At 44.0% G+C, this 55,812-nt stretch carries 63 protein-coding genes and 1 other RNA gene (2 of these 64 only partly in view); 38 read left to right on the top strand and 26 right to left on the bottom strand.

What is annotated here, in order from left to right:
- Positions 1 to 566 carry the 5' end (the start) of a pyridoxal phosphate-dependent aminotransferase gene (locus tag POW22_RS10985; RefSeq protein WP_272832723.1) on the bottom strand. It extends 625 nt beyond the left edge of the window, so 566 of the gene's 1,191 nt are visible here — the first part of the coding sequence; its start codon is at positions 564 to 566; its stop codon lies off the left edge, out of view.
- A 95-nt stretch (positions 567 to 661) separates the two neighbouring features.
- Between POW22_RS10985 and POW22_RS10980 the strand changes: the two genes are divergently transcribed.
- A complete protein-coding gene (locus POW22_RS10980) occupies positions 662 to 1,993 on the top strand; it encodes an aspartyl protease family protein (RefSeq protein WP_272832721.1) in 1,332 nt (443 codons plus the stop codon).
- Between the two features lie 51 nt (positions 1,994 to 2,044).
- Here the strand turns inward: POW22_RS10980 and POW22_RS10975 are convergent, their stop codons facing one another.
- Positions 2,045 to 2,455, bottom strand: coding sequence for a DUF1573 domain-containing protein (locus POW22_RS10975; protein ID WP_272832720.1), 411 nt, complete (start codon positions 2,453 to 2,455; stop codon positions 2,045 to 2,047).
- A gap of 240 nt (positions 2,456 to 2,695) precedes the next feature.
- Here POW22_RS10975 and POW22_RS10970 point away from each other — a divergent pair, with 240 nt between their 5' ends.
- Positions 2,696 to 5,323 carry a valine--tRNA ligase gene (locus POW22_RS10970; RefSeq protein WP_272832718.1) on the top strand — a complete coding sequence of 876 codons (2,628 nt, stop codon included), beginning with the start codon at positions 2,696 to 2,698 and terminating at the stop codon, positions 5,321 to 5,323.
- Here POW22_RS10970 and POW22_RS10965 read toward each other — a convergent pair whose 3' ends face one another.
- The 6 genes from POW22_RS10965 to rsfS form a co-directional block, all read right to left on the bottom strand.
- A complete protein-coding gene (locus tag POW22_RS10965) occupies positions 5,324 to 5,590 on the bottom strand; it encodes an acyl-CoA-binding protein (protein ID WP_272832717.1) in 267 nt (88 codons plus the stop codon).
- Entirely contained in the window at positions 5,587 to 6,237 is a 651-nt protein-coding gene (locus POW22_RS10960; protein WP_272832716.1) for a phosphatidylserine decarboxylase family protein, read from the bottom strand. The genes POW22_RS10965 and POW22_RS10960 overlap by 4 nt, the downstream gene beginning before the upstream one ends.
- A complete protein-coding gene (locus POW22_RS10955) occupies positions 6,227 to 7,027 on the bottom strand; it encodes a phosphatidate cytidylyltransferase (protein WP_272832715.1) in 801 nt (266 codons plus the stop codon). Before POW22_RS10955 ends, POW22_RS10960 begins: the two co-directional genes overlap by 11 nt.
- Before the next feature lies 1 nt (position 7,028).
- A complete protein-coding gene (locus tag POW22_RS10950) occupies positions 7,029 to 7,643 on the bottom strand; it encodes an LUD domain-containing protein (protein WP_272832713.1) in 615 nt (204 codons plus the stop codon).
- Positions 7,644 to 7,747: 104 nt separating this feature from the next.
- Positions 7,748 to 9,706, bottom strand: coding sequence for an ATP-dependent zinc metalloprotease FtsH (gene ftsH / locus POW22_RS10945; protein WP_272832712.1), 1,959 nt, complete (start codon positions 9,704 to 9,706; stop codon positions 7,748 to 7,750).
- A 9-nt stretch (positions 9,707 to 9,715) separates the two neighbouring features.
- Positions 9,716 to 10,087, bottom strand: coding sequence for a ribosome silencing factor (rsfS, locus tag POW22_RS10940; RefSeq protein ID WP_272832711.1), 372 nt, complete (start codon positions 10,085 to 10,087; stop codon positions 9,716 to 9,718).
- Between the two features lie 90 nt (positions 10,088 to 10,177).
- Here rsfS and POW22_RS10935 point away from each other — a divergent pair, with 90 nt between their 5' ends.
- A complete protein-coding gene (locus POW22_RS10935) occupies positions 10,178 to 10,909 on the top strand; it encodes a biotin--[acetyl-CoA-carboxylase] ligase (RefSeq protein WP_272832710.1) in 732 nt (243 codons plus the stop codon).
- Here POW22_RS10935 and POW22_RS10930 read toward each other — a convergent pair.
- Both POW22_RS10930 and pyrE read right to left on the bottom strand, forming a co-directional pair.
- Positions 10,906 to 11,298: an SRPBCC family protein gene (locus tag POW22_RS10930; protein WP_272832709.1), complete on the bottom strand. Its 393-nt coding sequence runs from the start codon at positions 11,296 to 11,298 to the stop codon at positions 10,906 to 10,908. The genes POW22_RS10935 and POW22_RS10930 overlap by 4 nt on opposite strands.
- Before the next feature lie 3 nt (positions 11,299 to 11,301).
- Positions 11,302 to 11,943 carry an orotate phosphoribosyltransferase gene (pyrE, locus tag POW22_RS10925; protein WP_272832708.1) on the bottom strand — a complete coding sequence of 214 codons (642 nt, stop codon included), beginning with the start codon at positions 11,941 to 11,943 and terminating at the stop codon, positions 11,302 to 11,304.
- Between the two features lie 7 nt (positions 11,944 to 11,950).
- Between pyrE and POW22_RS10920 the strand changes: the two genes are divergently transcribed.
- Entirely contained in the window at positions 11,951 to 12,577 is a 627-nt protein-coding gene (locus POW22_RS10920; protein WP_272832707.1) for an NUDIX hydrolase, read from the top strand.
- Here POW22_RS10920 and POW22_RS10915 read toward each other — a convergent pair.
- The gene (locus tag POW22_RS10915) at positions 12,545 to 14,287 is read right to left on the bottom strand and encodes a M14 family metallopeptidase (protein ID WP_272832705.1); all 1,743 of its coding nucleotides are present in this window, start codon (positions 14,285 to 14,287) and stop codon (positions 12,545 to 12,547) included. The two genes, POW22_RS10920 and POW22_RS10915, sit on opposite strands and share 33 nt — an antisense overlap.
- 113 nt (positions 14,288 to 14,400) lie before the next feature.
- On the opposite strand from POW22_RS10915, the gene POW22_RS10910 reads away from it, so the two are divergent.
- On the top strand, positions 14,401 to 15,126 hold the full coding sequence (locus POW22_RS10910; RefSeq protein WP_272832704.1) for a T9SS type A sorting domain-containing protein: 726 nt from the start codon (positions 14,401 to 14,403) through the stop codon (positions 15,124 to 15,126).
- An 85-nt stretch (positions 15,127 to 15,211) separates the two neighbouring features.
- Here POW22_RS10910 and coaD read toward each other — a convergent pair whose 3' ends face one another.
- Both coaD and POW22_RS10900 read right to left on the bottom strand, forming a co-directional pair.
- Positions 15,212 to 15,670, bottom strand: coding sequence for a pantetheine-phosphate adenylyltransferase (gene coaD / locus POW22_RS10905; protein WP_272832703.1), 459 nt, complete (start codon positions 15,668 to 15,670; stop codon positions 15,212 to 15,214).
- 13 nt (positions 15,671 to 15,683) lie between these two features.
- On the bottom strand, positions 15,684 to 16,667 hold the full coding sequence (locus POW22_RS10900) for a D-alanine--D-alanine ligase (protein ID WP_272832702.1): 984 nt from the start codon (positions 16,665 to 16,667) through the stop codon (positions 15,684 to 15,686).
- 122 nt (positions 16,668 to 16,789) lie between these two features.
- On the opposite strand from POW22_RS10900, the gene POW22_RS10895 reads away from it, so the two are divergent.
- The 14 genes from POW22_RS10895 to POW22_RS10830 all read left to right on the top strand — a co-directional run bounded on the left by POW22_RS10895 (position 16,790) and on the right by POW22_RS10830 (position 27,423).
- Positions 16,790 to 17,392, top strand: coding sequence for a PASTA domain-containing protein (locus POW22_RS10895; RefSeq protein WP_272832701.1), 603 nt, complete (start codon positions 16,790 to 16,792; stop codon positions 17,390 to 17,392).
- Positions 17,385 to 18,419 (top strand): RluA family pseudouridine synthase, encoded by a 1,035-nt coding sequence (locus POW22_RS10890; RefSeq protein WP_272832700.1) that lies wholly within the window; start codon positions 17,385 to 17,387, stop codon positions 18,417 to 18,419. The genes POW22_RS10895 and POW22_RS10890 overlap by 8 nt, the downstream gene beginning before the upstream one ends.
- Positions 18,420 to 18,520: 101 nt before the next feature.
- Positions 18,521 to 19,279 carry a peroxide stress protein YaaA gene (yaaA, locus tag POW22_RS10885; RefSeq protein ID WP_272832699.1) on the top strand — a complete coding sequence of 253 codons (759 nt, stop codon included), beginning with the start codon at positions 18,521 to 18,523 and terminating at the stop codon, positions 19,277 to 19,279.
- Between the two features lie 114 nt (positions 19,280 to 19,393).
- Positions 19,394 to 20,032, top strand: coding sequence for a tetratricopeptide repeat protein (locus POW22_RS10880; RefSeq protein ID WP_272832698.1), 639 nt, complete (start codon positions 19,394 to 19,396; stop codon positions 20,030 to 20,032).
- Entirely contained in the window at positions 20,032 to 20,685 is a 654-nt protein-coding gene (locus POW22_RS10875; RefSeq protein WP_272832697.1) for a uracil-DNA glycosylase family protein, read from the top strand. The genes POW22_RS10880 and POW22_RS10875 overlap by 1 nt, the downstream gene beginning before the upstream one ends.
- A gap of 89 nt (positions 20,686 to 20,774) precedes the next feature.
- A complete protein-coding gene (locus POW22_RS10870) occupies positions 20,775 to 21,302 on the top strand; it encodes a YceI family protein (protein ID WP_272832696.1) in 528 nt (175 codons plus the stop codon).
- The gene (locus tag POW22_RS10865; protein ID WP_272832695.1) at positions 21,299 to 22,441 is read left to right on the top strand and encodes an NAD(P)/FAD-dependent oxidoreductase; all 1,143 of its coding nucleotides are present in this window, start codon (positions 21,299 to 21,301) and stop codon (positions 22,439 to 22,441) included. Before POW22_RS10870 ends, POW22_RS10865 begins: the two co-directional genes overlap by 4 nt.
- Entirely contained in the window at positions 22,431 to 23,117 is a 687-nt protein-coding gene (locus POW22_RS10860) for a methyltransferase domain-containing protein (RefSeq protein WP_272832694.1), read from the top strand. The genes POW22_RS10865 and POW22_RS10860 overlap by 11 nt, the downstream gene beginning before the upstream one ends.
- Positions 23,114 to 24,166, top strand: a complete 1,053-nt coding sequence (locus POW22_RS10855; protein WP_272832693.1) for a type III polyketide synthase — start codon at positions 23,114 to 23,116, stop codon at positions 24,164 to 24,166. The genes POW22_RS10860 and POW22_RS10855 overlap by 4 nt, the downstream gene beginning before the upstream one ends.
- Positions 24,160 to 24,936: an SDR family oxidoreductase gene (locus POW22_RS10850; protein ID WP_272832692.1), complete on the top strand. Its 777-nt coding sequence runs from the start codon at positions 24,160 to 24,162 to the stop codon at positions 24,934 to 24,936. The genes POW22_RS10855 and POW22_RS10850 overlap by 7 nt, the downstream gene beginning before the upstream one ends.
- Complete coding sequence (locus POW22_RS10845; RefSeq protein WP_272832691.1) at positions 24,914 to 26,203, top strand: beta-ketoacyl-[acyl-carrier-protein] synthase family protein; 1,290 nt, start codon at positions 24,914 to 24,916, stop codon at positions 26,201 to 26,203. The genes POW22_RS10850 and POW22_RS10845 overlap by 23 nt, the downstream gene beginning before the upstream one ends.
- A gap of 37 nt (positions 26,204 to 26,240) precedes the next feature.
- A complete protein-coding gene (locus POW22_RS10840) occupies positions 26,241 to 26,492 on the top strand; it encodes an acyl carrier protein (RefSeq protein WP_272832690.1) in 252 nt (83 codons plus the stop codon).
- The gene (locus tag POW22_RS10835) at positions 26,489 to 26,983 is read left to right on the top strand and encodes a 4'-phosphopantetheinyl transferase family protein (RefSeq protein WP_272832689.1); all 495 of its coding nucleotides are present in this window, start codon (positions 26,489 to 26,491) and stop codon (positions 26,981 to 26,983) included. Before POW22_RS10840 ends, POW22_RS10835 begins: the two co-directional genes overlap by 4 nt.
- Positions 26,980 to 27,423, top strand: coding sequence for a hypothetical protein (locus tag POW22_RS10830; RefSeq protein ID WP_272832687.1), 444 nt, complete (start codon positions 26,980 to 26,982; stop codon positions 27,421 to 27,423). The genes POW22_RS10835 and POW22_RS10830 overlap by 4 nt, the downstream gene beginning before the upstream one ends.
- Here the strand turns inward: POW22_RS10830 and trpA are convergent.
- The 9 genes from trpA to POW22_RS10785 form a co-directional block, all read right to left on the bottom strand.
- Positions 27,398 to 28,165: a tryptophan synthase subunit alpha gene (trpA, locus tag POW22_RS10825; RefSeq protein WP_272832686.1), complete on the bottom strand. Its 768-nt coding sequence runs from the start codon at positions 28,163 to 28,165 to the stop codon at positions 27,398 to 27,400. The genes POW22_RS10830 and trpA overlap by 26 nt on opposite strands.
- 9 nt (positions 28,166 to 28,174) lie before the next feature.
- Complete coding sequence (gene trpB / locus POW22_RS10820) at positions 28,175 to 29,356, bottom strand: tryptophan synthase subunit beta (protein WP_272832685.1); 1,182 nt, start codon at positions 29,354 to 29,356, stop codon at positions 28,175 to 28,177.
- Positions 29,346 to 29,966 carry a phosphoribosylanthranilate isomerase gene (locus POW22_RS10815; protein WP_272832684.1) on the bottom strand — a complete coding sequence of 207 codons (621 nt, stop codon included), beginning with the start codon at positions 29,964 to 29,966 and terminating at the stop codon, positions 29,346 to 29,348. The genes trpB and POW22_RS10815 overlap by 11 nt, the downstream gene beginning before the upstream one ends.
- Positions 29,956 to 30,756: an indole-3-glycerol phosphate synthase TrpC gene (gene trpC / locus POW22_RS10810; protein ID WP_272832683.1), complete on the bottom strand. Its 801-nt coding sequence runs from the start codon at positions 30,754 to 30,756 to the stop codon at positions 29,956 to 29,958. The genes POW22_RS10815 and trpC overlap by 11 nt, the downstream gene beginning before the upstream one ends.
- 1 nt (position 30,757) lies before the next feature.
- Positions 30,758 to 31,753 carry an anthranilate phosphoribosyltransferase gene (gene trpD / locus POW22_RS10805; RefSeq protein ID WP_272832681.1) on the bottom strand — a complete coding sequence of 332 codons (996 nt, stop codon included), beginning with the start codon at positions 31,751 to 31,753 and terminating at the stop codon, positions 30,758 to 30,760.
- A gap of 4 nt (positions 31,754 to 31,757) precedes the next feature.
- Positions 31,758 to 32,330 carry an anthranilate synthase component II gene (locus POW22_RS10800; protein WP_272832680.1) on the bottom strand — a complete coding sequence of 191 codons (573 nt, stop codon included), beginning with the start codon at positions 32,328 to 32,330 and terminating at the stop codon, positions 31,758 to 31,760.
- A 1-nt stretch (position 32,331) separates the two neighbouring features.
- Positions 32,332 to 33,732, bottom strand: coding sequence for an anthranilate synthase component I family protein (locus tag POW22_RS10795; protein WP_272832679.1), 1,401 nt, complete (start codon positions 33,730 to 33,732; stop codon positions 32,332 to 32,334).
- 232 nt (positions 33,733 to 33,964) lie between these two features.
- The gene (locus tag POW22_RS10790; protein ID WP_272832678.1) at positions 33,965 to 34,534 is read right to left on the bottom strand and encodes a YceI family protein; all 570 of its coding nucleotides are present in this window, start codon (positions 34,532 to 34,534) and stop codon (positions 33,965 to 33,967) included.
- A gap of 18 nt (positions 34,535 to 34,552) precedes the next feature.
- The gene (locus tag POW22_RS10785; protein WP_272832677.1) at positions 34,553 to 35,005 is read right to left on the bottom strand and encodes a MarR family winged helix-turn-helix transcriptional regulator; all 453 of its coding nucleotides are present in this window, start codon (positions 35,003 to 35,005) and stop codon (positions 34,553 to 34,555) included.
- A gap of 170 nt (positions 35,006 to 35,175) precedes the next feature.
- Between POW22_RS10785 and POW22_RS10780 the strand changes: the two genes are divergently transcribed.
- The 5 genes from POW22_RS10780 (at position 35,176) to POW22_RS10760 (ending at position 38,364) form a co-directional block, all read left to right on the top strand.
- The gene (locus POW22_RS10780) at positions 35,176 to 35,736 is read left to right on the top strand and encodes a TlpA disulfide reductase family protein (RefSeq protein ID WP_272832676.1); all 561 of its coding nucleotides are present in this window, start codon (positions 35,176 to 35,178) and stop codon (positions 35,734 to 35,736) included.
- 1 nt (position 35,737) lies between these two features.
- Complete coding sequence (locus POW22_RS10775; RefSeq protein ID WP_272832675.1) at positions 35,738 to 36,355, top strand: thioredoxin family protein; 618 nt, start codon at positions 35,738 to 35,740, stop codon at positions 36,353 to 36,355.
- A 244-nt stretch (positions 36,356 to 36,599) separates the two neighbouring features.
- Positions 36,600 to 36,911, top strand: coding sequence for a rhodanese-like domain-containing protein (locus POW22_RS10770; protein WP_272832674.1), 312 nt, complete (start codon positions 36,600 to 36,602; stop codon positions 36,909 to 36,911).
- Positions 36,912 to 36,918: 7 nt separating this feature from the next.
- A complete protein-coding gene (locus POW22_RS10765; protein WP_272832673.1) occupies positions 36,919 to 37,323 on the top strand; it encodes a rhodanese-like domain-containing protein in 405 nt (134 codons plus the stop codon).
- 63 nt (positions 37,324 to 37,386) lie between these two features.
- Positions 37,387 to 38,364 carry an aldose epimerase family protein gene (locus tag POW22_RS10760; RefSeq protein ID WP_272832672.1) on the top strand — a complete coding sequence of 326 codons (978 nt, stop codon included), beginning with the start codon at positions 37,387 to 37,389 and terminating at the stop codon, positions 38,362 to 38,364.
- A gap of 1,090 nt (positions 38,365 to 39,454) precedes the next feature.
- On the opposite strand, the gene ssrA is transcribed toward POW22_RS10760, so the two are convergent.
- Positions 39,455 to 39,854: a transfer-messenger RNA gene (ssrA, locus tag POW22_RS10755) on the bottom strand.
- Positions 39,855 to 40,037: 183 nt separating this feature from the next.
- Between ssrA and POW22_RS10750 the strand changes: the two genes are divergently transcribed.
- Positions 40,038 to 41,252, top strand: coding sequence for an NAD(P)-dependent oxidoreductase (locus POW22_RS10750; RefSeq protein WP_272832671.1), 1,215 nt, complete (start codon positions 40,038 to 40,040; stop codon positions 41,250 to 41,252).
- Between the two features lie 76 nt (positions 41,253 to 41,328).
- Here the strand turns inward: POW22_RS10750 and POW22_RS10745 are convergent, their stop codons facing one another.
- The gene (locus tag POW22_RS10745) at positions 41,329 to 42,798 is read right to left on the bottom strand and encodes a M28 family peptidase (RefSeq protein ID WP_272832670.1); all 1,470 of its coding nucleotides are present in this window, start codon (positions 42,796 to 42,798) and stop codon (positions 41,329 to 41,331) included.
- Between the two features lie 142 nt (positions 42,799 to 42,940).
- Between POW22_RS10745 and POW22_RS10740 the strand changes: the two genes are divergently transcribed.
- The 9 genes from POW22_RS10740 to POW22_RS10700 are packed head-to-tail and all read left to right on the top strand — an operon-like array spanning position 42,941 to position 49,360.
- Complete coding sequence (locus tag POW22_RS10740) at positions 42,941 to 43,633, top strand: SDR family NAD(P)-dependent oxidoreductase (RefSeq protein WP_272832669.1); 693 nt, start codon at positions 42,941 to 42,943, stop codon at positions 43,631 to 43,633.
- A gap of 3 nt (positions 43,634 to 43,636) precedes the next feature.
- Positions 43,637 to 43,810, top strand: a complete 174-nt coding sequence (locus POW22_RS10735) for a Lacal_2735 family protein (RefSeq protein ID WP_272832668.1) — start codon at positions 43,637 to 43,639, stop codon at positions 43,808 to 43,810.
- On the top strand, positions 43,810 to 44,277 hold the full coding sequence (locus POW22_RS10730; RefSeq protein ID WP_272832667.1) for an SRPBCC family protein: 468 nt from the start codon (positions 43,810 to 43,812) through the stop codon (positions 44,275 to 44,277). Before POW22_RS10735 ends, POW22_RS10730 begins: the two co-directional genes overlap by 1 nt.
- The gene (locus POW22_RS10725; RefSeq protein ID WP_272832665.1) at positions 44,274 to 44,549 is read left to right on the top strand and encodes a TIGR03643 family protein; all 276 of its coding nucleotides are present in this window, start codon (positions 44,274 to 44,276) and stop codon (positions 44,547 to 44,549) included. Before POW22_RS10730 ends, POW22_RS10725 begins: the two co-directional genes overlap by 4 nt.
- Complete coding sequence (locus POW22_RS10720) at positions 44,501 to 45,637, top strand: FAD-binding domain-containing protein (protein ID WP_272832664.1); 1,137 nt, start codon at positions 44,501 to 44,503, stop codon at positions 45,635 to 45,637. The genes POW22_RS10725 and POW22_RS10720 overlap by 49 nt, the downstream gene beginning before the upstream one ends.
- Positions 45,634 to 47,094: a cryptochrome/deoxyribodipyrimidine photo-lyase family protein gene (locus POW22_RS10715; RefSeq protein WP_272832663.1), complete on the top strand. Its 1,461-nt coding sequence runs from the start codon at positions 45,634 to 45,636 to the stop codon at positions 47,092 to 47,094. Before POW22_RS10720 ends, POW22_RS10715 begins: the two co-directional genes overlap by 4 nt.
- Positions 47,091 to 47,738 carry a flavin reductase family protein gene (locus tag POW22_RS10710; RefSeq protein WP_272832662.1) on the top strand — a complete coding sequence of 216 codons (648 nt, stop codon included), beginning with the start codon at positions 47,091 to 47,093 and terminating at the stop codon, positions 47,736 to 47,738. Before POW22_RS10715 ends, POW22_RS10710 begins: the two co-directional genes overlap by 4 nt.
- Entirely contained in the window at positions 47,739 to 47,876 is a 138-nt protein-coding gene (locus POW22_RS10705) for a DUF2256 domain-containing protein (RefSeq protein ID WP_272832661.1), read from the top strand.
- A complete protein-coding gene (locus tag POW22_RS10700) occupies positions 47,873 to 49,360 on the top strand; it encodes a cryptochrome/photolyase family protein (protein ID WP_272832660.1) in 1,488 nt (495 codons plus the stop codon). Before POW22_RS10705 ends, POW22_RS10700 begins: the two co-directional genes overlap by 4 nt.
- Positions 49,361 to 49,542: 182 nt before the next feature.
- Here the strand turns inward: POW22_RS10700 and POW22_RS10695 are convergent, their stop codons facing one another.
- On the bottom strand, positions 49,543 to 50,508 hold the full coding sequence (locus POW22_RS10695) for a transglutaminase domain-containing protein (RefSeq protein ID WP_272832659.1): 966 nt from the start codon (positions 50,506 to 50,508) through the stop codon (positions 49,543 to 49,545).
- Between the two features lie 36 nt (positions 50,509 to 50,544).
- Between POW22_RS10695 and POW22_RS10690 the strand changes: the two genes are divergently transcribed.
- Entirely contained in the window at positions 50,545 to 50,904 is a 360-nt protein-coding gene (locus POW22_RS10690; protein ID WP_272832658.1) for a DUF1801 domain-containing protein, read from the top strand.
- Here the strand turns inward: POW22_RS10690 and kdsA are convergent.
- Complete coding sequence (kdsA, locus tag POW22_RS10685; RefSeq protein ID WP_272832657.1) at positions 50,895 to 51,713, bottom strand: 3-deoxy-8-phosphooctulonate synthase; 819 nt, start codon at positions 51,711 to 51,713, stop codon at positions 50,895 to 50,897. The genes POW22_RS10690 and kdsA overlap by 10 nt on opposite strands.
- Before the next feature lie 99 nt (positions 51,714 to 51,812).
- On the opposite strand from kdsA, the gene typA reads away from it, so the two are divergent.
- From typA to POW22_RS10670, 3 genes are all read left to right on the top strand, one after another.
- A complete protein-coding gene (typA, locus tag POW22_RS10680; RefSeq protein WP_272832656.1) occupies positions 51,813 to 53,612 on the top strand; it encodes a translational GTPase TypA in 1,800 nt (599 codons plus the stop codon).
- Between the two features lie 78 nt (positions 53,613 to 53,690).
- Positions 53,691 to 54,665 carry a GNAT family N-acetyltransferase gene (locus POW22_RS10675; RefSeq protein WP_272832655.1) on the top strand — a complete coding sequence of 325 codons (975 nt, stop codon included), beginning with the start codon at positions 53,691 to 53,693 and terminating at the stop codon, positions 54,663 to 54,665.
- Positions 54,665 to 55,812 carry the 5' portion of an O-antigen translocase gene (locus POW22_RS10670; protein WP_272832654.1) on the top strand. The gene runs 160 nt beyond the window's last position, so only the first 1,148 of its 1,308 coding nucleotides appear in the window; it begins with the start codon at positions 54,665 to 54,667; the stop codon falls past the right edge of the window. Before POW22_RS10675 ends, POW22_RS10670 begins: the two co-directional genes overlap by 1 nt.

Raw genomic sequence — 55,812 nt, 5'->3', positions numbered from 1 at the left:
GCTAGTTTTTGAATCTCTGCTTTAGAATAGAGATAGCCCGTTGGGTTCCCTGGGTTACAGATCAAGATCGCCTTAGTATTAGGCGTGATGAGTTGTTCAAAATCTTCAATAGGAGGTAGGGCAAAGTTGTTCTCAATTTTAGAGATCACAGGAACAATCTCTACTCCAGATGCCGTTGCAAAGCCGTTATAGTTTGCGTAAAATGGCTCCGGTATGATGATCTGATCGCCTGCATCAGCAATACAACCCATAGCAAAGAGCAGCGCTTCACTACCACCGGTGGTCACAATAATGTCGTTCGCACCAACATGTATGTCATGTTTGGCGTAGTAAGCCGCAATTTTTTCGCGGTATTGGTCAGAACCTTCGCTGCGCGAATAGGCCAATACTTCTATTTGGTTGTTTTTAATAGCATCAAGGGCTACTTGCGGGGTTTTGATATCGGGCTGGCCGATGTTGAGGTGATGGATGGTTTTACCTTGCTTGATGGTAGCTTCTGCAAACGGAACCAGTTTTCTGATCGGTGATTCCGGCATGGCCACTCCTTTCTGAGAGATTGCAGGCATAGCGAACGGATAAATAGTTAAAATTCGACTTCGAAAAGCAAAGATAAAGTAACATTGGCTTAAGTTTTATAACTTATACTAGAAAATCGTTCTGCTTGAAAAATCTGTTGCTTATTTGCTCATTTTTGGTCTGTTGCACCCTTCTGGGGCAAGGGCGTTTTAGCCTGCCGGAAGGCACTCCGAGCAATAAGATCGATTTTCAGTTCTTGAGCAATTTGGTCATTGTACCTGTAGAGCTCAACGGAGTCACCTTAGATTTTCTGTTGGACACCGGAGTCAATGCCACCATCTTGTTCAGCATAGAGAATAAAGATTCCATCCAACTCAATAATACTAAACCCGTCAAGCTGCGCGGCTTGGGGACCGGGAGTTCCATTGAGGCCATCAAATCTACTGGCAACACTTTCAAAATTGGCGAAGCGATCAACCGCAATCAATCCGTCTTTATTGTTTTTGATGAGGACTTGAATTTTTCTCCGCGTTTGGGAGAAGCTGTTCACGGGATCATTGGCTATGACTTTTTTAAAGATTTTGTGGTAGAGACCGATTATGTTCGGGAAAAGCTGACTTTTTATGATCCTGAGTATTACAAACCTCCAGACTGCCGACGCTGCTTTAAGACCCCCATGCGCTTTTACAACAACAAACCCTATGTGGAACTGGAGGCCACCGTAAGGGGTGTTACCGATACTGTTACCGTGCTTTTAGATTCTGGTTCTGGAGATGCTTTGTGGCTCTTAAAGGACAAGGAGCCCTGGATAAAAGTACCCAAAAAGCACTTTAGAGATTTCTTAGGCTTGGGACTCAATGGAAATATTTTTGGAGATCGTTCTCGGATTGCGGGAGTCGGATTGGGTGATTATTATTTACGCGATGTCAATACGGCCTTTCCAGACAAGGACGCCTTTGGGAACATCAATCTATTCAAAGCTCGTGACGGTTCTATGGGTGGCGAGCTACTCAAACGATTTACTACGATAATCAACTATCCCGATCGGGAATTGATCTTAAAGAAGAACCGTTATTTCAATCAGCCATTTTACTACAACATGAGCGGCTTAACCTTGCAGCATAACGGTTATGAGTACGTAAAGGAAAAGCTGGCGGGAACTAATAAATCCAAATACGGAAATGATCCCAACAATGTAAAGAATGAGGTCATTATGTATGAGACTCAGCAGTTGTACGCAATTAAACTGGCTCCTAAGATAGAGGTGGCAGAGGTACGTGAAGGCTCACCAGCCTATGAGGCTGGGATGCGGCCGGGTGATATTTTGACCTTTCTCAATGGAGAGCCAATTCATCGGTATACCTTACAAGAGCTCAATGCACTGTTTCATTCCAAAGAAGGAAAACTGATGCGTTTTAGAGTGAATCGCAACGGGTATAACTTGAGGATCGCCTTTAAGCTCCGCCGAGTGCTATAAAAAAAACCCCGCCGAATGGCAGGGTTTCTATTTTACTGAAGCAAGTGCTTCTTAACGTGTCTTTTCTAATACACTTTTCTTGCTGTCTGGATCTAGGATAGTTCCTTTGATCTTGATGGCCTTAACAGGCTCGTCAGCGTTAGAGTATACAGTAATCGTTTTGCGGATTGGACCTACGCGTCTGGTGTCATATTTCACCTTGATCTCTCCTGTAGCTCCAGGGGCAATTGGTGCGTCTGGTTTTTCAGGTACAGTACATCCACAGCTTGATTTAACGTCTGAGATGATCAGCGGAGCGTTTCCGGTATTGGTGAATTCAAATACGCGAACTCCGTCAGCGCCTTTGTTGATCTCACCGTAATCGATGGTTTCTTGAGTGAATTCAATTTTTGCCACCTTGTCCTGAGCTTGCACAGCATAGCTCATTAAAGTTACTACGGCTAAAAGAATAATCTTTTTCATGTCATTTAATTTAGAGAACCAAAGTAGGTTTTTTGGGTTAGTTTATCTGCTAAAAATGCGCTAAGTCTGTGTTAAAATCTAAAATTTTCGACCAAATGCACACTTTTAGTGGGGTTCATTACATTTCCTAATGCTAAAGTAGCCAATATTTTGACTTGTCCAAAAATCGCCTAATAGCTTTTAAATTCTTGAGTATATAACTACTTTTGCTCCCTTATAGAGTTCAAAAATCAGACCAAAATGGCATTAGCAGCAAAATACAGCGCTAAGGAGGTAGAGCAGAAGTGGTACAACTACTGGATGGATCAGGGGTATTTTCATTCTGAAGTCAATGAAAAGGAGCCTTATACCATCGTAATTCCACCACCAAACGTGACTGGAGTCCTGCACATGGGACACATGCTTAACAATACCATTCAGGACGTGCTTATTCGCAAAGCACGCTTGGAAGGCTACAATGCTTGCTGGGTACCTGGAACGGATCACGCCTCTATTGCAACGGAGGCTAAGGTTGTTGCCAAACTCAAATCCGAAGGGATCGAGAAAAGTAGCCTGACCCGTGATGAATTCTTAAAGCACGCTTGGGATTGGACCCACAAGCACGGCGGGATCATCTTAGAGCAATTAAAGCGTTTGGGAGCCTCCTGTGATTGGGAGCGCACCAAATTCACCATGGATGAGGATATGTCTGAGTCTGTGATCCACGTTTTTGTTGACCTTTTCAACAAAGGATTGATCTACCGCGGTTACCGCATGGTAAACTGGGATCCTCAGGCCAAGACCACCCTTTCTGATGAAGAGGTGATCTACCAAGAAAAGCAAGGGAAGCTTTACTACGTTTCCTATAAAGTTGCTGGTTCTGACGATACTTTGACCATTGCTACCACGCGTCCGGAAACCATTTTAGGAGATACGGCGATCTGTATCAATCCTAATGACGAGCGTTTCACCCATTTGAAAGGTAAAAAGGCCATTGTTCCGATCTGCAACCGTGAGATCCCGATCATTGAGGATGAATATGTAGATATGGAGTTTGGTACAGGTTGTTTAAAGGTAACCCCTGCCCATGATGAAAACGATAAGGTTCTCGGAGATAAGCACGGCTTAGAGATCATCGATATTTTTAATGACGATGCGACCTTGAATGCATACGGAATGCATTACCAAGGGCAGGATCGATTTGCTGTACGTAAAGGAATTACCAAGGAGCTTGAAGAATTAGGCCACTTGGTGAAAACCGAAGACTACACCAATAAAGTAGGTACTTCTGAGCGTACTGGTGCCGTTATTGAGCCTAAACTGAGCGATCAGTGGTTCTTGAAGATGAAAGACCTAGCAGCTCCAGCTTTAGAGGCTGTTATTAAGGAAGATGTGGCTTTAGTTCCTGGAAAGTTCATCAACACCTATAAGCACTGGATGGAGAATGTTCGCGATTGGAACATCTCTCGTCAATTGTGGTGGGGACATCAAATCCCAGCTTACTATTACGGTGCTGACAAACAGGAGTTTGTAGTTGCTAAAACTGCTGATGAAGCACTTAAACTGGCTCAAGAAAAAAGCGGAAACGCGCAGTTGACCGCTGCAGACCTGCGCCAAGATGAAGACGCTTTAGATACTTGGTTCTCTAGCTGGCTGTGGCCAATCTCTGTTTTTAACGGAATCTTGGAGCCAGATAATAAAGAAATTGAATATTACTACCCGACCAATGATCTGGTTACGGCTCCTGAGATCTTATTCTTTTGGGTAGCCCGTATGATCATTGCCGGATACGAATACCGTGATGCTAAGCCGTTCAGCAATGTTTATTTGACTGGAATTGTACGCGATAAGCAACGCAGAAAGATGAGCAAGTCTCTGGGGAATTCTCCAGATCCGATCGAGCTTATTGAAAAGTACGGCGCTGATGGCGTTCGTGTTGGAATGTTGTTGAGTTCCCCGGCAGGAAACGACTTGATGTTTGATGTGGATCTCTGCGAGCAAGGAAGCAAGTTTGTCAACAAGATCTGGAATGCTTACCGACTGATTCAAGGTTGGGAAGTTTCTGAGGATAGAAAACAAACAGAAGCGGAAAGCTTGGCCTTGCAATGGTACCGCAACCGTTTCCAACAAGTATTGCGCACTGTAGAGAGCGAGTTTAAGCAATACCGCATTTCTACGGCGCTTATGGAAACCTACCGTTTGATCTGGGATGATTTCTGCTCTACCATGTTAGAGGCTATCAAGCCGCCATACGGGGAGCCTGCATCTGCGCAGACCTATCGTGAGGCTATTGCGATTTTTGAGGATAACTTACGCATCTTGCATCCGTTCATTCCGTTCTTGACGGAAGAACTTTGGCACGATATCGCGGAGCGTTCTGCAGAGGAAGCTTTGATCGTTTCTAGCTGGCCAAAACACCAAGATTTTGATGCGGATTTCATTGCGAATTTTGACTTTGCTATGGAGGTTGTATCGGGCATTCGTACCATCAGAAAGGAAAATCAGATCGCCTTTAAAGAAACCGTTGATCTTGTTATAGCCGATAATGAAAAGCAAGGGCGCAGCTTTGAGCCGGTGATCCAAAAACTTGGGAACATTCTGAACATCTCTCACGGGGAGGCCGTTGACGGAGCTTTGACTTTTAGAGTAAAAGCCAACGAGTATTTTGTGCCGATCAGTGGGGCTGTTGATGTGGAAGCGCAGATCGCCAAGATCCAAGAAGAACTCAGCTATACAGAAGGCTTTTTAAAGAGCGTTCAGAAAAAGTTGAGCAACGAGCGTTTTGTGAATAATGCTCCGGAGCAAGTGGTTGCCGTTGAGCGTAAAAAAGAAGCAGACGCCTTAGCGAAGATCGAAACCTTGAAAGCCAGTCTGGCCGGTTTACAATAATTACCTTCGGTACAAGAGGTAGTGGTTCACTGCGTCAATATACTTTTGCTTGGCTTCATCCGGAGTCATGTTTTTGACTTGAAATAAAGCATTGGTTTTAAAAGCATTGATCAGGGGTTTGGAACTGCTGGGCAACTCTCTGTTCTTAGTGGCTACCTTGTAATAGGCGTAGAGTCTGAGTAAGAAATCTGCAGGAAAGGGTTGATCGTGGCTGTTGATGGTCTCCACGGCCGTTTCAAAGGCTTTATCTAGTTCTTCTGAGTTCATGCGCGCGCAAGCACTGTGAGTCCACCTTTTACTTTCTGATTGAGGCTGACCTCAATTTTCGCGTCTAAAGGCAGGAACACATCTACACGGGATCCGAATTTGATGAATCCGCTGTCTGAAGTTTGGTCTGCTTGTTGTCCTTCCTCGGCGTAATTCACGATGCGCTTAGCAAGTGCTCCGGCGATCTGGCGGTGCAACACATCACCAAATTGTTCGCTTTTCACCACCACGGTGGTGCGTTCGTTCTCTTCTGATGCTTTTGGATGCCAAGCCACCAAATATTTCCCAGGATGGTATTTGCTGTAAACGATATCGCCACCGACTGGGTAGCGTGTTACGTGGACATTGAGTGGAGACATAAAAACGGAGACTTGCCTGCGTTTGCCTTGAAAGTATTCGGGTTCTTCAACCTCTTCTATCACTACGACTTTTCCGTCAACTGGAGATAATACTGCAGCGGCGTCTGGAGTGAAATTTCGTTTGGGATTTCTAAAGAATTGTAAGATCAGAATCAGCAAAACTAAAAACGTACCCATCAACGTATAGCGCAGCCAGGGTAATTCAACAAACTGATCCACTGTGAGCACAGAAGCGATGCACAGCACTAAGCTGGCCAGAATAATCGTATTTCCTTCCTTATGAAACATAACAGTTCAAAATTAAGAATATATAGACAAATGGCGCAGCATAAATCAGACTATCCATGCGGTCGTATAATCCGCCGTGTCCCGGCATGATAACGCCACTGTCTTTCACACCGGCTTCTCTTTTCATTTTAGATTGGACCAGATCGCCTAAGGTTCCAAAGATCACTACAATGGCCGCTAGGATGATCCAGTTCCACAGTCCATAGACGCCATAGATCATATGAGCCGCTATGCCGATACCTATAGCTCCAACAGCTCCGCCTAAGAATCCTTCTACAGTTTTCTTAGGGGATACGCGTTCCATAAGTTTGGTTTTGCCAAAATTACGTCCCACCAAATAAGCGAAACTATCATTGGCCCAAAGCATGAGAAAAACGGCTATAACTACTTTGTAATTGAAGACCTCGTTGTCTAAAGGCAGCAGTGATAAGGATCCGATTCCCAGGCATAAATAGCCAACGAATACCAATGGTCTTAGCGGAGGCATTAAAACTCCATCTGCTTTGAAAAGCCAGTGAAGTAAAGCCAAATTCACAATGATATTAAAACTGACGATTAAGGTTGGGTCAACCCAGCTGGGGACTACCCAATGCAGTACTCCTGCCAGAATAGCCAATAGCGGAATGCCTATCCAAACTGGGAATTTGTTCAATCGACAATATTCCAAGCTGACCAGTACTCCAAATACAAATACTACGATGAGAAACGCAATTTTGGACCACAGTAACGACCCTAAAAGTAGGGCTATGTAGAGCGCTCCTGAAGCGGTGCGAATCAAAAGGTCCTTCATGCTATAAGTCTTCCAGAAGCAACAAATATAGGTTTTTTGTTGTACTTCCGTAGCTCATGAAATCCTTTTCCTTTTGGGTTTCAAAATCCTGAATGGTGGTAATGTTGGATGGGATTTTGTTCTTGTTGCGATCTTTGATCTGGCGCAGTCCCTCTCCGATATTCTCTACCAGCTGACTGGTAGTTGAAAAGATGATGAAGTTGGTAGGCAGTTCGTCCAGTTTCTTTTCTCGTATCTGGTTGGAGGAGATCAAAACAGAACCGTTATTGGCGATCAACGACTCACAACGTGACAAGAAGAATTTACTGCTGCTCTTGGTGCCGAACTTAAGATTAAAGCCATCAAAGCGCTCAATGAGTTGCTCGTCTATGCAGAAGGCTTCTGATTCGTACCAATCGTTTTCCATCAAGATGTTGTCAAAAGTTTGTAGCACCTCTTCCAGATTTTCACAATACAAGAATTTTCCGCCGTTTCTGCGGAAGTTATACGTGAATTTTTCGTCTATAGGAAGTTGTTTCTCCGGATAGTACTTACTGTGCTGTTTACCCAATGATGTATCCTCGGTAGTCTTGGACTTACCGGACTTAGGATTCAACAGTCTTTTAAACAGACTCATAAGTGCTCTTGATGGGGATTTGAAACGTTTAACCTCAAAGATAAAAAAAAGTTGGAGCCTTTCGCCCCAACTTTAAGATTATATAACGCTTATTTATGGTTAAGCTATTCTGAATCTACTGGAATCGTCTCCACTTTTGGCCATTGACGTTCTCCAAAGATCAGTTCTAAGTTGTCTTTAAAGATCACTTCCTTCTCCAACAACACATTAGCCAACTCAGTGAGTTTGTCCTTGTGCTTTTTCAGAAGGTCTACAGCACGTTCGTATTGGGTCTCAATAATGTTAGAGATCTCCTTGTCGATCATCTCTGCAGTCTTTTCTGAGTAAGGCTTGGAGAAATTGTAATCGGTCTGCCCGCTGCTGTCGTAGTAGGTCAGGTTTCCGATCTTGTCATTCAAACCGTAGATGGTGACCATGGCGCGCGCTTGCTTAGTTACTTTTTCCAAATCGCTGAGTGCTCCAGTGGATACTTTTCCGAAGATCACCTCTTCTGCAGCACGACCACCCATGGCAGCACACATTTCATCCAGCATTTGCTCCGGACGCACAATTAGACGCTCTTCTGGCAAATACCAGGCAGCTCCTAAGGACTGTCCACGTGGTACAATAGTAACTTTTACCAAAGGCGCAGCGTGTTCCAGCATCCAGCTCACGGTAGCGTGACCGGCTTCATGGAAAGCAATGGCTTTTTTCTCGTCTGGAGTGATGATCTTGTTTTTCTTTTCAAGTCCTCCAACAATACGATCCACCGCATCCAGGAAATCCTGCTTACCAACAGCTTTCTTTCCTTTACGCGCTGCGATCAAGGCAGCCTCGTTACAAACATTGGCAATATCTGCTCCAGAGAATCCTGGAGTTTGCTTGGCGAGGAAATCCGTATCGAGTTCCTCGAGTTTTTTAATAGGTCTGAGGTGTACCTCAAAGATCTCTTTACGCTCGCGAACATCCGGAAGATCCACGTAGATCTGACGGTCAAAACGTCCGGCGCGCATTAAAGCTTTGTCCAGTACATCAGCGCGGTTGGTGGCAGCCAATACAATTACGTTGGTGTTTGTTCCAAAACCGTCCATCTCTGTCAGGAGTTGGTTTAGGGTGTTTTCGCGTTCGTCGTTAGAACCAGAGAAGTTGCTCTTTCCACGCGCACGTCCAATCGCGTCGATCTCATCGATAAAGATGATGGAAGGCGATTTTTCTTTCGCCTGCTTGAACAAATCTCTTACACGAGAGGCACCAACTCCCACGAACATCTCCACAAAATCAGAACCTGAAAGGGAGAAGAAAGGTACTTTAGCCTCTCCTGCAACGGCTTTCGCCAATAAGGTTTTACCCGTACCAGGAGGTCCTACAAGTAGGGCTCCTTTGGGTATTTTTCCTCCAAGAGAGGTATATTTTTCCGGATGTTTTAAGAAGTCAACGATCTCCTGAACTTCTTCTTTAGCACCCTCAAGACCAGCAACATCTTTAAATGAGGTCTTTACCTCTGTATTTTGGTCAAATAGCTTTGCTTTAGATTTCCCAATGTTGAAGATCTGTCCACCTGCGCCTCCGGCACCTCCTGCAGACATGCGTCGCATGATCAAAATCCAAATACCAATAATGATGGCAAAAGGAAGCAAGCTGATCAAGATATCACTCAAAACACTCTCTTCTGTAGTTCGTTTTACCGTGGTCACAGACTTTCCGTCTTCCTTGAGTTCGTTGTTGATCTCTACAATGCGCTCTTCAAAAAACGTTGGATCACCAAACTGAAATTCATAATCAGGAGCGGTAGCAGAATTCACTCGGAAAGAGTTAGACTCTGTCTTTTGGTGAATGTCCTTTAACTTGGCATCCGGCGTTAAATACACTCGAGCTTTGCGCGTGTTGGCCACTACGACCAATTCCTGCACATCACCTTCACGCATAAAATCCAAGAATTGCTCTTGTGTGGTAGCTGGTGGTTTAGACCAACTGTTTCCACCCATGAATTGGATGCTCAATAATACTACTATGATAATTCCGTAAATCCAGTAGGGGCTGAATTTAGGCTTCTTTGTTTCGTTGTTTTTCTTTTCCTCCGCCATGTTCTGCTTTTAGTAAGTAGATTCGATTTTTATGGAATGTGCATCACCCCATAGGCCTTCTATATCGTAAAACTCTCGAATGTGTTTTTGGAATACGTGAACTACTACGTGAACGTAGTCGATCAAAACCCACTCGGCATTTTCAGTTCCTTCTGTATGCCAAGGCTTCTCACGTAACTCTTTGCTCACCGATTTTTGAACGGAATTCACAATCGCGTTGACTTGTGTGTTCGAGGTACCGTTGCAAATGATAAAATAATCGCAGACCGTATTCTCAATCTCTCTCAGGTCTAGGATTTCTATATCCTGTCCCTTTACCTCTTCAATTCCCCGTATTATTTGAGTTATTAATTGATCTGTTCCTACTTCTTTTTTTGACATTAAATCGGTTTATTTATGCAAAGTTATTACTTTTTTCGTTCCTTAAAGACGTCATCCAATTAAGATTAACACAATATTTAAGATCCTCCCTTGAAGCTAATCAAACTTAATGCCACCCTTTCTACAAATGACTACCTGAAAGCCCTTGTAAAAACAGGGGTGGACTGCACAGGGACGGTCGTTATTGCTCATGATCAAACTCAGGGTCGAGGTCAGCATGGAAACCACTGGTATTCCAAAGCTGGGGAAAGTCTGACTTTTAGCCTGTACAGACGTTTTGAGCAACATCCGGAGGTCTTCCCATTTATGCCGCAAATGGTGGTCGCCTTAGCTATAAAAAAACAATTGGATGCCTTGCAAATTCCTGCTGTCAGTATCAAATGGCCCAACGACATTATGTCATATCAGAAAAAGATCGGTGGCATCTTGATTGAAAATATCTGGTCTGGTGGCAAGCCGGTGCACCGAGTCATCGGATTTGGTTTGAATGTCAATAATGACCTTCCGGAAGAATTGCCACGTGCTAATTCGTTAAAACAGATCACAGGCAAAGTCTATGATCTGGAAGAATTGGCCATGCGAATCGCAGGGCAGATTTATACCTACTTTGATGATTTTCGAGTGGTGGATCAACTGCAGTGGTATGAGCAATACTTAAATGCGCTTTTTAAAGGCGGCCAAGCGGCAAGTTTTAGAATAGCCAATGGTGCTCCCTTTACCGCTTTGGTAAAAGGGGTGACTCCTGAAGGCGATCTGGAATTACTATTGGAAGACGATTCCGTCCATCTTTATGCCGTAAAGGCTATAGAAATGATCTACTAGATATTTTGAAGATTATCGGTCAATGATTCTAAAAAGGATTTGATAGGTCCTTTGATCATCATAGCCATCATAGCGTTGAAGTCTCCTTCAAAATCTAGGGTTGTAGCAGATTTGCTAGCTTCTAGTTCTTCAATATTAGCGGTAAGCGTAAAAGGAAGTTTGTCACTTTTGGCTCCGAGAACTACTTGATTGGGAGCGTTGATCTCTTTAAGCTCAAGAGCGATCTCTGGCATACCCTTTAATGCAAATACAAAGGCTTGTTCTCCAATCAACTCAAATTTGGCCGTATTCTCAGGCATGAGTTGTTCAAAATTCTTTACATGGCTCAAAAAATCGCAAACATTTTGAGCAGATTTATCTAAGGTTACCGTCTTGCTTGTAAGATTCATAATTTATTGCATCCATTGGGCGGGATTGCTGCGCCACTTTTCTAAGGTTTCTAATTCGTCTTTGGTAATGTACTTGGCTTTTTCAGCTTGTTGCAGCAAATGTTGATAGTTGCTCAAGGTGTGAAGCTGTACATCGGCATCGGCAAAATTGTCTGTCGCCGTATCAAACCCGTACGAAAATAATGCCAACATTCCTTTGACCTGTGCATTGGCAGCTCTAAGGGCTTTAACAGCATTTAGACTGCTCTTCCCGGTACTGATCAGGTCTTCTACAACAACCACAGACTGGTGTTCTTCTAAAATACCTTCGATCTGATTTTGACGCCCGTGTTTCTTGGGTTCCGGACGCACGTAGATAAAGGGAAGATTCATGTAATCAGCAACAAGCATTCCTATACCAATAGCCCCTGTTGCCACACCGGCAATAACGTCTGGTTTACCGTATAATTCTTCAATCTGACCGGCGAGGTGTTCTCTTAAGAAGTTGCGAATCTGCGGATAGGAGAGCGTGATTCTGTTGTCACAATAGATCGGTGATTTCCAACCAGAAGCCCATGTAAAAGGGTTTTGTGGTTGCAATTTTATTGCATTAATTTGCAACAGAAGTTCGGCGGTTTTTTCCGCTGTGTCCTTTTTCAATATCATTTTGCAAATGTATTACAAAGTTTTTATTAATGAGATCCCAGTGATACTTTCCACAGAGAAGTTCATTGGCAAAGAATACGTCTCGATTCCCATAGAATTGGTCCGATTCAAAAAGCTCATCAAAATGATTGAAAAGGGAAAGCTTACCCATGTTAATCTTTATCATTCAGACGCTGACAAACTAGAAGCTCACCTGAGAAAAAAACTCAAAGTGGTAGAAGCTGGAGGCGGTTTGGTATACAACGATCGCAAAGAGATCCTCTTTATCTACAGAAATAAAAAGTGGGATCTGCCCAAAGGAGGACTAGAGAAGGGAGAGACTCCAGAAGAAGCTGCACTGCGTGAAGTCCGAGAAGAAACCGGCGCCAAGAAACTCGAGGTCACCCGATTTATTCAAAAGACCTATCACGTCTTCAAGCGCAACGGAGAGCGTCGCTTAAAGATCACCTATTGGTATGAGATGTCATCGAGCTACAATGGCGATTTAAAACCTCAGGCCAAAGAAGGTATTGAAAAAGCCAAGTGGAAGAATTTTGCCCAAACACAAAAAGCCCTTCAAGGCAGTTATGAGAACATCAAACTGCTTTTTCCTAAAGAATATTTAACGACTCACCCGGTAGATCGGATAGCGTAAGTGCGCCGCCTCATAATAAGGGGAGTTCTTGTGGATCCAATCCAACTGCGCATACCAATTCCCAGCAAAGTTGGCATCGTTTGCTTTTTTAGTTTCAAACTCAGTCTTGATCTCAGGATTTTCATTTAAATAATCCAAGGCGAGATCTTCCCAGACATAAGGGGAGAAGCCTTCTTTTTGCTGCAAAACAGTATCGAAGAAATTCCAATTGAAAAACGAATCCACCGCTGCAGGTTCCAAGGTCTCCAATAAATAGCGCACCGCTTCTTGCTCCGCAGGAATTCGGTAACTTCCCTTAGGGATCATTACTTCAGTCTGATAGGGTTCCACTTTGGTGTTGTAATGCGGATAGTGTCCTTCATAAGGACGGTTGTAGGTTTTGTAATCGGCAATGCGATAAGCCGTTACAGTCATAGTCGTGTCCTTGTCAAATTGATCCATGATCACACCGTTAGCGCGTAAACGTGTCAGGACGCGCCACCAGCCTTTGGGAACAATGTAGTTATCTGGGATCTGCACGGAATCTGTCGGTTTAAAATAGTTGTAATAGGTCACTGGCTTTTCAAAGGGTTGGTCGTGATTGTATTTTAAACGATTCGCACCCGTAATTTCACTTGGGACATACGTACCCTCATATCCTTTAAAGTTGAGCGTTGTTGTTTGGCTGCTGTCAATAGCCCAAGAGATTGGGTAGTAGCTACCCGTTTTATAATTTTTCCAGGCTTCGCGTTTAACGTTCTTGATCTGTTCGGCATTGGCCTCAGAAAACCCAATTACGGATTCCATTAAGGCGTAGGTGCCTTCCACGCGATCCTTGTAGGGCTTGAGCATATGTGTTTCCACCATTAATCCCAGAGTATTGTATAGACTCGTATATCCGGTGGAGTAGCGCGGTCCGTCCATAAACTGAGAAAAGCCGCCCTCTGGAGTTCTGTTGAACACATTGACATAAGGTGTGATGTCCCAATTTTTGGAAGCAAGGGAGTCTTCAAGGGCTGGCATCATGACCTCATGCAGGTATTTGCCTGCTTTACCTCCCAGTTTGTTGTGTTGAGTAAATAAGTGGGTCAGGGTGTATTGATAGTCTGCACCATTACTCACGTGATTGTCAATAAATACATCCGGATCCAGAAGGTCAAAAAGCTTTTGAAAAGCTAGGGCATTCCAAGTGTCACTTTTGATGAAATCACGATTCAGATCATAATTTCGCGCATTGCCTCTAAAGCCGTAAGCCTCAGGTCCATTTTGATTGGTCCTGCTGTGGGAGTTTCTGTTGAGTGAACCGCCAATATTGTAAACAGGGATCACTGCAATGATCACGTTTTTTGGGGCTTTGATCTTGCCTTGAGCCAAATCTCTGATCAGCATCATGCTGGCGTCAATTCCGTCACTTTCTCCGGGATGAATTCCGTTATTGATCAAGACCACTACTTGTTTACCATCCAAGCCCAATTCTGAGTCAAAACTACGATTGGGATTGAAGGTTACTAAATGCAGGCGTTCCCCGCTATCCGTGCGGTCCATTTCATACATCGCAACAGAAGTATAGGTTTCGCTCAAGTCATCGTAGTAGGAAATAACGTCCTTATATTCGGGGGTTTGGGTTCCGTTTGAAGTTTCAAAAAGTGTGGTGAAATCTCGGTCAGATTTAACCTCAGAGTTACACGATAATAACAGTAAAATAAAGACAAGCGCCAAGTAACGGGTCATAATGATGGATTTTTTAGGGCTTTAAAATTAAAAAAGAATCAGTTTTTCACTTTGTTGTTTCAACATTTAAATGCTACATTAGCAAGGTAAAACTAATCTTAAAACAAATTGACATGAAGAAAATTACTCTTTTATTGGCCTGTCTTTTAGTGGGAGGCGCAGCGTTTGCACAAGTAAACGTGGATATGGCGAACGCCATCCAAGTTCAAACGCTTCCGTTTAACGATCCAGACGTAAACGTTCCTAACGGAGCTCAAGAAGAAGGTCAAGTAGGATGTAACTTTAACGTTCCTTCTGTAGACTACAAATTTGAAGTTGTAACTGGTGGTACAGTAACTGTTTCTGTTGACACTCCAGCTGGATTGTCTGAGCCAGTACTTTACTACGCGACTACTATCGATGAAACTGACCCAACAGGTCTTACAGTAACTGACAACCTTGGTGGTGTTGGAGCTGGATGTTTCGATAACGATGCTGGTCCTGATGGAATCCGTACAACTGTTGTAAACGATGGTGACATTATGTTCGTATTCGTTGCAAACGAAGGTATCTCTGGAGTTTCTTTCTCTGGTGACGCTGTACTAGCAACTCTTTCTACTGCAGACAACAACCTTGAAGGTGTATCTGTATACCCTAACCCTGTAAAAGACGTGCTTAACGTTACTGTTCCTGTAGGAGCTGAGGTAACTAGCGCTAAGCTTTTTGACGTATTGGGTAGAGATACTGGAGTTGTAATGGTAAACGGAGCCATCAACACTTCTGGTCTTTCTAACGGTATCTACATGTTTACTTTAGAAACTACTGAAGGAAACTACACTACGAAAATCGTTAAGCAATAAGAATTATTTCTTCGCTTAAAAAACCCTGCCAGACGGCAGGGTTTTTTTATGTCTTATAATTAAATGTTTAGTGGTGTCTTGCCTCTTATTTGCGAACCGTGTCTGGCACTAAATGCTGGTAGTTGCCGTCGTATTTCATGATCTCGCGAACAATAGATGAAGAAACGTGAGTTACGGCTGGTGAAGCCATAAGAAAAACCGTCTCAACCTCGCTGTCCATAGCTCTGTTGGTTTGCGCAATAGGCCGCTCGTAATTGAAATCTGTGGTACTGCGCAATCCTCTTAAGATAAATTGAGCTTCTACTGATTTACAGAAATCTATCGTTAGGGTTTCATAGGTAGCAATGCTGATTTTTTCTTCACCAGCAAAAGTAGCTTCTAAAAACGCCTTACGTTGCTCTAGACTAAAGGTATATTTCTTCGCAGAATTCACACCAATAGCCAAAACGATCTCATCAAACATTTGCAGTCCGCGTTCAATAATATCACAGTGTCCTAAAGTGATCGGGTCAAAAGATCCGGGAAATACAGCCTTTCTTTTCATAGAAGCTAAGATACTATTTCTGTGGTAATACGTTCTGAACCAGTTGGGCAAACAGTTCAGACAGTGGAATATTCGCAGCCTCTGCCTGCTTTGGAATTATGCTGGCCTCAGAGAGTCCAGGATTGGTATTGATCTCCAAAAAGTAGGGTTCGCCATCTTGAAGAATAAAATCACAACGTACCAAACCACTCATTTCTAAAAGCTCATAAATGCGCGCAGTTTCTGCCTGAGCTCTGGCGGTCTCTTCCTGGCTTATTCGGGCTGGGGTGATCTCGTCAGATTTACCCAAGTACTTGGCTTCATAATCAAAGAAGTCATTCTCACTCACGATTTCTGTCGGCAGTAAAACCTGAACCTCGCCTTGACGATCAAAAGCACCCACGCTGACCTCGGTACCCACTAAGGCAGTTTCAATTAAGATCTGATGATCTTCCTCAAAGGCCTTGTCAATAGCGGGTTGAAGGGCGTCCAATTCATAGACTTTAGAAATACCGTAACTGCTGCCCGCACGGTTTGGCTTTACAAAACAAGGAAAGCCAACTGCTTTGACAATCTCCTCTAAGGGCACATCGGTTTGCTTGTTCAAGTAATAGGATTGGGCACACTTGACTCCAAACTGCTTCAATACTGCCAAGCAATCGCGCTTGTTGAAACTCAAGGCAGCTTGGTAAAAATTGCAAGAGGTTTGCGGAATGCCAATGAGCTCTAGATAGGATTGCATCAATCCGTCTTCTCCGGGGGTACCGTGAATCACATTGAAGATAGCATCTGGGATCACTTTTTGTCCGTCAGCTTCAAAACTAAAATCATCTTTGTTTATCGTATGCTTGTTATTGTTTGTATCCAGATGATACCAATGCTCCTGTTCAATGCGAACGGCAAAGACCTCATAGCCCGCTTTATGTAAATGTTTGACCACTGTGGCTCCACTTTCTATAGATATGGAGTGTTCACTGGAATAACCTCCCATGATTACAGCAACTTTTACGGGCTTCATAAGAATGTGTGATTTATAGCGTTTGTAATTTGAGGTTGGGTTTGCAGCAAACCATTTTTAAGGCAGTTGTAATATCTACTCAAATATATGTATTTTCGTGTTTCAATTAACTTTTCGTTTTAATGAGTTTCGTTAGATTCTTACTGACCAAAACATTCTTAAAACAACTTGGCTTGGCCTTATTGGTAACGGTAGGTTTGGTCTTTTTGTTGCTGTTCTATTTGAGAGTGAGCACCAATCATGACCAACAAATCCAAGTGCCTGATCTGGCCAAAATGACCTTAGATGAAGCCAATTCTGCTTTGAGCGAGCTGGATTTGCGCTGGGAGATCTTAGATACTACCAATTACAATCCGGAGTATCCCAAACAATCCATTATTGAGCAACTGCCCAAGGCAGGAAGCATGGTAAAAGAGAATCGAACCATTTACCTTACCGTAAACCGATCGGATTACCGCTCTTTGCCTATTCCAAACGTAGTTGGGCGCACGCGCAGGCAGGCAGAGCCGACCTTGATCTCTCTGGGATTCAAGATCGGGAAGGTCACTTACAGACCCTATATTGCTAAAGATGAAGTGCTGCAATTACGACACAAAGGTGAGCTCATTGAGCCCGGTGCTTTACTCCAAAAGACCGCTGTGATCGATCTTGTTCTGGGTGATGGAAAGGGAAATCTACGTATGGGAGGATCCAGTTCCTCTTCCAATTCGGATTCCGATGGATAAAGTGCCCTTAGATCAGCAAGATTCAGAAGAACTTTACGAGCACCATCGTTTTGTTGCCGAAAAAGGCCAACAACCCTTGCGTGTGGATAAGTTCCTGATGAACTACATTGAAAAAGCTACGCGCAATAAAATTCAAAAAGCGGCAACCGCAGGAAATATCTACGTCAATGATATTCCCGTGAAGTCAAACTACAAGGTGAAGCCTCATGATGTGGTGACCGTGATGTTTGCGCATCCGCCTTACGAATTCCTGTTGGTTCCAGAAGATATTCCGTTGGACATTGTCTATGAAGATGATGCCGTTTTGGTGGTCAATAAGCCTGCCGGTATGGTGGTCCATCCTGGACACGGAAACTACAGCGGAACCTTGATCAACGCTTTGACCTATCATTTTGAAAACCTGCCCAACAACAGCAGTGGCAGACCGGGTCTGGTCCATAGAATTGATAAAGATACCAGTGGGCTATTGGTCGTTGCTAAGACCGAAGAGGCCATGACGCATCTGGCAGGTCAATTCTTCAACAAAAGTACCGAACGCACTTATACAGCCCTTGTTTGGGGTAATATGGAAGAGAACCACGGTACGGTGGAAGGTCATATTGGCAGACATCCTAAAAATCGTTTGCAAAACACGGTTTTCTTAGGAGAAGAAGCCGAACTCAAAGGAAAGCCTGCGGTAACGCATTACAAGGTTCAGGAACGCCTGGGTTACGTGACTTTGGTTTCCTGTACTTTAGAAACGGGCCGTACGCATCAGATCCGCGTACATATGAAGCATATTGGTCATACCTTATTCAATGATGAGCGCTATGGTGGTGAGAAGATCCTTAAAGGAACAACCTTTACTAAATACAAGCAGTTTGTAGATAATTGTTTTAAGATCCTGCCTAGACAAGCCTTACATGCTGCTACTCTAGGGTTTGTGCATCCCGTAAGCGGCGAGCTTATGAGATTTCAGGCGCCGCTACCCGAAGATATGGAGCAGTGTATTGCCAAATGGCGCGATTACGCCAAGCATATGCTGTAGTATTGGTTTCTCCAATAGTGGCATTTGCAAGCTTTAGTTAGAGCGCTTGTAACCGCTGGTTGAGTTCCGTATTTTTGTAGGACTCAAAAAAAGAAAGCCAAGTGAAAATTGTAATCTCTCCTGCCAAGTCTTTAGATCTTGAAACTGCACTGCCTACTTCTAATCACACTCAGCCTGAGTTTCAGGCAGAAGCGCAGCGTCTGAATAAATTATTGAAAAAGAAATCGGCTAGAAGTTTGTCAAAACTGATGCATATTTCAGATGCCTTGGCTACGCTGAATTATGAGCGCAATCAAGCTTGGTCATTGCCTTTTGACGATGCGAATTCCAGACCTGCTATGTTCACTTTTGCAGGTGATGTGTACAGAGGATTGGACGCCTTTACTATGGATGAGGAGGCTATTGACTTTGCACAAGGCCATTTGCTTATTCTTTCTGGGCTTTACGGTTTGCTTAAACCACTTGACCTGATGCAGGCGTATCGTCTGGAAATGGGGACTAAGATGCCCGTGGGTGTTAAAAAGAACTTATACGAATTTTGGAAGCAAAAGATCACCAAGCAGTTGAATGAAGAAATGGATGCAGATGATATTTTGATCAATCTTGCTAGTAACGAGTATTTCAAGGCGATTGATACCAAAGCGCTTAAAGCTACTGTGGTTACTCCCGTCTTTAAGGAGTTCAAAAACGGTCAATACAAAACCATTGGAACCTTTGCTAAGCCTGCTCGCGGAATGATGTCTCGCCATTTGATAGACACCAAAGGAACCACTGTGGATGATATTAAGGCCTTTAATAAAGAAGGGTACGGTTTTTCAGAAGAGCTTTCTTCAGAAACTGAATTGGTATTTACCCGTTAGTACCTCAGAATTTCATAGCTTAGAGCTGTGCCTTACTATATCTTAATTCTATTGCTCCAAGGCGTTTGTCTTTACCATATTTGGAAGACAGGCAGGCCTTATTATTGGTTTTTTGTGATCATCTTTCTTCCTGTTGTAGGCGGCATAGTTTACATCCTGACACAGATGGTTCAAAAGCGGGAGGTAGAACAAATCCAGAAAGAGCTCACCTCGGTGATCAATCCCACCAAAAAGATCAATGATCTCAAAGCGCAGCTAGAATTTGCAGATACGTTTCAAAATCGAGTTAATCTTGCTGATGCTCTATTGGAACAGGGCAATTATCAAGAGGCCATAGATCATTACCGTGATGCACTAAGCGGAAATTTTTCAAACGATGTTTATGTTAAGATCCAGTTGATTCGCGCCTTCCATCAGCATGGTGAAAGCCAATGGATCATTCAAGAAGCGGAAAGTATAAAAGCTCATCCCGATTTTATGAAATCGGCAGCTTCCTTCTATTACGGGCTTGCGCTTGATGCCAATGGGAATTCAGAAGCTGCTCAGGCTTATTTTGACAATATTGATAGACGCTATTCTAATTATCCCGAACGTGTTAAGCTAGCATCCCATTACAGCAATAAAGGGAATACGGAGAAGGCCATTGAAATTTTAGACGAAGTTTTGGCAGAAGGTGCTACCATGGGACAGGACAGTTCCAAACTTCATCGCACAGCCTTGGCTGAGGCTAGAAAATTACGCGGCAGTCTGTAATGTTTATTCACAAGCACCCTTATCCGCCTTATTTCCCGAATGGTGCTACCAAGATGATCGTCGGCACTTTACCACCACCAAGATTCAGCACTGGGGAGTTAAAACCCGGTGATGTCAATTTTTGCTACGGCAGTATAGACGGACAGCTTTGGCCCATTCTCAATCAACTTTTTGAACTCAATCTCGTCTTTGAAACTACCCAAAAAGCCATTGACCAGCGCAAGGAATTCTTGCAAGATCGAGGCGTTGCAATCTGTGATATTGTCCACAGTGCTAAACGCCAAAAAATAGATGCATCAGACTTAGGAATGGAGCAGGTACAGCTACGTCCGCTCTTGAAACATCTCAAAGAAAATACTCAGATTGACACCTTGCTCTTTACGGGTGGAAACAGTAAAAATGGCCCAGAATATTTCTTTAGACGCTTGCTCAAAGAGCACCACATGAGTCTAGAGGTCGTGGAAGACCAGGTGCCGCGAATTCACAGCTTCGAATTAGAAGGCCGTCCGATCAAAACAGTTTCTTTGACCGCTCCCAGCGGTGCAGCCAATAGGGCAGTGGGCAGCTTGCCTTTGTACAAAGAGCGCAAAGCCGCAGATCCGTCGTACAATACACTCTTGTTTCGCGTGGATCAATACCGTCCTTTCTTTTAGGACTTTCCTAACCAAGATTCAATTATTTAGGCTTAACTTTAAGAAATAAAAGGATGGCGCAAAGCCCTGCTTTTGGTTTCAAGTTGCCTATGAAAAGCTTATTGTTTTTGTTTATCGGTATGTTTATGCTGAGCAGTTCCTTGACTTTCGGTCAGATTGCTCATGATATCTCCTTTACCATTAGAAATTTTGGGATCAATGTCGATGGGAATTTTGATTCCAGTATTGTGGATGGAACCTTGAATCTATCGACTTTACAAAACACCCAGCTGAGGGTAAGTATTCCCGTGAATTCCATCAATACGGACAATGAAACACGAGACGAACACCTCTTGGAAGAGGAGTATTTCCACGCGAGCAAATACCCAAACATACAGTTTGAATCTACAAGCCTGCGAGAAATAGCCGAGCGCGCTTATGAACTCCGTGGGAATTTAACCATCAAGGGAGTCACAAAAGCCGTGGTGATCAAAATGTATTCAGAATCTACTTCGAACACAACCAGAATGGTCGGGGAGCTAGAGATCAACCGCCGCGATTACGGTGTAGGCGGTCGTAGTTTGGTCATGTCCAAGAACGTGACCATTTCCATCACTTTAGAAATTCCAAAAGCTTGAAGCAACAAGAAGCAGATGTACTCATTGTTGGTGGTGGATTGGCCGGCTTAAGTGCCGCTATTGATCTGTCCGTACAAGGGAAATCTGTGCTGCTGTTTGAACCTAAATCCTACCCGCGTCATAAAGTCTGCGGTGAATATATCTCCAATGAAGTGCTGCCATATCTCTCCAAGTTGGGAATCGATCCCTTTACATTAGGAGCTGTTGAAATATCGAATTTTAGTTGGACCCATCCTAAGGGTAAAGCAATTCAAGCTAAGCTACCACTAGGCGGATTTGGGATCAGCAGATTTACGCTAGAACAGGCTATGTTTCAAAGAGCTTTGGCTGTGGGTGTTCAACCTATAAAAGCATCCGCAGAAAATATAGAATCCATAACCAATGGTGTCCAAGTAAAGAGCAGCGACGGAAATAACTATACGGCAAGAGCTGGAATTGCTGCCTATGGAAAGCGTTCTGTTCTAGATAAGAAGTTAGCGCGAGAATTCATCAGTAAAAAGGCAAACTACGTAGCTGCCAAATGGCATGCGCAGGGAGCGTTTGACCCATCGCTTGTGGCGCTACATAATTTTGAAGGTGGCTATTGTGGCGTATCTCGAGTAGAAGAAGGGCTGATCAATTTTTGCTTTATAGCAAGCTATAAGGTGTTTAAGAACTATCGAGATCTTCCCAAGTTTATGGATTCAGTTTTACGATCCAATCCTCATTTAAAAGAGCTCATGGATGAGACTGAAATGGTCTTTGAAAAACCCTTGAGTATTGCTCAAATTTCATTTAAAGATAAGCCGCCTGTAGAAGGCAAATGGATCATGTGTGGAGACAGCGCAGGATTGATACATCCGCTTTGTGGCAACGGCATGAGCATGGCCATTCGCAGTGCGGAGATTGCCTGTGAGGAGTTGATGGATTGTTTTTCTGAACTTCAAGATCACGCTCAAGCCTTACAGAACTATCGGTCTCGTTGGAAGGGTGAATTTGCTAAACGCCTCCGGATGGGAAGAATTGCCTCGGGTATATTCTCCAGTGATACGGGCAGCGGTTTGGCAATGGATGTGGTTCGATATGTACCGGGCATTCTGCCATTTTTTATAAAACAAACCCACGGCAAGGTGGATAAATCCTTAGCTTATGAAGTATAGATCTCACGAGCCTGAATGGATGGACGACCTTGAAATGGAAGGGCAACAACTCTTGGATACTCTTAAAACCTTGGCCGATATAAATGCCCGTTTGGGAGGAGATGCCGTCAGTCTAAAAGGAGTCCGTAAACTGAGTCGTGAGGCAGATTCTGCTCAAGGATTGCACATTATTGATTTGGGCTGTGGAGAAGGGAGTCAACTGCGCCATTTAGCGAATTACAGCAGAAAACACAAGTTAGATTGGCGTTTTACCGGGGTCGATGCCAATGCGACCTGTATTGCTTTCGCTGAGCAGCGATCACAAAACTATCCCGAAATTACCTATCTTCAAGGAGATGTTTTTAAATGGGACATGCCCGAATGCGATATCGTCTTGGCAACTTTATTCATGCATCATTTTGACGATCAGCAAATTAAACAGATGATTGATAGCGCCAAACCCAAAACACGCTTGGGTTGGGTGGTGAATGATCTGCAGCGAAGCCCAATTGCCTATGGTCTTTTTTGGTCTTTGGGACTCTTTATTCGCAATGAAATGATCATGCATGACGGCTTATTGTCCATTAAAAAAGGATTTAAAAAACACGAACTAAAACAAATGTCAAATACCCTAAAAATGCAGTCGGAAGTCCATTGGAACTGGGCCTTCCGTTATCTGTGGTTGTTGCGCTCATGAGTGTCCGTATAACAGCAGTCTCCAAGGCTTTGCCCGAGTTTTCTCGTACTACGGATGAGATCCTCCCTTACGTTTCAAAATGGCTGGACGGTCAAGAAGATCGCTTCAAGCGCAAGGTCTTAAAGATTTTTGAAGGCGCTGGAGTCTCTCGTCGTTATGCGATTATGGATGCCCCGGATGTGTTCAACCAAACTTCCTTTGAAGAAAAAAACCGCCTCTTTGTCAAAGCCGCCATTGATTTGGGAACCGAGTCTTTGCAAAAGGCCTTAGACAAGGCCGGATGGCAACCTGAAGAACTCGACATGCTCATAACGGTGAGTTGTACCGGTATTATGATCCCGAGTTTGGATGCCTATTTGATCAATGCTTTGGGATTGCGACAAGACGTTTTGCGCTTGCCCGTAACTGAAATGGGTTGTGCTGCAGGAGTCTCGGGAACTATATATGCCTATAATTTTTTAAAATCGAATCCAGACAAAAAGGCCGCGGTGATTGCGGTGGAATCTCCAACAGCAACTTTCCAACACAGCGATTATTCGATGGCTAATATGGTGAGCGCTGCAATTTTTGGTGATGGCGCCGCTTGCGTATTACTCTCTTCTGTTGCTGATGCACAAGGACCAGAGATTTTAGGAGAAGGCATGTATCATTTTTACAACGCCACGCACTTAATGGGCTTTGACTTGACCAATGAGGGATTACAGATGATCTTGGACCCAGAAGTGCCTAATATGATCGCGTCTCATTTTGGTGAGATCATTCATCCTTTCTTAGCCAAGCATAACAGTAGTATTGAGGCTGTGGACCATTTGATCTTTCATCCCGGTGGACGTAAAATAGTGCAGACCGTTGATGAACTTTTTGGCACCCTTGGAAAGTCCATAGAAGATACCCGAGCCGTGCTTGATCTTTATGGCAATATGTCAAGTGCCACCGTGCTTTATGTTTTAGAGCGTTTTATGGAAAAAGATAACCCTGCAGGGACTCAAGGTTTGATGTTGAGCTTCGGACCTGGATTCTCTGCCCAACGCCTTTTATTACAATGGTAGCATCAAACAAATGGGCCTTGATATTGGGGGCCTCCAGAGGTTTGGGTTGGGCCACGGCTCAGCAACTCGCCACTCAAGGTTTTAACTTGCTTTTGGTTCATCGAGATCCACGTGCTAGTTTGGCTGAATTTCAAGAGGGTTTGGAACAAATGCCGTCAGAAGTAATTACACACGCCTTTAACAAAGACGCGACACGTTCAGATGGCATTGCCGCGTTGATATCCAACATTAAAGAAATTCTTCCAGAAGGAGCAGCTATAGCTGTGATGATTCACGCTATTGCCAAAGGACATGTAAAACCACTCGCAGAATCTGAATCACTGACAACTACCGACATGGCCATTACGCTAGAAGCTATGGCCAGCAGTTTAATGGATTGGACCCAACAATTGAATCAGGCTAAATTGTTTGCAAAAGATACGCGCATCATCAGCTTTACCAGTGAGGGCAGTCATAAGGCCTGGAAGCATTACGCTGCCGTTGGTGCTGCCAAGGCTGCTTTAGAAGCAATTACCAGAAGCATCGCTTTAGAATTTGCTCCTCATGGAATTCGGGCCAATTGCATTCAGGCTGGCGTTGTAGATACAGCGTCCTTAAGACGCATTCCAAACGCAGATCAGATCTTAAAATACGCGGCATCGCGCAGTCCATTCAAACGTATAACCACCCCAGAAGATGTAGCTCAAGTAGCAGGACTTTTATGTCGTCCAGAAGCTGCTTGGATCAACGGGGCCGTAATTCCAGTTGATGGCGGAGCACACATCCAATAATACACGTGTAGTCATTACAGGCATGGGCATTGTAGCGCCCAATGGTGTCGGTCTGTCTGATTACGAGCAAGCACTGCGTGAAGGGCGCTCCGGTATTGCTTTTATTCCGCGCCTGGCCGATCTTAAATTTGGATGTCAAGTAGGTGGAATACCACCTGTAGAGCAGCATCATATCGATGCCTGTTTGACCCCTTTGCAAGTCAGGAATTTTGACAGCGACGGCATCATCTATGGGATGATCGCCGCAGATGAGGCCTGGAAGCAGGCAGGATTGGAATTAGGGAATGAACAGTTCGACCCTCAAACCGGAGTCATTTTTGGAACGGGAACTTCGGGGATAGAAAAATTAAATGCCTCCATGAAAATGGTGGATGAACAAAAAGTCCGTCGTTTGGGAAGCAATGTGGTGATCCAAACCATGGCTAGTGGTGTGAGTGCGTTCATCGCAGGACATATTGGGGCTGGGAATCAGGTCACCACCAATTCGTCTGCCTGTACTACGGGAACAGAAGCCCTTTTGATGGGCTACAGACATATTAAGGCGGGTTATGCCGAGCGTATGCTGGTAGGTTCCACTTGTGAGCACGGGCCGTACCTATGGGCTGGCTTTGATGCCATGCGCGTAACAAGTCAGCGATATAATGATGTACCACAAAAAGCATCGCGCCCTATGAGTGCTAGTGCGGCAGGTTTAGTGCCCGGTGGAGGCGCAGGTGCCTTTGTCATTGAAACCCTTGAATCGGCCTTGAAAAGAAAGGCGCCCATCATCGCTGAGGTTTTAGGTGGACAGATCAATTCCGGAGGACAGCGTGGAGGAGGGACTCTTACTGCGCCCAATCCAAAAGCCGTCAGACGATGTATAACGGATGCGCTCACTTCTGCGGATGTAGCCGGCCACGAGATTGATCTGATCAACGGGCATTTAACAGCCACTGCCAAGGACCCGGATGAGGTCGCTGCGTGGGTGGATGTACTGGGTGGAGAAAAATCAGCTTTTCCGTATTTACAATCTACAAAAAGTATGGTGGGTCACTGTTTGTCCGGCTCTGGAGCAGTAGAGCTAGTAGCTACGGCCTTGCAAATTCAGCACGATTTTGTGCACCCTTCCATAAATTCAGAGGATCTACACGAAAATATTGCTGCTCTTGTTCCACGAGAGAAGATTCCGCAGCAAACTATAAGTGCCTCAATTAAAACCGCAATCAAGGCCAGCTTTGGCTTTGGCGATGTCAACGGCTGTGTCGTATTGCGTCAGTATAATTCGTAACTTCAAACCAAGCAAATACCGCAAATCCAATCAATTTATGAATGATGCCCAGTTTTTTGATCGCCTCAAAGAGATCATCAGCCCTTATGTCCAAAACCAAGAAGCCTTTACAGACTTAAAAGAAGATACCCGTTTTATTGAGGATCTGCAGATCAACTCTGCCAATTTAGTAGATGTGGTCTTGGATGTTGAGGATGCTTTTGATATTGAGATTGACAACGACTCTATGGAAAAGATGTTGACTGTAGAAGCTTCACTTAAGGTGATCAAAGAAAAATTAGAGGGATGATTGGCAATGATGTGGTGGATCTTTCTTTAAGCGCTTTTGATTCAGAAAGACGATTTTGGCGCTATAGCCAAAAGGTCTGTTCGCGGATTGAGCTGAATCAGTTCGGTCAGTTTGAATCAAAACAGCAAAGCCTCTGGCGGTTTTGGAGTTTAAAGGAAGCAGCTTTTAAAGCAGCCGTACGCTTAGGTTATCAAGGGCTATTCCGTCCTGCTAAGATCCAAGTTGAATTATTAGATTCAGTACGAGCGATCATCCAATTTGATCAATATCGCTTCAAAGGCAAAACCCATATAGAACTACAGCAATTGTGGTCTGACGTTATTTTAGAGGATGCAGAGTTTAAGTCGATCGTATCTGTCCAACGGCGAAATACTGTTTCCGTAAGCTATAAAGGCCGTTTGCCTTTTGTTGAATCTGACACAGGAGCTAAGCTCCCGGCCAGTATTTCTCACCACGGGTCGTTTTTTAGATTAATCCATTTAAGCGCATGAATGCATTTATCGCCTATGCCCAGGAAAAACTTAAGGTAGATAGACGCCTAATTTTGATCTACGTATTGCTCTATTTTGCTTGGGGAATGGGTATGGACTGGTTTGGTGCCACCGTGCAAATTGCCACCTTCACCTATTGGTGGCAGGTCATCACCGTGTACTTACTTTATATGATCCCGATCTCGCTCTTGCTAAGAGGTTTACCTTTTCACATGCAATACGCCTACGGACTCATAGCCATGGGGCTTTTAGAATTTGGCGGCTATGCGCTAGAAACCTCCATAGCTTTTCCCAACAATATACTGGATCAGTTCTTTGGTGAACGAAACTTTGCCTTGGCCATGGCGCTCTTTTTTGCCCTTTATTTCCCGTTGGGGAATTGGGTCGTCAGTAAGATCTACAGACTCATCTGGCCTAATCGGGGCGAATCCCTTTCATAAAGGCTCCAATGCCAGCAGTTCCTTTTTTACGAAGCATTTTTATAAAGGCCGATCCAATAATGGCTCCTTTGGCTTTATGGGTCGCGGCCTTAAAGGTCTCCTCGCTGCTGATCCCAAAACCAACAATGCATTCACTCTTGAGATCCATACTCGCAATGCGGTCAAAGTAAGCGGTGGTTTCGCTCCCAAAGCCACTTTGTGCACCCGTGGTACTTGCCGTACTCACCATATAGATAAAGCTGTTAGAGGCCGCATCGATCTCTCTGATGCGCGCTTCTGAGGTTTGTGGAGTGATCAAGAAGACCATGTCTAATCCGTACTTTTCAAAGATGGCTTGGTATTCCAATTCAAACTCGCGCAGGGGTAGATCTGGAATGATTAAACCGTCAATGCCCAATTCGCTGCAGCGCTTGCAAAAATCTTCCATGCCGTATTGCATCATCGGATTGAAGTACCCCATCATGATCAGGGGGATGGAAACGGTTTTACGTATTCCTTCTAATTGTTCAAATAGGCGAGCTGTGGTGATTCCATTTTTTAACGCATCCGTAGAACTTTCTTGTATGGTAGGTCCATCGGCTAAAGGATCGCTAAAAGGCAAACCGATCTCGATCATATCGGCTCCGGATTTTTCCAACTCTTGAATTACCGTAACGGTATCGTCCAACTTAGGAAACCCAGCTGTGAAATAGATGGACAGTAATTTTTTGTCTTGTTGTAAGGCCTGTTGAATTCGATTCATAACTAGGGCTTAGAGTTTAAAGTATTCGATATAAGTGTTTAGGTCCTTGTCTCCTCGACCCGACAGATTCATAACCACAACGTCATCTGCCTTGAACTTGCGCTCTTCAAAAATGGCAAAGGCGTGCGAGGTTTCAATGGCTGGAATGATGCCTTCCAATTGACTTAAAAGCAATCCTGCTTCCATAGCGGCTTTGTCGGTGATGGAAATAAATTCAGCACGGCCACTTGCATAAAGATGTGCGTGCATTGGGCCAATTCCAGGATAGTCCAAGCCAGCAGAGATGGAATAAGGTTCGGTAATCTGACCGTCTTCGGTTTGCATGAGCAAAGTTTTACTGCCGTGGATGATGCCTGATTTGCCTAGCTGAGAGGTAGCAGCACTTTCTCCCGTGTTGACGCCTTTACCAGCTGCTTCAACAGCGATCAAGCCAACTTCTGGCGTATTGAGATATTCGTAATAAGCCCCAGCCGCGTTAGATCCGCCACCCACACAAGCAACCACATAATCAGGGTTTTCACGACCTTCCTTTTCTTCCAACTGCCATTTGATCTCCTGAGAGATGACGGCTTGGAAGCGGGCCACCATATCGGGATAGGGGTGTGGTCCTACCACACTACCAATGATGTAATGCGTGTCTACCGGATTGTTGATCCAATCTCTGATTGCTTCATTGGTCGCATCTTTAAGCGTTTTAGAACCTGATTCCGCAGGAACTACTTTAGCGCCCAACATCTTCATGCGCGCTACATTCGGAGCTTGACGTTTGATGTCTACAGCTCCCATATAAACAATACATTCCATACCCATAAGCGCACAAACCGTCGCGGTAGCTACTCCATGCTGCCCAGCACCAGTTTCTGCAATGATGCGTTTTTTACCCAAACGCTGGGCCATCAAGATCTGGCCTATGGTGTTATTTACTTTATGCGCTCCGGTATGGCAAAGGTCTTCGCGTTTTAAATAGACTTTGCAGCCGTAATGCTCTGAAAATCTTTTAGCAAAATAGAGTGGAGTAGGTCTGCCCACATAGTCTTTGAGTAAGGCGTGGAACTCCTCTTGAAATGAAGGGTCCGAAGCAATTTGAATATAATTCTGACGCAATTCCTCTACATTGGGGTAAAGCATCTCTGGGATAAAGGCACCGCCAAAATCTCCGTAATAACCGTGTACATCTACATTATAGTTCATAATTCATCAAGGTCTTTAATTCATCAATTTTTTTTAATCCCGGGGCCGATTCGAACTTGCTGTTCACATCAATGGCCATAATGGGTAACGAAGTGTTGAGCAGTTCTTTGACCGCTGGTAGCTCTTCCAAGCCAATTCCGCCACTGATCACAATGGGGAGCTCACTTCTGTAGGCATTTAATAATTTCCAATCAAAGGTCTTTCCGTTTCCGCCAGGAGCTTCACCTCGGGTGTCAAACAAAAAGGCATCCACAAGATCTTCAAAGGGTTTTAACTTTTTGAAATCGAATTTTTCTCCAACCGAGAAAACTTTCCAAAAGTCAATATCGGTATGGACCAACTCGCGCAATAGACTTATGTATTGCTGATCTTCCTTACCGTGAAGTTGGATGACATCGAAGTCATGAGCTTCAATTTGTTGCAGTACATATCCCTTGGGTGCATCCACAAAAACACCAACTTTTTTAATGCCTTCAGGAACTGCAACGGGCTCCGCGTTCATAAATCGGGGGGATTTCTCGTAAAAGATAAAACCAATATAATCGGGCTTTAATTCCGTAAGGGCCTGAATATTCTCCGCCTCGCGCATGCCGCACACTTTAATTTTCATCGTTGGCATCTTTTAAAGCGTTTACAAAATCTGCCGCTGCCGCACCTGGGTTGTCAGCGCGCATAAAGTGTTCGCCCATCAGAAATCCTTTAAAACCTGCTCCGCGAAGCATAGCTACCGTTTGTGGATCGCTGAGTCCGCTTTCAGAGATGGGGTAATAGTTTGCAGGGATCTGTTTTAGCAAATCCAAACTAGTTTGCACATCCACGGTAAAGGTTTTGAGATTGCGATTATTTACTCCGATCAAATCTACCTCAGGAATTAAATTTTCCTGCAGTTCTTGTTCGTTATGTACCTCCAAAAGCACTTCCATTCCTAAGGATTTGGTCTTTTTAGCCAACATTTGCAATCGGTCTGCTGGCAAACAAGCCGCGATGAGTAAAATCACATCAGCGCCGTGGGCTTTGGCTTCTGTGATCTGATACGGATCAATCACAAATTCCTTGCGTAATAGAGGCAGGGCGGTAGCCGCGCGTGCTTGACTCAGATCTTCCAAAGAACCACCAAAGAAAGGCCCGTTGGTCAATACTGACATTCCGCTAATTCCAGCAGTTTGATAACCCGAAGCCACATCACATACCTGCGCTTTAAAGTTTATAGAAGGCTTGCTGGGTGAGCGTCTTTTAAACTCGGCAATAATACCGGTATCACTACTTTCAAGAGCTTGTTTTATCGAAATACAAGGTCTGTTAAACAATGGAGCTGCTTCCCAATAACTTTCATGAAAACTCTGTTTTCTGCGGATAAGATCCTGCTGTTGTTGTTTTACAATACGTTCTAAAATGTCCATATTATGCGTTGGTTAGGGCTACCAATTGATTTAAATGATGTTCTGCTTTTCCACTTTTCAAGGTTTCCAGCGCTTTCTCAAAACCTTGCTGAGGTGTACATGCGGTTACCGTGGCAATCGCCATTCCGGCATTGGCCGCCACCACGTGATTCTGTGGGTCGGTTCCTTTTCCGGAAAGTACTGTTTTGAAGATCTGAGCAGCTTCCTCCACCGTATCTCCTCCGAAGATATCCTCCGCAGCAATACTAGAAACTCCAAAATCTGTTGGGTTAAGCTGTTGCTCAAAACGATTGCTGATCACTCGCGTAGGTCCTGTTAAAGAGATCTCATCATAACCATCTAAGGCGTGAAGTATGGTATAGTTCTTTCCAGATTGCTGATACAAATAGCCGTAAACGCGGGCTAATTCTAAATTGAAAACACCCACCAATTGGTTTTTAGGGAAAGCCGGATTCACCATAGGCCCGAGCATATTAAAGAAGGTCTTTACTCCTAAGGCGCGTCTAATTCCTCCCACATTTTTCATGGCCGGGTGAAACAGGGGTGCGTGTAAAACACAAATATTAGCCTCGTCCAAACAGCGCTTCAAAACATCCGTGTCATTGGTGAATTTAACGCCCATATGTTCCATGACGTTGCTGCTGCCGCTTACTGAAGATACCCCGTAGTTCCCGTGCTTGGTCACTTGAACTCCGGAAGCCGCTGTGACAAAGGATGCCAAAGTGGAGATATTAAAGGTGTTCTTCCCGTCTCCACCCGTTCCGCAGAGGTCAATGGTGTTGTAATCTTCTACGGGAACTGCGATACAGAGTTCCAGTAGGGCGTCACGAAAGCCTTGAAGTTCATCTACGGTGATGCTTCGCATCATGTAGACGGTTAAAAAGGCGGCGATCTGTGCTTCGTTATATTGTCCTGCGGAGATGTTGATCAAAATCTCTCGCGCTTCGTCTTTACTTAATATTTCCTGATTGATCAGGCGATTCAAAACAGCTTTCATAGCCTTAGTTGTTTTGGTTTAACCAATTTTTGATCATGCTTTTTCCATGCGGAGTTAGCACGGATTCTGGGTGGAATTGTACCCCACGTAGATCATACTCTTTATGTCTTAAAGCCATGATCTGTCCAGATTCGTCTACCGCGGTGATCTCTAGTGCGTCAGGAAAGTCTTCCCGAGCTACCACCCAAGAGTGATAACGCCCTACTTGGAAGTTCTCAGGCAAGCCTTCAAATAGTGGTTCATCATCGACTAAGCGTTCCACATGCGTACCTACGCCGTGAAATACTTGATCTAAATTGATCAGCGATCCTCCGAAGACCTCGCCAATGGCTTGTTGCCCTAGACACACCCCGAGCATAGATTTGGTAGGCGCATAGCGTTCCACCACTGCCTTAAGCAAGCCAGCTTCTTCTGGGATTCCAGGACCGGGTGATAAAACAATTTTGTCAAAGGCTTCTACATCATCTAAGACGAACTGATCGTTTCTCCAAACCGTAACGTCGTCAACGAACTCGCGGATATAGTGTACCAGATTGTACACAAAACTGTCGTAATTATCGATCACTAATATCTTCATCTTATAAATTTTCTGCGAGCTCCAAAGCCTTGTTGAGCGCTCCTAATTTGTTATACACTTCTTGCAATTCTTTCTCCGGATCACTGTCGGTCACAATTCCTGCACCGGCTTGATAATGCAGCTGGTGATTTTTACTCACAAAAGATCGAATGATGATCGCGTGATTGAAATTTCCTTTAAAATCCATAAACCCAATGGCGCCACCATAGAAACTGCGGTTGATGTTCTCGTATTTTTCCAAAAGTTGCATCGCCATATGTTTGGGAGCACCGCTTAGCGTCCCTGCTGGGAAGGTGTCAGCAACGATCTGCATGGTTGGAGTTTCCGGGTGTTTCACTCCAATTACTTTACTCACCAAATGAATCACATGAGAAAAGAACTGTACCTCTTTATAGGTAGCCACTTGAATATCTGTTCCGTGACGGCTCAAGTCGTTTCTAGCCAAATCCACAAGCATCACGTGTTCGCTGTTTTCCTTCTCGTCTGCAGCCAATTCTAAGGCTAGAGCAGCATCTTTTTCATCGTTTCCGGTACGTCTAAAGGTGCCTGCAATAGGGTGGATTTCTGTCATTCCATCCTTGACCACCAGTTGCGCCTCCGGAGAAGATCCAAAGATCTTGAAGTTTCCGTAGTCAAAATAGAACAGGTAAGGGGAAGGGTTCACACTTCTCAGGGCGCGATATACATTGAATTCGTCCCCAGTGAATTGTTGCGAATAGCGCTTTGAAGGCACAATCTGAAACACATCGCCACGATTGCAGTGTTTCTTACATTGGGTAACTAAGGCCTTGAATTCATCATCGGTACAATTCGTGGTAACAGCCCCATCTTTTTGAAAAGGGTATTTTTTATTGGTGGTGCTTCTGATGAGTTGTTCTAAGGTGTCCAGATTGTCCTCAGAATCATAACAATGCGCGAACAAATACGCCTGATTGTTAAAGTGATTGATTGCGATGATGTTCTGATATACTGCGTAATAGATATCCGGAATTTCTAAGTCGCCTTCCTTTTTGCTGATTTCGAGGTCTTCAAAGTACTGTACAGCATCATAAGCAATGAATCCAAAAAGGCCATGATTTATGAATTTGTAGTCCTCACTATCTACTTCAAAACGCGCAGCGAAATCTGCAATGACCTCAGGAACATCTACCTCTGACGTTATTTCTTGTTGAGATGTAGATCCGTCCGGAAATTCACAAGAAATAAAGCCATCAGCTACTTTTATACTTGCAATAGGATTGCAGCAGATGTAGCTAAAGCTATTGTCATTGGCGTGGTAGTCACTACTTTCCAGCAGCAGGCTATTGGGGAACCGATCCCGCAATTGTAAATAGATGGAAACCGGCGTCAAGGTATCTGCCAGCAACTGTCTACTGTGTGTTTTTAGATTAAATCTTTGCATGTCTTCCATAAAAAAAGACCTGTCGTGAGCGACAAGTCTTTGGTATTTTTAACGTATACAATCAGACGATCAGCTTCACGAGCTAGGGCTTAGAGCTGACCACCACCAGGTATATACGTTGATTTGCTTCATTTGATTCCAAAGATAAATAGTCTCGGTAAAAAAATCAAACTCATAACATAAAAAAATCCCGCCTTTTACAAGCGGGATTCTTCCGTGGGAATGGATCCTATTAAAAGGACAAATTTACCGTTAGGTCAAAATCATCATAGATGGTCTTGTCCCCAAGATTGTCAAAGAAGCTTCCAGAACCATAACGCACATCAAACTTAGAGCGGTCAATAGTTACATTGGCAGTCATGTCTGCACCATTCTTAGTGATGTCAAAAGTGATCGGGTTTGTTTTTCCCTTGATCGTTAGGTCTGCTGTTACCGTATAGGTGTTTCCGTTACGGGCAGCGCGCTTCACACTAAGCATTGCCTTTGGGAATGCTTCCACACCAAAGAAGTCGTCAGACTTTAAGTGTCCTTCTAGCTTTTCTTTTCCTTTTCCTGTTTTAAGGTCTGTTACATTAATACTGGTCATATCAATGACGAACTCTCCACCAACCATGGTTTCTCCGTCCATCATGAAGTAACCACTTTCCAGGTTGATAGTACCTTCGTGCTGACCGGTAACTTTCTTACCTACCCAGGTAATGCTACTGTCTTTTACCATTAGCTTCTCAACAGGATTGGTGTTGAATGCGCTAAAGGCGATGGCTAGCAACAACAAAGCTGCTGTTTTTACGTGATTTCTCATTAGAGTTGTTTTTAAAATTTATGAATGTATGTTATTTAAATAGGTATTCAATTGTTCCAGTTCGCCCGAATCTAGTTGATTGAGCATCTGCTGATTGTTCGCTTCAACGATAGGGTCCAAAACTTTGAGAAGTTCCAAGCCCTCGGTCGTTATAAAGAGCTCCACCTTTCTGCGGTTGGTAGCACAGACCTGTCTTTTGACCAAGTCTTTCTTCAATAGTTTATCAATAAGACGCGTGGTATTTGAATTCCGATCTACCATACGCTCAGTAACTGTGGATAAGTTAGCCGGGTTACCACCTTGTCCGCGTAATATGCGGAGTACGTTGTATTGTTGAATACTCAATTCATATCCTTTAAGGATACGATTTACAGATTCTTCAATGATACGCGCACGATACATTAAGTTGATCACCGTTTTGGTGTGCAACTGCATCGGTTTAGTGGTTTTTATAATAGATTCAATCTCCATAATTGTCTTAACAACTATTGTATATACAAATGTAATATGAAAAATTCATTTCAAAAGGGTTTTAACAGAATTTTAATGGAGGCTGAGGTGTTAAATCTTAGAACTAACTGTTAAATGATTTTCACTTGCCTTGGATAATGAATATTTTTAATGGCTTTAAAACCACAAATTTGAATCCATTCCATAAATATTTATTGAGCGCGAGCTTTATCCTTTTAACTCTACTAAGCTCCTGTAAAGACCAGAAGCAAGAGCAAGCTCCTGCAGAAGCGACACCGGTAGAAAAGGAGGTTGCGGCCGTAAATGACTCGAATACCAAAGTACCCGTTTATAAATTTGACGAGTTTGAGCCGCTACTCAACCAAGACGACGGTAATATTTATGTAGTGAACTTTTGGGCTACATGGTGTAAGCCGTGTATTAAGGAGTTGCCTTATTTTGAAACAATTAGGGAAAAGTATGCCGATCAAAACGTAAAAGTACTGTTGGTCAGTATTGACTTTCCCAAGCTGTTGGAAAAGCAAGTCATTCCATTTATAGAAAAGAATGAACTGAAATCTCCTGTGGTATTGCTTGACGATACAGGAGCCAACGAATGGATTCCAAAAGTGGATGAAAGCTGGTCTGGAGCAATTCCAGCCACCGTGATCTATAAAGGTGACCAGCGCAAATTTTTTGAGCAGTCGTTTACCTTAGAAGAACTTGAAAAAGAATTAAACACCTTTCTGTAAAATGAAAAAATTAAAGAATATCGCAGTTGTTGCAGTCTACGCATTAGTGGCGACCGTAGGACTGAGCAGTTTTACCAACACCGATGGATACGGCATTGGTGACCAAGTAAAAGATGTAAAACTTAAAAATGTGGACGGAAAGATGGTCTCTATGGCGGATTATAAGGATGCTAAGGGATTCATCGTGATCTTTACCTGCAATACCTGCCCCTATGCCGTTGCCAGTGAAGATCGCATTATTGCTTTAGATCAAGAATTCAAAGGACAGGGATATCCTGTGATTGCCATTAATCCGAATGATCCTGCGGTACAACCCGACGATACTTTTGAGCTTATGCAACAAAAAGCAAAGGACAAAGGCTTTACCTTTCCATACCTTTACGATGAAAGTAGCACGGTCTATGCTCAGTTTGGAGCTAAAAAGACCCCGCATGTTTACTTACTTCAAAAGGAGGGCGGCGCTATGGTGGTAAAGTACATCGGAGCAATTGATGATAGTGTTCGCGATGCTTCTGGAGTTACCAAGACTTATTTAGCTGATGCCGTGGACGCCTTGATCGCTGGAAAAGAAATCCCTGTAAAAGAGACCCGAGCTATTGGTTGTTCTGTTAAGGTATAAGCAGATTCAGCTTAAAACATCAAAAGTCGCTTGCAGCAGTAAGCGGCTTTTTTTTGTTTAGGCCTTTAGAGTGCCTCTAATTTTAAATTTTTGGCTTTATTCTTGAGGTTCAGCTGTTTGAAAATTATTGTTAATCCCCGTTAGCAGTTAGATTCGAAGGTTTTTTGTGGAATTTCTTGTGAAAATTATTCCGTATATCCTTAACTTTGAAATACTAAATGCTCTTAAACAAAGTTTATTAGTTATGACCGATCTTACAAGCGCGGCCTGGCAAGACCAAATTGCGCAAGACCCTGAAGCCGTGATCATCGATGTAAGAACCTCAGACGAGGTTGAAGAAGGCTATATCCCCAATGCCTTGCACATGGATATCTATCAGCCACAAGCCTTTATGGAGGCTGTGAATGCTTTGGACACTACTAAAAATTATTACGTCTACTGTCGCTCTGGCGGACGCAGTGCTCAAGCCTGTGCCGTACTGGCTTCTGTTGGGATCAACAATACCTATAATCTACTAGGTGGATTCTCTGAATGGGATGGTGACGTTACCAAATAACCGATCAATGAAACGCGCCTTTTTATTTTTAACTCTTGTTATCGCCTTAAGTTTTGTTCAGTCCTGTACGGAGACCAAAGCTGGTGAGATTGAACAGATCACGGTAGAACAAATGAGTGAAGCTCTTAAAGACAGTAGCATTCAACTCCTTGACGTTCGCACCGGAGAAGAATTCCTTACCGGACATTTGAAGAATTCCCACAACATTTGTGTGACCGATGATGATTTTGAAGAAAAAGCGGCAAGTTTAGATAGAGACAAGCCTGTTTATGTGTATTGTAAAAAAGGAGGGCGCAGTGCTCGTGCTGCGGAGATCCTAAAAGAAATGGGCTTTAAGAAGATTTATGATCTTAAAGGAGGTATTGTGCTCTGGGAGGAATCAGGACAGGATACCGAAAAGGAACAATCCTAAAAATTCTGGTTCTAAAGATCTGAAGCCGCTTCATTTGAAGCGGCTTTTTTTATCTTGCGCCCCATGCAGGCAGAAGCTCAATTTTACACCTTGGTCAATGCGCAGCAGACCAAACTTACGCTCACCAACTATGGAGCGGCCATTACAGACCTCCAACTACTTGATAAACGAGGTCAAAAACAGCATGTGGTAGCTGGCTTTAATAGCGCGGAGGATTATTTGGCTCCAACCACCAAGGCCTGGAACCTGTGCTTAGGTGCTACAGTCGGGCGTGTGGCCAATCGTATTTCTGGTGGAGGGTTTCATTTAGAAGGTCGATTTTATCCATTGCCTCAGAATAATGGTATGCATTTACATAGTGAGCATTGTGGTTTGCAACATCAGATCTGGACCCTAAAAGAGCAGTCAGACAGTAAAATTGTGTTTGCTATTGAGCAGGAGGCGGGAAGCTGCGGATACCCTGGCAGCATTCAGGTAACCGCAACCTATTCCCTCAACGATGACAATCAGGTTTCACTCATCTATGAAGCTACAACAGATGCTGCTACTGTACTTAATTTGTGTAATCACGCTTATTTTAATTTAGCCGGAGCTGGGAGTGTTTTGGACCACCGCTTGTTTATCCCTTCGCAGCGGTTTTTAGAAACTGATGTGCAGCTGGTTCCCACGGGAAGATTACTGGATACTAAAGAACACAATAAGGATTTTTCAACCGAGGCTTATGTGAGCGATCGAATTGGTTTGGGCTTGGACATGGCTTATGCGCTGCAGAAGGATCACCAACCTTTGCGATTGTTCTCAGAAAATACAGGAATTGAAATGCAGGTGATCAGTGACCAACTTGCGGTACAGGTATATACTCCACCAACCTTTGAAGGTTTGCCATTGCGCGGAAATAATGAAGCTAATTTTCCGGCTATTTGTTTAGAAATGCAAGGCTATCCAGATGCGCCAAACCGTCCGGAATTCCCATCAATAGTGGTGCAACCAAACGAGGTGTATCGCGCAGCGACCACCTATAGTTTTTCGGTAAGAAAGTAAAAGAGGAGTTTATAAACGCTCTTGCAGCTCAATCACGAGTCCAAGAATAAAGCACACTACGATAGTTCCAATTACGATGCCGCCTACGCCCATTTTTTTAGTTTTTTGAGTTGAGACAAAGATAGGGTTTTTAAGATTTATTTTTTAATTGATGATACTTTTTCCATCGATGATTACTGAAGGATTAATGTCCAGGGGATATTATGACTGAAGTACCTCCAAAAAGTCTTTTCATTTATATTCCTACTTTTTCCCATCGCGGCAACTGGTGAATTTTAGATGTCCTGTGGACATCTAAAATGAAGCATCGCAAGAAGGTTTTTGATGATACTTTTTCCATCGATGAAAAAGTATCCAAAAAATCTAGCGACGCTCGTTCCACTTTGAAAAATCTCAACACCCGCAGCCACAGATGCATTGGAAGCTCTTGGTGCTTCGCCCCAGATCGGCACAATGCATCTCAAGCCCGACAGCTGCTGTTGAATTTTTCTAAAGCCTCCCTCGAAGTCGCATTTTTCAGCGCTTCGCGGTGATTAGTAATTTATGGTCATCGAGTGGCGCTGCGTAGCAGTGTTGTATCGAGATGACATTTAATTTGGCTGGCCGCTTACGCGGGTGCCTCGCTCAAAGGTCTGCAAGACCTTTGGTTTATTTTAAACGTCGCTCGCCAATATCCTTTTTCCCATTGCCGCAAAAAGGACCAAAAAGGTCTAGCGACCCTAGCTCACCCTTGAAAACTACGCTGCCCTCAGCCACAGATGTTCGGAGTTCGTCCTCGACTTTGCCTCGGTACTATTCCTCACATCTCATGCCAACTGCTGCCAGCTTGTTTTGCTACGGACTCGCGAGGAGTCGCATTGTTTGCTGCTTTGCGGAGATTCGTATCCGAATTAATAAAACCTGGAGCCGGGGACTACCGCGCGTTAAAAAAATGTCCAGTGGACATTTTTAGCAAGGTATAGGCTTGCCGCGCAGGAAGTAATAGTCACAATTTATAAATCTGTCAATACATCTACTCAAAAAGAACAGGTCTTCGGGGTTCGAATCCCGAAGGCGTAACGCAAAAAGGCTACCGAGAGGTAGCCCTTTGAAGTGGAGCCGGAGGGATTCGAACCCTCGTCCAAACAGGCAATTCAAATGCTTTCTACATATTTAGTCTTTAATTGATTGTCGGCCTGGCCCCGGTCAAAGACTACCAAGAACAGGCTTAGCTTCAATTTGAGTTTCGCTGCTTTATCAAAGCCCTAAAGCGGCTAGGTTTACTTTTACGAACGCTCTATATCAAATGCCGCAAACCAAGGCCTTTGAGAGCGTTCCTGCTTGTCTACCTTGTAGACCGAGGCATTATCCTACTATAATTCAGATTATGCAGCTAGGGCGTAGTTATTCTCGCCGTTTAAAAAGTGTGAATCATGAGATTAACGAGCTGTGGTCCAGCGCTCGATATGCTTACATTTCAATTGGTCCCGCTGTCAAAACCAGTCGGCCCCTTGAGTTTTCAATGAACGGTTGTGGCGTTTCCCGCTTTCCGCGGGTCGGGCTTTCGGCAGTCGCTTTTTTGGATTCCCAAAAAGAGCTCCAACAAAGCCTCAATCCCTAACGCACAGGCTCGCAAAGATACACGAAATACTGTATCTTTGCTCGCCTTACTAATTGAACAAAAAGTATTCCAAATGCCAGTAAAATTCGCCATAATTAAAGAACGCAAGTCTCCACCAGACAAAAGAGTGGTTTTTTCACCTGAAAAGTGTCAGGAAGTCATGCAAAGCTTTCCAGAAGCGCAGTTAGTGGCAGAATCGAGCGACATTCGCATTTTTAAGGATGAAGCCTACTCCAAAGCTGGTGTGGCTGTGCAAGAGGACGTAAGTGAGGCTGATGTAATGTTGGGCGTAAAGGAGGTTCCGGTTGAGGCATTGATTCCCAATAAGAAGTACTTTTTCTTCTCACATACCATCAAAAAGCAACCCTACAATAGGAAGCTGCTCAAAGCCATTTTAGATAAGAAGATCGAGCTCTACGATCATGAGACCATTGTCAAGGCTAGCGGAGCAAGACTTATTGGTTTTGGGCGCTATGCGGGATTGGTAGGAGCCTATAACGGATTCCGTTTACTGGGAATTCGCGACGGCTTGTTTGAATTACCCAAGGTGGAAAACCTGGCAGATTTGAAAGAAGTAAAGGCAGAAATGGATAAGATCAGCTTGCCAAATATCCGTATCATCTTAAGCGGAACGGGTAAAGTTGCCAAAGGCGCCAAAGAGATCTTAGACCATTTGCAGATCCGTGAGGTCACAGACGCTGATTACTTGTCCAAATCTTATGATGAGCCTGTTTACTGCATGATAGACGTCACCGAATACAACAAGCGCACCGATGGCGCACCTATGGATAAATATGCGTTTTACGCGGATCCAACGGGTTATGAAAGTGATCTGATGAAGTACGCCAAGGTGAGTGATATGTTCATCACAGGACATTTCTACGGAGATGGAGCGCCGTTTTTGTTTACCCGTGAAGATGCGCGTCACCCAGATTTCAACATTAACTTGGTGAGTGATGTTTCTTGTGATATAGACGGTCCAATCGCCTCTACCATTCGTCCTTCAACTATAGCCGATCCTTTTTACGGATACGACCCGCAAACCGAATCAGAAGTTGACTTTAACGCTCCTGGCGCCATCGCTGTGATGGCCGTAGATAATTTGCCTTGTGAATTGCCTAAAGACGCTTCAGAAGGCTTTGGAGATATGTTTTTGGAACATGTGATCCCTGCCTTTTTCAACGGTGACAAAGACGGTGTTCTAGAACGTGCCCGTATGACCACTCAAGAAGGTACGCTGACTGAGCGTTTTGCGTACTTGCAAGATTATGTAGACGGGAAGGAGTAATCCTCGATTAAAAAAATAAGAAAAGCCCAATACTTAAGATAGCATTGGGCTTTTTTATTAGAGGTACTCAGGAGGTTTAATTTCCGTATAATTCTTTAGAAGCTTCTTCATATTTGTCTCCAGCAGTCCAAGTTGGGGTTACTGGGTCATTACCAATCAAGCGGCCTGCCATGACATAAGACTTGAAGAATTTTTCCATATAGTCGTAGTCAATAGAATCGGCCTCATCTCCTGGTCTGTGGTAGTACTTGGTCACGTCCCCGTTGAAGGCCGTGAAACCTAAACTAAAGGTCGGCGCAGGAATACCCGCACGCGCAAAGTTCACATTGTCTGAACGGTCAAACAAACCTTGTTCTGGAGCAGGATCGTCAACAGCGGTCAAACCAAATTGCTTACAGGCGTTTTTGATGTGTTCTGCGGCGGTGGTTCTAGGCAAACCGATGATCGTTGCCAAAGAAGTATCATTGTATCCGGCGTTGTCGCTATTAAAACAATAAACCATTTTGTCCAACGGAAGAATTGGGTTCTCTACATAGTATCGGCTCCCTAAAAGACCCATTTCCTCTCCAGTAAATAGAATGAAAAGCGCTGATCTTTTAGTAGGGTATTTGGCCAAATTCTCTGCCATGCTCAATACCGTGGTCACCCCAACAGCATTGTCTCTAGCTCCGTTGTAGATGGTATCTCCAGAAGCGTCCGGAGTTCCAATTCCCACGTGGTCATAGTGACCAGAATATATGATGAACTCGTCTTTTAGTTTTGGATCTGAGCCTTCTACCCAGCCTACAACATTGTAGCTGTCCAGCTTTTCACCTTCTTTTTTGGTCATAGTCAGTTGTCCTTTTACCATAGCATTGGCTTGCATGCTATTGGCAATAGTAAAACCTGTGTCTTTAACCCAAACAAAAGGAATACTGTCTGCACTATCATCGCCTGCCATGGCAACGCGGGGTTCGTTGAATTGATGATCAATGAATCCCCAGATCTGATCTCCGGCGTCTAAAAGTTCAACAACTCCAATTGCGCCTTGGCTCGTGGCAATCTCGATCTTATCCTTCATGAGGCCAAAGGCGGCTTGAGCTGTTGATGCATCTGGACTACCTGCTTTTACCACCACAACTTTTCCTTTGACATCGACGTTGGCGTAGTCGGCTTTGAGTCCGTGACCTACATAGACCATTTCTCCCGTAAAATCAACATTTCCTTGGGCCATGGCTACGACCTCATTTAAGGACTGACCATTGAGCATGGTAGTCAGGGTTGCAGGTGGATATTTGCGCTCCATAGGCATAGCTTGAAAATAACTTCCTGTGGCAGGATCGGGCATAACACCGTAGCTTCTCAGTTGCGTAGCCAAATAGGTAGCTGCTATTTTGAGTTCTGGAGTTCCGGTTTGACGTCCTTTTAAAAGGTCATCGGCTAAGAAATAAATATGTCCTTCAATGGCAGATCGACTTACCGTCTCTTCAACCATTTGGACGTCAGATTGCGCCAGAGAGGCCAATCCGCTAAAAATAAAAGCAATACAGAATAGTGTTTTTTGCATGATGAATGTTTTGATTTAGTCCTCTAAAAATAGTCAATTCATCGGGATGGAACGAACTCTATGTACCTATTGAGAGGAATTATCATTTCTTTAAGTATGTTTTGTTTAATAAATACTAACTTTGTTTAAACAAAAATTTGAAATGAAGACATTCTTAGTTATCGGAGGTACTAGTGGAATCGGGGCAGCCCTTGTAAAAATGCTCAGTGAGCAAGGCAATAAGGTGATTGCTACCTATAACACGACCACTCCAGAGTCCATCAATAATGTAGAGTTTCATCAATTGGATGTAACTGATGAGCAGGCTAGTTTACCGGAACTACCTGAGGCTATTGATGGTCTGGCCTATTGTCCGGGAGCCATTAACCTCTTGCCCTTTAAGCGACTCAAGAAAACCAATATTCAAGCGGATTTTGATCTACAAGTTGGAGGAGCGGTTCGCGCCATTCAACACGCTTTGGAACCGCTGAAGAATGGGAATGGTTCAGTCGTGATGTTTTCAACAGTGGCTGTTCAGTCCGGTTTTAATTTCCACACTCAAGTGTCCATGTCTAAAGGAGCTATTGAGGGCTTAACGCGTGCTTTGGCCGCAGAACTAGCTCCAACAGTGCGTGTGAATGCCATTGCACCGTCTATTACGGATACGCCTTTGGCCTCTCGTTTGCTTAATTCCGATGAGAAAAAGGCAGCCAATGCTAAGAGACATCCGCTGCAAAAAATTGGCGAACCAGAGGACATTGCCAATGCTGCTTCATTTTTACTCAACGATTCTTCCAGCTGGATCACTGGTCAAGTGCTTCAGGTAGATGGCGGAATCTCCACCTTAAAAGTTTAAACCATGTTCGGACTATTCAAAAAGAAATCAGAATTGGAAAAGCTCAGTGAAGCTTATGCCAAAGCCATGGCCGATGCGCAGCGCCTATCGACCTCAAACAGAAAGGCTAGCGATGAAATGTATGCCAAGGCAGAAGAGATCAACAAAAAGATTGATGCCATACAGAATGCCAGCTAATGGGCTTTTACCAATTTAAACGCAGTCAAAAGATACCGGCTTCTATTGACGAGGTCTGGGATTTTATTTCCTCACCAGCCAATCTGCAGGAGATCACCCCAGACCATATGGGCTTTGAGATCACCTCAGGGGAACTTCCTGAGAAGATGTACCCAGGAATGATCATCAGTTATATCGTGAAGCCTTTGATGGGGATTCCCATGACGTGGGTGACGGAGATCACGCAGGTCAATGACAAGTCCTACTTTATTGATGAGCAGCGTGTAGGACCCTATAAGATCTGGCATCATCAGCATTTTATTGAGCCCATTGAAGGTGGAGTTTTGATGAGCGATATTGTTTCGTATCAGCCACCTTTAGGTGTTTTGGGTTCGATTATGAACAGTCTGGTGATCCGTAAAAAGTTGGAGGAGATCTTCGATTACCGAGTAGAAGCTGTCAATAAACGTTTTGGAACATTCAAATGAGTTTAGACGAAAGAGCAATAGATCGAATCATTGAAATGGCCTGGGAGGACAGAACTCCCTTTGAAGCTATAGAAGCGCAGTTTGGACTTCCAGAAAAGGAGGTGATCAAACTCATGCGCCGCGAACTCAAACGCTCCAGCTTTAACCGTTGGCGCAAGCGTGTCAACAGTGGCGTAAGTCAAAAACACCTCAAAAAACGCAATCCAGAAATAGACCGATTCAAATGCAGCCGACAACGACAAATAACAGGAAACAAGATCAGCAAGCGCTAGATTTCCCAACAGATTTTGATGCTATTCAGAAGCGTGTGGAGGCCATTCGCCCAAAACGCTATGCCAAAACTCGCAATTTCATCAATGGAGATGTGACCTATCTGTCACCCTATATTTCTCGTGGGGTGATATCTACCAAGTTCGTTTTAGACTTTTTAAAGTCCGAAGGGTATAAGAAATACGAGATCGAGAAGTTTGTTCAAGAGTTGGCGTGGAGAGATTATTGGCAAACCCTTTGGAAAGATCAAGGTGATGCGATCAATCAAGATTTCAAACGCGCACAACCCGATGTAAAGCACTATCAAATGGTTTTGGCCGTTGATAAAGCCGAGACTGGAATAGAAGCAATTGACCGTGCCATTGCGCAGATGTACGATACGGGTTATATGCACAATCACATTCGCATGTATACTGCAGCCATAGCTTGCAATCAAGGGGGAGCCCATTGGAAGCAGCCAGCCCGTTGGATGTATTATCATCTGTTGGATGGTGATTGGGCGAGCAACGCTTTAAGTTGGCAGTGGGTTGCTGGCAGCAATGCTGGAAAAAAATACATCGCCAATCAGGACAACGTAAACAAATACACCTTTAGCAAACAAAAGGGAACTTTTCTGGATGTTACTTATGAGGCTCTTGCGGAGCTCGATGTTCCTGAGGAACTTTCGGAAAATAGTGATTGGAATCAAGAAACTCCTTTACCAGAGCCTACTGCTTTGCAGATTGATGAATCCTTGCCTACCGCAGTTTACAATTACTACAATTTAGATCCGCATTGGTTGGATGATCAGGATATGAACCGCATCATGCTTTGGGAACCGGAAGTATTTGATCGGTACCCCGTGGGTCAAAAAGCAATCGATTTTGCTGTGGCTTTAAGCAAGAACATTCCGAATATTCAGCACTATGTGGGCAGTTTCAAAGCTCTTGAGGCCGAGCTGAGTAGCTCTAAGATCCACTTTAAAGAACATCCATTAAATACGGACTATCGCGGCACCGAGCACGCACGTGATTGGATGACCAGCGTACAAGGAACCCACCGCTCTTTCTTTGCTTTTTGGAAAAAAGCGGAAAAAGAGTTGCGCTTTTGAGTAGAACCCCAATCAATATTGTTTGGTTAAAACGGGACCTGCGCTCGCAGGATCACGAACCGCTAGCCGCCGCGGAAGCAGCGGGTTTGCCGTATATAATTCTCTATCTCTTTGAGCCGACTTTATTGAAGCATCCGGAATGGAGCTTGAGGCACAATCAGTTTGTGTTAGGTTCTTTGGAAGATTTGAGAAAAACATTTGCCAAGCAGCAAAGAGCACTTTCTATTTGTTATGCGGATGCCGTCCTTGTATTGAGTGAGCTCTTGGAACCTTATGAGATCAAGCAGCTTTTTAGTTATCGAGAGAGCGGCGTGCAACTCACCTGGGATCGTGATAAAGAAGTGGCTCAGCTGTGCATTGATCACAATATTGAGTGGCAGGAGTTTCAGCGAGAGGGTGTTTTGCGAGGTATTCAAAACAGAGATGGTTGGGACAAGCAGTGGTATGTCAAGATGCATTCGCCCTTGACGCATAATACCTATGATCCGAACCTTTCAGTAGACTGGCAGCATGAATTTTCCATTCCGGAAACTTTAGCGCAAGTTTGGTCAGCGTATCCCAGCGAATATCAGGCTCCCGGAGAATCCATGGGATGGAAGTATTTGAAGAGTTTTTGTGAGGAGCGCGGGCGCAATTATATGCGACAGATCTCCAAACCTTTAGGCAGTCGTTATAGCTGTGGAAGAATTTCTCCTTATTTGGCCTGGGGTTGTCTTTCTGTAAAACAGGTTTTTCAGTTTGTAAAGAATCATCCCAATGCGCCCAATCACAAAAGAGCGTTCAATGGTTTTTTAACCCGAGTGAAATGGCGTTCGCATTTTATTCAGAAGTTTGAAGTGGAATGTGAGTACGAGATCCTTTGTATTAACCGTGGCTATGAGCATATGGATTGGCAGCGCAATGAGGCCTTTATAAAAGCTTGGAAGACTGGGCAAACTGGCTACCCCATGGTTGATGCCAATATGCGATGTTTGCAGGCTACGGGTTGGATCAACTTTAGGATGCGCGCCATGCTGGTATCCTTTTTCTGCCATCATTTGGGGCAAGATTGGCGCGATGGGGTCTATCATTTGGCTCAGCTGTTTTTAGACTATGAGCCTGGGATCCACTATCCGCAGTTTCAAATGCAGGCAGGGACTACTGGAGTGAATACCATCCGCATGTATAACCCTGTTAAGCAAGGTTTGGATCACGATCCCGAGGGAGAATTCGTTAAACAATGGGTGCCGGAATTGCGAGATCTCCCAGTAACACATATTCACCAACCCTGGACCTTAACTCCCATGGAGCAACAATTCATGAATTTTGAATTGGGCGTGGATTACCCGCATCCTTTGGTGGATTTGGAAGCCTCTGGAAAGGCTGCTCGAGAACGTATCTACGGGCACAGAAAACATCCGCAGGTACAAAAAGAAAAACAACGAATTTTAAAAACACATACCCGACGCAGCAAATGAAAACACAATACACCCATAACGATATTGCAGAAATGGATCGCATTAAGCGTTTGCATTTGATCAATTCCATCACGGGCGTAAAGCCTGCGAATCTCATTGGTACCGTGAGCAAAGATGGCCATGAAAATCTGGCGATCTTTAGTTCTGTAGTGCATTTAGGAAGCAATCCACCTTTTTTAGGTTTTGTACTGCGCCCACATTTTGAGTTTAGACGAGATACCTATAACAATCTTGAGCAGAGCGGCTATTACACCATCAATCATGTTCCGGCTGCTCATACAGAGCAAGCGCATTATACCTCTGCTAAGTTTGATGAAGGGGAGAGCGAGTTTGAGCGCTGCGGATTCACGCCAGAATATCTCGGAGATTTTCCGGCGCCTTTTGTAAAGGAGGCTCCAGTAAAGATCGGTCTAAAAAAGGTCAATGAGATTGCTATTCCTCAAAACGGGACCTTGTTTGTCATTGGCCAAATAGAACTTATTGAAGTTCCTGATTGGGTAGATGAAGCGAACGGGAAGTTGAATCTAGAAAAGTTGGAAATAGCGGGTATTTCTGGCTTGAACACCTATTACAAAATGACTGAGGTGGGTGATTATCCCTATGCCCGAGTAGAAGACCTGCCCAATTTTAAAGAGAACCAATAAATGCGAAAACCACTGCCTACAAAGATCTGCCTTACCTGCGGTCGCCCTTTCACTTGGAGAAAAAAATGGGAGCGAGACTGGGAGCAGGTAAAGTATTGCAGTAAGCGTTGCAGCGGTAATAAAAACAAGAATTCATGAGTGCAGTAAGTTTAGTTTTTCCCCATCAATTGTTTGAACAGCACCCAGCTTTGGCTGAGGGTCGTGATGTAGTTTTGGTGGAGTCACCCTTGCTGTTCACTTATCAAAACTTTCACAAACAGAAGTTGGTTTATCACCGTGCCAGCATGAAAACCTATGCTGAATTTTTGAATGACGAAGGCTTTAACGTTACTTATGTGGAATTCCATGAAGATCACGCCCCCTTAAAAAAGCTCATTGCTCAGTTAAAAGAGCAGGGGTATACCGAACTTCATTTGGCAGATCCGGTGGATTTCTATTTGGATAAATGGTTGAATGAGGCTGTAGATGCTGCAGCACTTGAATTGCAGGTTTATGATTCTCCTATGTTCTTGAACAGCAGAGAAGACCTTTCCGGATTTTTTAGGAAGGATAAGAAGAAGTTTCATCAAACTACATTTTATAAGGATCAACGAAAGTCTCGTGATATCTTGATCACCGGAAAAGACCAACCCCAAGGCGGCAAATGGACCTATGATGTTGACAATCGAAAAAAATATCCCAAGGGCAAAACGCCACCGCCTATTCAATTTCCAGATCCAACGGATGCCTATAAAGAAGCCTTGGACTATGTGGAGAAGCACTTTGCGGATAATTATGGAACGGTCAGCGATTCGCCTTTGTATGCCACGGATTTCCAAACGGCAAAGGATTGGTTTGAACAGTTTTTAGAGCAGCGTTTCGCAGGCTTTGGACCTTATGAGGACGCTATTGTAAAAGAGGAGATCTATCTGCATCATTCCATTTTGACTCCTATGATGAATGTCGGTCTGTTAACTCCGCAGTACGTATTGGATCGTAGTCTGAGTTTCGCTGAGGAAAACGGTATTGAGATCCAGAGTTTAGAAGGTTTTGTTAGACAGATCATGGGTTGGCGCGAGTTTATCCGCGGGATGTATGTGGCTAAAGGTGTGCCGATGCGTACCGAGAACTTCTGGGACTTTGACCGAAAGATCCCAAACGCCTTTTACACGGGAGAAACCGGAATTCCGCCTATTGATGACACCATCAAGAAGGTGCTAAAAACTGGTTATTGTCACCACATAGAACGCCTGATGGTCTTAGGTAATTTTATGTTGCTCTGTGAATTTGACCCTAAGGAGGTCTACAAATGGTTTATGGAATTATTTATTGACGCCTATGATTGGGTTATGGTGCCTAATGTTTATGGGATGAGTCAATTTGCTGACGGCGGCTTTTTTGCTACCAAGCCCTACATAAGCAGCAGCAATTATATTCTAAAAATGAGCAATTATTCCAAAGGCGATTGGCAAGAAACTTGGGATGCACTCTTCTGGCATTTTATGGACAAGCAACGCGACTTTTTTAGTTCAAACCCGCGCTTGGCGATGCTTTTAGGCACCTTTGATAAATGGGATGCAGACAAGCGCAGTGGATTGATCAGTCGGGCTCAGGAGTACTTTGAAACCTTAGAAAAAGCTTAGATTACGGCCCGACCTTACCAAAAAATAGGAAAAACCCTGTATCAAAAAGGGGGAAATTCCTTTTGTGCTCCCCCTGAGAAATCGTCAACTTTACATCATAGATTTTTTCAATTGGGGAGTTGATAAAATCAGGATTCTATTAAAAGGGTGATGCTTAGGCAATGCCCTTTTTTTTATTTGATTTAGAGGAGTTTAAAATCTAGGGCAGGACGTAGATTACTGTATAGAGTCAATTGACGGGCATCTTTTTTTAGACCAAAAATATCCACGCGGTATTGGCCATCTGCCGTTTGTTTTATCCGATCTACTTCAACGATCTCTCGTTTTCCATCCACAGCGTAGAAAAGTGTTCGCCCTTGTGGAATACTTGAAAAACTAATACTGACCTTTCTTCCATCAGCAGTTAAGATTCCATCCTCTTGAGCGCTTAATACAAAACGATCCTTGTAATAACTCGGATAGTAAATAGGTTCTTCAAAAAAGGCTTCATCACTCATGGGTCGTTGCAAGAGTTGCCAGTTGGGATCTGCAGGTAAGTGGGTGCTGATGAGTTGTTGTGGATCAGTTTTATAGTAATAATCATTGCGTTCACGAAGCCAACGGTCTTGGATTACATCTGTATAACCTGCAGCCCAGGTCAAATCAAAGAGTTGCCACTGTCCATTTAAGTAAACTGCGTTCCAGGAATGATTTTTAAAGGCTGTAGTCTCACCAATAACGGCAACCGTTCTTTTTGTGTAACCGTTTATGGTAACAGCCTTTAAGTCCATCAGTTCACAGAGCCGCTTGAATAAATTGCTGTACCCGTAGCACAAGGTGTGTTTTACACGCAAGATCTCATTGAGACGTGTGTCTAAGGCTTGCTGCTCTTTGCGCTTTTTTTCCTCTTCACTGCGATAGCGAATCCAAACGTTCTTGGGCTTTTGTTGGAAGATCTGATTGTAGTCATAGCGGATATTGGCGGTTATCCAACTGTAAATGGCCTCCACGCGATCTTCATCAGTTTTAAAGTCATACGCGATCTTTTTAGCTAGATCGTTTACGGTTTCAAATTCCGTGGGATAAGTGGCCAAGACGGTTTGAATCTCAGGGTTTTGTTGCCCCAAGGCCGTCAGACTGAAAAAAAGCAAAGCAATTAAGGTGCGCATTTGTATCTTTAAATCACTTAAAAGTTACAAAATATCTTGAATCCTGCAGAGTCTTATATTTTAGAGCAACCAGAGCCTTTTAAAAGCATACTCTTGCATTTAGAGGCAACCGTTAGACGCTTGGCTCCAGATGCTGTGCTCAAATACAAGTACCGAATACCTTTCTTTTATATCGATGACAAACCCTTTTGTTATTTAAACGTGACCAAGGGTTATGTAGATTTGGGATTTTGGCATGCTGCACATCTAACAGTCCATTTGGAGCATTTAGAAACTCAAGGCCGTAAGGTCATGAAATCTTTACGCTACAAAGAACTGGAAGCGATAGAGCAACAAATTTTAGAAGAGGTGATTGCAGATGCGTTGAGCGTTCGCGATCGTGGTTTTTATAGCTGATTGATGGTTTTGCGGATCGCGGTAAGATCAGACAAAAGCTTTTCCAATAGGGAAAGATCCAACATATTGGCACCATCACTCTTGGCGTTTGCCGGGTCAAAGTGGGTTTCAATGAATAAGCCGTCAACACCTGCTGCAATTCCTGCACGGGCAATGGTTGCGATCATCTCTGGGCGTCCACCCGTTACTCCGCTAGACTGATTGGGTTGTTGTAAGCTGTGTGTTACATCTAATACCGTAGTGGCAAAGTTCTTCATAGTTGGGATTCCTCTAAAGTCTACCACCATATCTTGATACCCAAACATGGTACCGCGGTCGGTCACCATCACTTGGTCGTTTCCACTTTCCAGTACTTTGCTCACCGCGTGTTGCATGCTTTCCGGGCTCATGAATTGCCCTTTTTTCAAATTGACCACTTTCCCCGTTTTAGCAGCAGCCACAACCAAGTCGGTCTGGCGCACCAAAAAGGCAGGGATTTGAAGCACGTCTACATATTCTGCGGCCTTTGCAGCATCTTCTACCTCGTGGATATCGGTTACTGTTGGCAGATCAAAGTTAGCTCCAACCTTTGCCAAAATTTCCAAGGCTTTGATGTCTCCAATACCTGTAAAACTGTCCAAACGGCTGCGATTGGCCTTTTTGAAACTGCCTTTAAAGATGTAAGGGATCTCTAATCGATTGGTAATAGCCCTTACCTTTTCTGCAATGAGCATGGCCATTTCTTCGCCCTCAATGGCGCATGGTCCTGCCATAAGAAAGAAGTTATTACTGTCGGTGTTTTTTAGCTTTGGAATACTGCTGAGGTTCATCAACTTGAATTTAAGGTGCAAAGATAGCAATCTTCTGAGTCATATAGCTGCAAATCCAATAATTGCGTGTACTTTTGCACCGCCTTAAAACAAGGAACTATGAACATCAAGAACATCGCCATTATTGCGCACGTTGACCACGGTAAAACTACCTTGGTAGACAAGATCATGCACCACTGTCAATTGTTTCGTGAGAACCAACAGACTGGGGAACTCATTCTAGACAACAACGATCTGGAGCGCGAACGCGGAATCACCATTACTTCTAAGAACGTAGCGGTAAACTACAAAGGGACTAAGATCAACATCATTGATACTCCTGGTCACGCCGATTTTGGTGGAGAAGTAGAACGCGTATTGAATATGGCAGACGGTGTGCTTTTGTTGGTAGATGCCTTTGAAGGCCCGATGCCGCAGACGCGCTTTGTGTTGCAAAAGGCGATCTCCTTGGGTCTAAAGCCTTGTGTGGTGATCAACAAAGTAGATAAAGAGAACTGTACGCCTGATTTGGTTCACGAAGCTGTTTTTGACCTCATGTTTGAATTGGGTGCAGAAGAGTGGCAGTTGGACTTCCCAACCGTTTATGGTTCGGCCAAGCAAAACTGGATGAGTGATGATTGGCAGAACAGAACTGATTCTATAGAGCCGCTTTTGGAAATGGTTATGGAGCACATTCCATCGCCTAAAGTAGAAGAAGGAAGCTTGCAAATGCTGGTAACTTCATTGGACTATTCTTCCTTTACAGGTCGAATCGCGATTGGCCGTGTTCAGCGCGGTGAGATCAAAGAAGGCATGCAAGTGAGCCTGATCAAAAGAGACGGTAAACAGATCAAATCCAAGATCAAAGAGGTACATACCTTTGAAGGCCTTGGACGTAAAAAAGTAAGTGAAGTACACGCCGGTGATATCTGTGCGCTTGTTGGATTGGAAGGTTTTGAAATTGGTGATACTGTTGCCGATGCAGAAGCTCCAGAAGCTTTGGCAACCATTGCCATTGACGAGCCAACTATGAGCATGCTGTTCACCATCAACGATTCTCCATTCTTTGGAAAGGACGGAAAGTTTGTGACCTCGCGTCACATCAAAGAGCGCTTAGAGCGTGAATTAGAAAAGAATTTGGCGCTACGCGTAGAGCCTACAGATAGCGCGGATAAATTCATGGTCTTTGGCCGTGGAGTATTACACCTTTCTGTACTGATTGAGACCATGCGTCGAGAAGGTTATGAATTGCAGATCGGGCAGCCGCAGGTGATCATCAAAACTATTGATGGAGTACAATGCGAGCCGTTTGAGGAATTGACCATTGATTTGCCGGAGACCGTGAGCGGAAAGGCGGTAGAATTGGTAACCATGCGTAAAGGAGATATTACCTCCATGGAAGCCAAGGGAGATCGTATGTTGTGTACCTTCTTGATTCCTTCTCGAGGGATCATCGGGCTTAGAAATCAACTCTTAACGGCAACTGCAGGAGAGGCGATCATGACTCACCGTTTCTTGGAGTACCAACCGCTAAAAGGTGGAATTCCGGAGCGTATCAACGGAAGTATGGTTTCTATGGAGAACGGAACAGCGATTCCTTATTCTATTGACAAGCTTCAAGAGCGCGGTAAGTTCTTTATCGATCCGGGAGAGCAGATCTATGAAGGGCAAGTTATTGGAGAGAATTCACGCGGTGATGATATGACCGTAAACGTGACCAAAACCAAAAAGCTGACCAACGTACGTTCTGCAGGAGCCGATGATAAGGCGCGTATTGTTCCGGCTATCAAGTTCTCTTTAGAGGAAGCTTTGGAATACATCCAAAAGGACGAATACGTTGAGGTGACTCCAAACCATTTGAGACTTCGCAAGGTTTTACTCAAGGAAGTGGATCGTAAACGCGCCAAAAACAATTCCTAGTTTCTGTCGTTTAAGTTGCCGTAGGTATTAGGTCAAGGCCGTCAATTTTTTTACCTTCACGCTAAATTCTGCAGCAATTTGAGTACGTACCGCGTAGCCGCTTACCGACCAGAATGGGCCGATGCTTGGAACCAGCTTGTAAGCCAGGCCAAGAATGCGACCTTCTTATTTCATAGAAGTTTTATGGAATATCACGCTGACCGTTTTAAGGATGCATCCCAATGCATTTTTAAAGGCGATAAGCTCGTTGCGCTATTCCCAGCCAACCTCAAAGAAGACCAATGGGTCTCCCACGGAGGCCTTTCTTATGGAGGTTTGGTCATCCCACCATCGGTGAAATTCAACAATTACGTGGAAATGCTCTTGGCCCTTTTTGAGGCTGCCGACGAGCAAGGGATCATTCAAGTGGTCATGAAGGCCATGCCAGACATTTACTGCACTCAGCCCAGTCAGGAATTGGATTACTTAAGCTTTATAGCTGGAGCCAAAACCCTTAAGGTAGAGTCTGCCAGTACCATTGATCTGCGCAACCCGCTGCCGATTCAATCCAATAGATATGAAGGGGTTAAGAAGGCTAAGAAATTAGGCTTGACCATTAAGCAATCAACAGATTTTAAAGGCTTTTGGCAGGAAATTTTGATTCCGAATCTGGAAGCTCGTCATGAGGCCAAACCCGTTCATACGGCGGAGGAGATTGCTGCCTTGCAGTTAGACTTTTCAGAGAACATTCACCTGTTTTTAGTTTATGACAAAAGCCGAATGGTCGGAGGCTGTGTAGTGTTTGAAACTCAAACGACAGCTCATGTGCAGTATATCGCTGCTGGTGCCGATCGTCAACAATTGGGCACTTTAGATCTGCTCTTTGATCATTTGATTATGATGGAATTTGACCATCTGAACTATTTTGATTTTGGAATTTCCACAGTAGATGGCGGCCTGGAACTCAACAGCGGCCTCCTGTATTGGAAGGAGTGTTTTGGTGCGCGCACCACTGCGAATAAGACCTACGGATTCGATCCGAAGAAAACCGAAAAACTAAAAGGCCTGCTTTAATGCGTATCCCCGAATTCATAAAAAGGAATGCCTTACTCAAGATGACCTCGCTCAACGCCGGAGTGATCATGGTACGTCTTGTCATCTCCTTTTTTATAGAGCGCACGGTCTCGATAATGCTAGGTGAAGCTGGGATCTACGCCATTAGTCAGCTTAGAAATGTGCTCTCTTCACTCATGTCCTTAAGTACCTCTGGAGTGTTTAATGGGGTGGTTAAGTATGTAGCAGAGAATAAGGAAAATGAGGAAAGTCTCAATAAGGTTTTCTCTACCGTTATGGTTTTTACCGTCATCGGTTCCCTGGTTGCTGGTGTGGGGCTATTCTTCTGGGCTGAATATTGGAGTGTTGAACTCTTTGACACCCCAGACTTTGCCTATATGATGAAAGTCGTGGCCTTTGTGGTGCCCGCAATTGCCTTGCAAAGGGTCTTTAACGGAGTGATCAACGGTTTGTCTGCTTACAAGAAGTTTGTCAAAATTGAGCTGTTCTCGTACCTACTGTCCTCTGCGGTTCTCATTTTGGGATTATTTCAGTACGGTTTGGACGGAGTGCTTTTTGCCATAAGTATCACGCCAGTGATCCAGTTGCTGACCTTGCTTTATATCTTTCACAAAGTACTGCGGAAGCACTTACACTTCTCCAAACTGCGTTTTGCGGTTCCCTTTGGAAAGGCGCTTTTAGCCTTTACGTTGATGAGCTTTATTTCAACGATCCTCAAGAACTTTATTGAACTGGATATTCGCATCATGATCAAGGACAATATCTCTAAAGACGATGCTGCCTATTGGTCTGCTGTAACTCGAATTTCCATGAATTATATGGTGTTTGCCAATGCCATATTCACGCTCTATGTGATCCCAAAGTTTGCCACTATTACTACTTTGAGCGGCTTCAAAAAAGAAGTGGTCCATATTTATAAAACGCTGCTGCCTTTATTTGGTGTTGGGATGATTTTGGTCTACGTATTTAGAGATTACGTACGCCTCTTGATCTACCCAGAATTTGAGGGTATGGTACCTCTTTTTAAATGGCAGCTCATTGGAGATTTCATCAGATTTGCGGCTTTGATACTCGCTTATCAGTTCTTGGCTAAACGCCGCGTGGTTCCTTTTGTGATCACGGAATTACTTTCCCTAGGATTGTTCTA

Origin of the sequence: Gilvibacter sediminis (genome assembly GCF_028561565.1) — a bacterium.
Taxonomy (GTDB): domain Bacteria; phylum Bacteroidota; class Bacteroidia; order Flavobacteriales; family Flavobacteriaceae; genus Gilvibacter; species Gilvibacter sediminis.
This window is presented reverse-complemented; position numbering and strand designations above follow the sequence as displayed.

Excerpts from the sequence above, each read along its gene's own strand:
- POW22_RS10975 (WP_272832720.1), bottom strand. The coding sequence starts at position 2,455 with ATGAAAAAGATTATTCTTTTAGCCGTAGTAACTTTAATGAGCTATGCT.
- POW22_RS10970 (WP_272832718.1), top strand. The coding sequence starts at position 2,696 with ATGGCATTAGCAGCAAAATACAGCGCTAAGGAGGTAGAGCAGAAGTGG.
- POW22_RS10965 (WP_272832717.1), bottom strand. The coding sequence starts at position 5,590 with ATGAACTCAGAAGAACTAGATAAAGCCTTTGAAACGGCCGTGGAGACC.
- POW22_RS10960 (WP_272832716.1), bottom strand. The coding sequence starts at position 6,237 with ATGTTTCATAAGGAAGGAAATACGATTATTCTGGCCAGCTTAGTGCTG.
- POW22_RS10955 (WP_272832715.1), bottom strand. The coding sequence starts at position 7,027 with ATGAAGGACCTTTTGATTCGCACCGCTTCAGGAGCGCTCTACATAGCC.
- POW22_RS10950 (WP_272832713.1), bottom strand. The coding sequence starts at position 7,643 with ATGAGTCTGTTTAAAAGACTGTTGAATCCTAAGTCCGGTAAGTCCAAG.
- ftsH (WP_272832712.1), bottom strand. The coding sequence starts at position 9,706 with ATGGCGGAGGAAAAGAAAAACAACGAAACAAAGAAGCCTAAATTCAGC.
- rsfS (WP_272832711.1), bottom strand. The coding sequence starts at position 10,087 with ATGTCAAAAAAAGAAGTAGGAACAGATCAATTAATAACTCAAATAATA.
- POW22_RS10930 (WP_272832709.1), bottom strand. The coding sequence starts at position 11,298 with ATGAATCTTACAAGCAAGACGGTAACCTTAGATAAATCTGCTCAAAAT.
- pyrE (WP_272832708.1), bottom strand. The coding sequence starts at position 11,943 with ATGATATTGAAAAAGGACACAGCGGAAAAAACCGCCGAACTTCTGTTG.
- POW22_RS10920 (WP_272832707.1), top strand. The coding sequence starts at position 11,951 with ATGTATTACAAAGTTTTTATTAATGAGATCCCAGTGATACTTTCCACA.
- POW22_RS10915 (WP_272832705.1), bottom strand. The coding sequence starts at position 14,287 with ATGACCCGTTACTTGGCGCTTGTCTTTATTTTACTGTTATTATCGTGT.
- POW22_RS10910 (WP_272832704.1), top strand. The coding sequence starts at position 14,401 with ATGAAGAAAATTACTCTTTTATTGGCCTGTCTTTTAGTGGGAGGCGCA.
- coaD (WP_272832703.1), bottom strand. The coding sequence starts at position 15,670 with ATGAAAAGAAAGGCTGTATTTCCCGGATCTTTTGACCCGATCACTTTA.
- POW22_RS10900 (WP_272832702.1), bottom strand. The coding sequence starts at position 16,667 with ATGAAGCCCGTAAAAGTTGCTGTAATCATGGGAGGTTATTCCAGTGAA.
- POW22_RS10895 (WP_272832701.1), top strand. The coding sequence starts at position 16,790 with ATGAGTTTCGTTAGATTCTTACTGACCAAAACATTCTTAAAACAACTT.
- POW22_RS10890 (WP_272832700.1), top strand. The coding sequence starts at position 17,385 with ATGGATAAAGTGCCCTTAGATCAGCAAGATTCAGAAGAACTTTACGAG.
- POW22_RS10875 (WP_272832697.1), top strand. The coding sequence starts at position 20,032 with ATGTTTATTCACAAGCACCCTTATCCGCCTTATTTCCCGAATGGTGCT.
- POW22_RS10870 (WP_272832696.1), top strand. The coding sequence starts at position 20,775 with ATGAAAAGCTTATTGTTTTTGTTTATCGGTATGTTTATGCTGAGCAGT.
- POW22_RS10860 (WP_272832694.1), top strand. The coding sequence starts at position 22,431 with ATGAAGTATAGATCTCACGAGCCTGAATGGATGGACGACCTTGAAATG.
- POW22_RS10855 (WP_272832693.1), top strand. The coding sequence starts at position 23,114 with ATGAGTGTCCGTATAACAGCAGTCTCCAAGGCTTTGCCCGAGTTTTCT.
- POW22_RS10850 (WP_272832692.1), top strand. The coding sequence starts at position 24,160 with ATGGTAGCATCAAACAAATGGGCCTTGATATTGGGGGCCTCCAGAGGT.
- POW22_RS10845 (WP_272832691.1), top strand. The coding sequence starts at position 24,914 with ATGGCGGAGCACACATCCAATAATACACGTGTAGTCATTACAGGCATG.
- POW22_RS10840 (WP_272832690.1), top strand. The coding sequence starts at position 26,241 with ATGAATGATGCCCAGTTTTTTGATCGCCTCAAAGAGATCATCAGCCCT.
- POW22_RS10835 (WP_272832689.1), top strand. The coding sequence starts at position 26,489 with ATGATTGGCAATGATGTGGTGGATCTTTCTTTAAGCGCTTTTGATTCA.
- POW22_RS10830 (WP_272832687.1), top strand. The coding sequence starts at position 26,980 with ATGAATGCATTTATCGCCTATGCCCAGGAAAAACTTAAGGTAGATAGA.
- trpA (WP_272832686.1), bottom strand. The coding sequence starts at position 28,165 with ATGAATCGAATTCAACAGGCCTTACAACAAGACAAAAAATTACTGTCC.
- trpB (WP_272832685.1), bottom strand. The coding sequence starts at position 29,356 with ATGAACTATAATGTAGATGTACACGGTTATTACGGAGATTTTGGCGGT.
- POW22_RS10815 (WP_272832684.1), bottom strand. The coding sequence starts at position 29,966 with ATGAAAATTAAAGTGTGCGGCATGCGCGAGGCGGAGAATATTCAGGCC.
- trpC (WP_272832683.1), bottom strand. The coding sequence starts at position 30,756 with ATGGACATTTTAGAACGTATTGTAAAACAACAACAGCAGGATCTTATC.
- trpD (WP_272832681.1), bottom strand. The coding sequence starts at position 31,753 with ATGAAAGCTGTTTTGAATCGCCTGATCAATCAGGAAATATTAAGTAAA.
- POW22_RS10800 (WP_272832680.1), bottom strand. The coding sequence starts at position 32,330 with ATGAAGATATTAGTGATCGATAATTACGACAGTTTTGTGTACAATCTG.
- POW22_RS10795 (WP_272832679.1), bottom strand. The coding sequence starts at position 33,732 with ATGCAAAGATTTAATCTAAAAACACACAGTAGACAGTTGCTGGCAGAT.
- POW22_RS10790 (WP_272832678.1), bottom strand. The coding sequence starts at position 34,534 with ATGAGAAATCACGTAAAAACAGCAGCTTTGTTGTTGCTAGCCATCGCC.
- POW22_RS10785 (WP_272832677.1), bottom strand. The coding sequence starts at position 35,005 with ATGGAGATTGAATCTATTATAAAAACCACTAAACCGATGCAGTTGCAC.
- POW22_RS10775 (WP_272832675.1), top strand. The coding sequence starts at position 35,738 with ATGAAAAAATTAAAGAATATCGCAGTTGTTGCAGTCTACGCATTAGTG.
- POW22_RS10770 (WP_272832674.1), top strand. The coding sequence starts at position 36,600 with ATGACCGATCTTACAAGCGCGGCCTGGCAAGACCAAATTGCGCAAGAC.
- POW22_RS10765 (WP_272832673.1), top strand. The coding sequence starts at position 36,919 with ATGAAACGCGCCTTTTTATTTTTAACTCTTGTTATCGCCTTAAGTTTT.
- POW22_RS10760 (WP_272832672.1), top strand. The coding sequence starts at position 37,387 with ATGCAGGCAGAAGCTCAATTTTACACCTTGGTCAATGCGCAGCAGACC.
- POW22_RS10750 (WP_272832671.1), top strand. The coding sequence starts at position 40,038 with ATGCCAGTAAAATTCGCCATAATTAAAGAACGCAAGTCTCCACCAGAC.
- POW22_RS10745 (WP_272832670.1), bottom strand. The coding sequence starts at position 42,798 with ATGCAAAAAACACTATTCTGTATTGCTTTTATTTTTAGCGGATTGGCC.
- POW22_RS10740 (WP_272832669.1), top strand. The coding sequence starts at position 42,941 with ATGAAGACATTCTTAGTTATCGGAGGTACTAGTGGAATCGGGGCAGCC.
- POW22_RS10735 (WP_272832668.1), top strand. The coding sequence starts at position 43,637 with ATGTTCGGACTATTCAAAAAGAAATCAGAATTGGAAAAGCTCAGTGAA.
- POW22_RS10730 (WP_272832667.1), top strand. The coding sequence starts at position 43,810 with ATGGGCTTTTACCAATTTAAACGCAGTCAAAAGATACCGGCTTCTATT.
- POW22_RS10725 (WP_272832665.1), top strand. The coding sequence starts at position 44,274 with ATGAGTTTAGACGAAAGAGCAATAGATCGAATCATTGAAATGGCCTGG.
- POW22_RS10720 (WP_272832664.1), top strand. The coding sequence starts at position 44,501 with ATGCAGCCGACAACGACAAATAACAGGAAACAAGATCAGCAAGCGCTA.
- POW22_RS10710 (WP_272832662.1), top strand. The coding sequence starts at position 47,091 with ATGAAAACACAATACACCCATAACGATATTGCAGAAATGGATCGCATT.
- POW22_RS10705 (WP_272832661.1), top strand. The coding sequence starts at position 47,739 with ATGCGAAAACCACTGCCTACAAAGATCTGCCTTACCTGCGGTCGCCCT.
- POW22_RS10700 (WP_272832660.1), top strand. The coding sequence starts at position 47,873 with ATGAGTGCAGTAAGTTTAGTTTTTCCCCATCAATTGTTTGAACAGCAC.
- POW22_RS10695 (WP_272832659.1), bottom strand. The coding sequence starts at position 50,508 with ATGCGCACCTTAATTGCTTTGCTTTTTTTCAGTCTGACGGCCTTGGGG.
- kdsA (WP_272832657.1), bottom strand. The coding sequence starts at position 51,713 with ATGAACCTCAGCAGTATTCCAAAGCTAAAAAACACCGACAGTAATAAC.
- typA (WP_272832656.1), top strand. The coding sequence starts at position 51,813 with ATGAACATCAAGAACATCGCCATTATTGCGCACGTTGACCACGGTAAA.